This is a genomic window from Maribacter arcticus, assembly GCF_900167935.1.
Classification (GTDB): Bacteria; Bacteroidota; Bacteroidia; order Flavobacteriales; family Flavobacteriaceae; genus Maribacter; species Maribacter arcticus.
This window is the reverse complement of sequence record NZ_FUYL01000002.1, coordinates 360,985-418,655: the sequence shown is the minus strand read 5'-3', so window position 1 is coordinate 418,655 and position 57,671 is coordinate 360,985. Positions and strand designations below refer to the sequence as shown.

Genomic DNA, 57,671 nt, shown 5'->3' with positions numbered 1-57,671 from the left:
TTTGGAACCATTTTTAGTTAGATGAAATGAAGGGGAATTATAATATTGCGGTATTGGATATGAATGCAGGTCAACCCAACGAAGGTATGCGATGCATCACCACGCTTATGGGTGAATTTTTAACACAAGATGGAGTTAAGGGCCGGTATGATATTTTTGAAGTAAGAAACGGACAGGAACTTCCAGATTTAAATGAATATGACATTTTTGTATCGTCTGGCGGGCCAGGTTCACCTTTGAAAACAGGTGCAGAGTGGGAAATTAAATATTTCGAATTTTTAGATTCAATCTTATCCCATAATCTATCTAATGCTCAGAAAAAACATGCTTTTTTAATCTGTCATTCATTTCAATTGGCTTGCCTGCATTGGGATGTGGCAAGGGTTACCAAAAGAAGGTCTACATCATTCGGTATTTTTCCGATTTACAAAACCAAAAGTGGTGAACAGGAGGTTTTATTCAAAGATTTGAACGACCCTTTTTATGCGGTAGATTCGAGGGACTATCAAGTGGTGGGGCCGAAGGAATGGAAATTAGACACATTAGATGGTAAAGTGTTGTGTAGAGAGAAAATTCGGCCAAATGTTCCGTTAGAGCGTGCAGTAATGGCAATTCGTTTTTCCAATGAAATATTTGGCGTGCAATTTCATCCAGAAGCAGATGCTGAGGGAATGCTCCGTTATTTTGGAAAGGAAGAAAAAAGGAATCAGATAGTAAAAAGACATGGCAAGAAAAAATACCTTGAAATGATAACGCAGCTTGATGACAAAGCGAAAATCTGGAAAACCAATAAAACCCTAATCCCAACCTTTTTAAAATTAGCTGCAGAAGCTATCGATAGCCAAAAACTACAAACTGTATGATACCGAAAATTAGGGAAGAGTTTAATGCCACTTATAAAGAAGTGTACTATAAAAATTTGTTAGGGCATATAGTAGATACTTTTAAAGAACCTAGTGCCTTTAGAATTTCTGAAACACCGGTTTTTATAAGTAAGGCTGTCAAAAAAGAAGTGGAAGAAGCTTGCGATTCCATTATTTCTCAATTATGGAAAATTGATTTTTCTGAAATTCGCAGAAAGTTTATTCCTGCAGAACTTCAGTCTCCAGCGCCAATGGGTAATCCCCATTTTTTGGCTATAGATTTTGGACTTTGTGAAGATGGTAATGGCGGTATCACTCCTCAATTAATAGAGTTACAGGCTTTCCCTACATTATTTTTTTATCAACCTTTTTTAGGAGAGGCTTTTATGCAGTATTATCCTAATATGCCAAAAGAAGGCTTTGATTATTATTTGAATGGCCTAGATAAGCAAAGCTATACCGAAAAAGTAAGGAAGGTAATTCTAGGTGATGAAAAGCCCGAAAATGTAATTTTATTGGAACTTTTTCCTGAAAAGCAAAAAACAAGAATTGATTTCTGGTCGACCAAAAAAGCCTTAGGTATAGAAATTGTCTGTATGACTAAAGTTTTGAAGGAAGGAAAAAAATTGTTCTACATGAAAGATGGAACCAAAACACCTATTCACAGAATTTACAATAGGGTTATTTATGATGAATTGGAACGTCTGAAAGACTTAAAAACTAATTTCAACCTGAATGATGATTTAGATGTGGAATGGGTTACACACCCAGATTGGTTTTTTATGATTTCGAAATGTATTATGCCTATGTTGAAGCATAAGAATATTCCGAAATCATATTATTTATCTGATTTTCCGGCCGATTTAGACTTAAATAAATTTGTTTTGAAACCTTTGTTTTCATTTGCAGGTCAGGGTGTTGATTTACATCCTAATCAAGAGACTATCAATGTCATATCAGATAAACAAAATTATATTTTACAGCAAAAGGTTCAATATGCGCCATTGATCAAGACGAATACGCCTAAAAACTCAAAAGTAGAATTACGTATGCTATATGTTTGGAGCGATGAGGAGAATAAGTTAACGCCTGTTATAAATCTTACTCGAATGAGTAAAGGAGAAATGATTAATGTTTCTCATCAAGTAGATGAAACTTGGATTGGCTCTTCAATAAGTTTCTTTGAAAAGTAGTTCTTACTTATTACCCATCAATTTTGCCACATATTTACCAATTACATCAAATTCTAAATTGACAACGGTTCCAACTTTATAGGTGTTGAAACGAGTATGTTCATAGGTATAAGGTATAATGGCTACTTCAAAGGTGTTCTTGCCAGAATTGACAACCGTTAAACTTGTGCCGTCGATAGTAATAGAACCTTTTTCTATAGTAGGGTTGCCAGTTGCCGAATCATATGTAAAAGAAAATATCCAACTACCATTATCTTCGCGTACATCAGTACATTCTCCGGTTTGATCTACATGTCCTTGTACGATATGGCCATCTAGCCTAGACCCCAAAATCATTGCCCGCTCTAAATTAATAGAGTCGTTAGTTTTTAGACTTTTAAGATTGGTTTTCTTTAAGGTTTCTGCAATTGCAGTCACGGTATATGTAGTGTCGGTTAAGCTTACAACGGTCAAACAAACGCCATTATGAGCTACACTCTGATCTATTTTAAGTTCTGAAGTAAGGTTAGATTCTATAGTTATATCTAAGTTGCCACCTTTTGCCTCAAGAGAGGTTACCTTACCTAACGTTTCAATAATTCCAGTGAACATGTGTCGTTTAATTTAAGTAATTTTGGGTATTCAAAATTGAGTACAAAGGTACAGATTATCATGGAGGAAAATAGTAAAATAAGGTTAGGCATCTCTATAGGAGACTTAAATGGAATAGGCTGTGAGGTGGCGTTGAAAACATTTGAAGATAGTAGAATGTTAGATTTTTGCACACCTATAATCTTTGCTTCTAATAAAACCGTTTCCTATCAAATGAAGGAATTGGGACTTAATATCGTATTTAATGGAGTGCCAGATGCTTCTAAGGCAATTGACAATAAAATTAATATCGTAAACGTCTGGAAAGAGATTCCTAAAATCGAATTTGGGCAATCTACAGAAGAAGGCGGTACATATGCTATCAAATCTTTAAAAGCAGCTGTTGAGGCTCTTAAGAAAGGAGACATTGATGTATTGGTTACTGCCCCTATCAATAAGAACAATATTCAATCAGAAGAATTTAAATTTCCTGGGCATACAGATTATTTGGCGCAAGAACTTAAAGGAGAAAGTTTAATGTTCATGGTTACTGATACATTAAAGGTAGGGTTGCTGACAGACCACGTTGCTGTAAAGGATGTTTCTGCAGCAATAATTCCAAGATTAATTCGCGACAAAATCAATACCATCGAAAAATCGCTTATGATGGATTTTCGAATTCGTAAGCCTAAAATTGCTTTACTCGGTATAAATCCGCATAGTGGAGATAATGGAGTAATTGGCAAAGAAGATGATGAAATTTTGAAGCCAGTTATTCGTGAAATGTCGGATATGGGGCACTTGGTCTACGGACCATATTCTGCAGATAGTTTCTTTGGCTCTGATGGATACAAAAAGTTCGATGCTATTTTAGCGGCATACCATGATCAAGGATTAATTCCTTTTAAAACAATTTCTTTCGGTCAAGGTGTTAATTTTACAGCTGGTCTAGATAAGGTAAGAACATCACCGGACCACGGTACTGCATATGAAATTGCAGGAAAGGGTGTGGCTGACGAAAGTTCGTTTAAAGAGGCCGTGTTTATGGCTTTAAAAATTTTCAAGAACAGAACCGAGTATCAAGAGCTTACACAAGATGTCTTAAAAAAGCAGCGTTTAAAAAGAGAACGCTAGTATTTTTATAAGCCAAAAAAGTTATAAAGATAAATAGTTGATAACTATTGCCTTTTATTAAAAAAATAGTATCTTTGCACCCGCCTTTTATGGGTCGATATTGTTAAATTAAGTGTGTACGTGATGAAGCAAAAGGAGTTTAATATTCCTTTCTCAGGATTGAAGCAAGGAAAACACAACTTTAATTACCAGATTGATAATACGTTCTTTGATTCTTTTGGATACGATGAGTTCAATGCTGCCAACATCAATTTAGATGTTGTACTGAATAAAACCAGTACGATGTTAGAGGTTGATATGGAGGCATCAGGCACGGTAAATGTCAATTGCGACATTACGAGTGAGCCTTTTGATCAACCAATAGATGCAGGTTTGCATTTGGTTGTTAAATTTGGTGAAGAATATAATGACGAGGATATTGAAATCCTTATTCTTCCTCACCGTGAACATGAGTTGAACATTACACAGTATGTGTACGAAATGCTTGTATTAGCAGTTCCGCAAAAAAGAATTCATCCTGGTATTGAAGATGGCACTTTAGAATCTGAAGTGTTAGACAGGTTAAAAGAGCTTCAACCAAAAGAGAAAAGATCAAACAAAGAAGAAAACGATCCCCGTTGGGATGAATTAAAGAAACTATTAACGGATAAATAAGGTTTAAATGGCACATCCTAAAAGAAAAATTTCCAAAACAAGGAGAGACAAGAGAAGAACACATTATAAGGCAGTAGCACCTACTTTGGCCAAGGATTCCTCAACAGGAGAAATGCACTTGTACCATAGAGCTCACTGGCACGAAGGTAAATTACACTATAGAGGTCAAGTTTTAGTTGATAAAACTGAAGAAGCAGAAGCTTAAGACTTTTTTAAATGATACATAGCTCCCACTTCGTAAGAAGTAGGGAGTTTTTTTTAGCCCAATTTGTTTATTATCTCTTCGTCGTACACATGACTTAAGAGTAAAATGTTATTTGTTCAATAATGGGAAATTTTCAAATACCAGATAACTTTAAGAGAAAAGTCGCTGAAAATCATTATTTTTCATGACTTTTGACTCGTTTTTTAAGTTTTTTACAAGAAAGCAAATAAAGTATGACCAAAATTACAGCAGCTATAACCGCGGTAGGAGGCTATGTTCCCCAATTTGTAATGACGAATAAAATGCTTGAGGATTTGGTTGATACCAATGACGAATGGATTACCACAAGAACCGGTATAAAGGAAAGAAGAGTATTAAAGAAAGAAGAAGGGGAGGGCACATCATATTTAGCGATTAAAGCAGCTCAAGATCTTATGAAAAAGAAAGGTCTTGATGCAGCAGAAATAGATTTGATAATTGTCGCGACTGCAACTCCAGATAGTATGGTAGCTTCAACGGCAGCTTTTGTTGCTTCTGAAATTGGAGCGGTTAATGCATTTGCATATGATTTATTAGCGGCTTGTTCAAGTTTCTTATTTGGCATGTCGGCCGTAGCTGGTCATATAGAAACGGGTCGTTATAAAAAGGTTTTATTGATTGGTGCAGATAAAATGTCGTCAATTATAGATTATACCGATCGCACTACCTGCATTATTTTTGGGGATGGTGCCGGTGCTGTTCTTTTTGAACCAAATACTGAAGGATTAGGTTTGCAAGACGAATATTTAAGAGCAGATGGTAATGGAAGAAAGTTTTTAGGCATGGAAGGTGGTGGCTCTATAATGCCTGCCACTATAGAAAGTGTTCAGAATAGAAAGCATTTTATTTTTCAGGAAGGAAAAACGGTTTTTAAATTTGCAGTTTCGAATATGGCAGATGTGGCCGCCAAAATCATGACAAGAAATGATTTAACTGAAAAGGATGTTAAGTGGCTGGTACCGCATCAAGCAAACAAACGTATTATTGATGCTACTGCAAGAAGAATGGGAATAGATGATTCAAAAGTAATGATGAATATTCAGCGTTATGGCAACACTACGTCTGCAACATTACCGCTTTTATTATTTGATTACGAAAAACAGCTTAAAAAAGGAGATAACTTAGTATTTGCTGCCTTTGGTGGCGGATTTACATGGGGTTCCATTTATTTAAAATGGGCATATAATTAACGAACAACTACCAACATAACTTATATAAATATGGATATTAAAGAGATTCAAAGCCTTATCAAGTTTGTGGCTAAATCTGGTGCAAGCGAGGTAAAATTGGAGACGGATGATATTAAAATCACAATCCGTACTGGAAGCCTTGGGAATGGTAATTCTGAACCTACCTATGTGCATACGATGCCAATGGCGCAGCAAGCAATGTCAGCACCAGCACAAACAGAGCAGCAACAAGCAGCAATAAATAGCGCTGCTGAAGCTGAAAAAAAGAAGTCGGAAGACGAAAAATATATTACAATCAAGTCACCTATCATTGGTACTTTCTACAGAAAACCTTCTCCAGACAAACCAGTTTTTGTTGAGGTTGGTGATACTATAGGTAATGGTGACGTACTTTGTGTTATTGAAGCGATGAAATTGTTCAATGATATCGAATCTGAAGTTTCAGGAACTATCGTTAAAATATTAGTAGACGATTCTTCACCAGTAGAGTTTGATCAACCATTATTTTTGGTAGATCCTTCTTAACTAAATTTTGAGTAGTAATTGTTAGATACTATTGTTAGAATGGTATGTAAGAATCATGTCGAACCTAGAACTTAAAATTTTAAAGATGTTTAAAAAAATACTGATTGCAAATAGGGGAGAAATCGCTTTACGTGTTATTCGTACCTGTAAGGAAATGGGTATTAAAACCGTTGCTGTTTATAGTAAGGCCGATGAGGAAAGCTTGCATGTGCGTTTTGCAGATGAAGCTGTTTGTATTGGGCCAGCTGCAAGTAGCGAATCCTATTTAAAGATTCCGAATATAATTGCTGCTGCAGAAATCACAAATGCAGATGCCATTCACCCAGGTTATGGTTTTCTATCAGAAAATTCGAAGTTCTCACGTATTTGTGCAGAGCACGAGATAAAATTTATTGGAGCTTCTGGGGATCAAATTGACAAAATGGGAGATAAGGCCACGGCCAAACAAACCATGAAAGAAGCTGGCGTACCTTGCGTACCTGGTTCAGAAGGTCTTTTAAAAGATGTTGCAGATGCCAAAAAGATAGCTAAGAAAATGGGCTATCCGGTAATGATCAAAGCTACTGCAGGTGGCGGTGGTAAAGGTATGCGTGCTGTATTTTCTGAAGACAAAATGGAAGAGCTTTTTGATAGTGCGGTTAATGAAGCTACTGCTGCCTTTGGAAATGGCGCTATGTACATGGAAAAATTGATAGAAGAGCCAAGGCATATAGAAATTCAAATCGTTGGTGATCAATATGGGAAAGCATGTCACCTTTCTGAAAGAGATTGTTCTATACAAAGACGCCATCAAAAACTAACAGAAGAAACTCCGTCGCCATTTATGACCGATAAATTACGGGAAGCAATGGGGGAAGCTGCGGTTAAGGCTGCAGAGTATATTAAGTATGAAGGAGCTGGGACTATAGAATTTTTGGTTGACAAACACCGTAAGTTCTATTTCATGGAAATGAATACCCGTATTCAAGTAGAGCACCCTATTACTGAGCAAGTAATAGATTACGATTTAATTCGTGAGCAAATTTTAGTGGCTGCTGGTGTGCCTATTTCAGGTAAAAATTACCTTCCAAAACTACACTCTATAGAATGTAGAATTAATGCAGAGGATCCTTATAATAACTTTAGACCGTCACCAGGTAGGATTACCACCTTACATATACCAGGAGGTCATGGAGTTCGTATGGATACGCATGTATATAGTGGGTATAGTATACCGCCGAATTATGATTCTATGATTGCAAAGTTGATAACGACAGCCCAAACAAGGGAAGAAGCAATCAATAAAATGAAGCGTGCACTTGACGAGTTTGTAATAGAAGGTGTAAAAACTACGATTCCTTTTCATAGGCAGTTAATGGACCATCCAGATTATTTGGCTGGAAATTATACAACAGCCTTTATGAATAATTGGAAAATGAATCCACCCAAGGAAGATTAACACAAAACTCCAACAGCAATGTTGGAGTTTTTTTATTCTTATACTTGTCTCTTAAACAATGTTACTCTTAAGGTGTTTAAGTATCTTTAAATCCAAACTGTATCATCAAAACTGATAGATTCATATTAATGACAAGAATTCTACCAATTGCATTTATTCTAATTGTCCTTTTATTTGGATGTAAAAATATATCATCTGAAAAGCCAGATATCTCATCTAGAGAAGATAAAGAAGTAGGAGTTTCAAGACCAACAATAAGTTTTACTTTCGATGATGGAATTACATCAGATATAGCTGGTATTAAATTTGAGGAATGGAACAGTATGATATTATCGCATCTTGAAAATGAAAATTTAAAAGCTGTGTTCTTTGTAACGGGAAAGAACAAATTAAATAAAAAAGGCCAGAATTTATTGAATAGTTGGAATGATAAAGGACATAATATAGCAAATCACACCTTCACCCACCCTAATTTCAATTCTCAAAAAAACAATGTTCAACTATTTAAAAACGAACTAATACAAACGGATTCTATTATTTCAAAACTGAGTAACTGGGTCAAGTTGTTTCGATTTCCATATTTGAAAGAGGGAGCAAGTAAAGCAAAAGTAGATAGTATCCGAAACGTACTTATAGATAACAATTATAAGAATGGATATGTTACAATTGATGCATCTGATTGGTATATAAATCAACGTTTAATTAACCGTATAAATGCAGTTGGCATTGAAAATACCAAAATAGATAAGTTTAAGAAATTCTATATACAGCATTTGATAGATAGGGCTAATTATTATGAAAAGCTTTCATATCAAATTAATAAGAGACATATTAATCACACCCTTTTACTCCATCATAATTTAACATCTGCTTTATTCTTAGGAGATTTAATTAAGGATTTCAAGAAAAAAGGGTGGACCATTATTAACGCTAAAGAAGCTTATCAAGATGAAGTATTTGAAAAGCAACCAAAGTCAGAATATGCTGGTGAAAGTTTAATATGGTCGTTAGCGAAACAATCTGGTAAATTTGAACAATCACTTCGATATCCTGCGGAAGATAGCAGGTATGAAGAAAATGCCATGGATTCACTAGGATTATAATTTAAAAGACAAATTGAATATGAACCTTAGCTACTGGGAGCGCAAATCTTGGTTTTCGAATATTGATTTTACCATAATCGGCAGCGGCATTGTTGGTTTAAACTGTGCCATAGAATTAAAAAATAACTTTCCACAAGCCCGTATATTGGTTTTGGAAAAAGGCACCTTACCACAAGGCGCTAGTACGAAGAATGCAGGGTTTGCTTGTTTTGGCAGTATTTCAGAAATTTTATCCGACCTAAAAACACATTCAGAGCAAGAGGTCGTAAATTTAGTTAGTGATAGATGGAAAGGTATTCAGGCGCTACGTAGTCTATTAGGAGATTCATCAATTGGTTTTGAAAAACATGGAGGACACGAACTTTTTTTAGAAAGAGACGAGGAACTTTATCAACATTGTCGCAAGAATATAATTGAGATAAATAATTTATTGCGACCTATTTTTAAGGAGGATGCTTTTGAAACCGCACCAAACCAATTTCATTTTAAGGGTATTAAAAACGAATATATCTCCCAAGTTTACGAAGGTCAAATCAATACGGGAGAGATGATGAAATCCTTGTTGCAGTTAGCATTGAAAAAAGGAATCACCATATTAAATGCTACTAAGGTCGATTCGTATAAAGAGTCTGGCAACAAGGTTACAATTTGCGCAAATGATTTCGAGTTTCAAACCAGTAAGCTATTGATAGCCACAAATGGTTTTGCTTCACAATTGCTTCCAGAAAAAGTAAGCCCAGCGAGGGCGCAAGTTCTTATTACGAAACCTATTCCTAATTTATCTATCAAAGGAACATTCCATTTAGATGAAGGCTATTATTATTTTCGAAATGTGGGTAATCGTGTACTTTTTGGGGGTGGTAGAAATTTAGATTTTAAGAGAGAGGAGACCTACGATTTTGGAACTACCAACTTGGTTGAAGACAAACTTAAAGAATTATTAAAAACAGTTATTCTGCCTAATAATGAATTTGAAATCGATTATAGTTGGAGTGGAATTATGGGCGTTGGCCAACAAAAAAAACCAATTATAAAACAACTTACCGAAAATGTGGCTTGTGGAGTGCGTTTGGGGGGTATGGGAATTGCCATAGGGACAACAATAGGCAAGCAGTTGGCAAGTATTTTCAAATAGCTTGTATTCCTTTTAACTTGTTTTTTTAAATCTTATCCGAAAGACACGTATTCTCTTGATTTTATTTTTAAATTGTACATCCCCTTGGCTTATCTATTACCCGGATTAATGTATCGGTTTACCTAGAACAGTAGACTACTAATATGGTTTGTAATAGCATTGAATACTATATGAAAGAATTGACACAAAGGAGTGCCACGGGTAAAATGTTAGCTGTGTTAGTGGTTATGTGCATTTTAGGATGCGGTGCGTCACAAACGCACTACCAGCGCGAATATGCTAAAGTGTGGAAAGAATTGATAAAATCTCAAGCATGGCAAGAGTCTTTGCGTGCAAACAATACTGAAAATACAGAAGCGTTATATGCTAGTAATGATAACGAGGTTTTACTAGCCAATGATGCAAAAATAGAAGCTGGTTTTGAAGACCGGTACCAGGCTCTGGTATCAAAGGCATATTTTAAAATAATTACCGAAGCAGAGAAAGCAGATGCCCGTATTTCTGCAGATTATAAATTATTGCAAGACGATGAATTGTCTATATCAATTAGTAAAAAGCAAGAGCATGAAATCACTAAAAAATATGAAGCTCATAAAGCGATGTTGAGTGGGCTAAAGTCTTGGAATATTTTTAGTGAGGACCGTTCGGGTGATTTAGATTATTTTAAAATTGAAAATGAAGGTGCTATCCTAAGAATGATACAATCTGGCGATGCAGACCATCAAATGGTAAATTACTTGATTTATAAATTAGCAGATTTATACCACGTTGAAGAAAATTGAAGAATTCGATACCTTAAAGAATGAAGCTTACAATTATTGTGGGCAATTTGTGGCAGAGAGGCTAGGAAGAATACAGAGGCAGATAAAAGAACTTGAAACTGCGCTAACATCAGAAACAAAAAGTAGTGCGGGTGATAAGCATGAAACTGGCAGGGCAATGATTCAATTAGAGCGCGAAAAACTGGGTCAGCAATTATCAGAATTAGAAAAAACACAACAACTTCTTTCTAAAGTGCCAAAAGACAGGAACTCCCAATTGGTTGGTTTGGGAAACTTGGTAATGACCGATTCCTTCGCATATTATATAGCGATATCTGCAGGAGAGTATAAAAATTCGACCAATTCTGTGTATTGTATATCTGCCGCTACTCCAATCGGAAAATTGATTTACGGTAAGGCTATCGGAGACACTTTTCATTTTAATGGCAAAACCTCAACGATACTAACAATTCAATAATATTTCGTATAAAATATTTGGCTATCTTAAAGCCGGCATATCTTTTTTTGCCTAATTAATAATATGGATAAGAAAAGAAAATTACGAAGTAGCGAGTGGTTTGGTGGTAACGATAAAATGGGTTTTGTTCACCGATCTTGGTTAAGAAATCAAGGATATCCCGATGATTATTTTGAAGGGAAACCAGTAATAGGAATTTGTAATACCTGGTCTGAACTAACACCATGTAATGGCCACCTTCGAGATTTTGCTGAGGTTGTAAAAAGAGGAATTTTAGAAGCAGGCGGATTTCCTTTAGAGTTTCCAGTAATGTCTTTAGGCGAGACTATTATGAAACCCACTACCATGTTATTTCGCAATTTAGCGAGTATGGATACAGAAGAATCCATTCGCGCCAATCCATTAGACGGAATCGTTTTATTGACAGGATGTGATAAAACCACACCTTCCACAATAATGGGCGCGTGTAGTGTAGATCTACCTACCATTGTTGTTCCTGGCGGGCCTATGTTAACAGGTCGTTTTAGAGGAGAGAAGATAGGTTCTGGTTCTATGAACTGGATGATAAAAGAGCGCCAAGAGATTGGAGGATATTCAGCAGAAGATATTAAAGAAGCAGAAGTTTGTGTTGCTAGAAGTATTGGGCATTGCAATACCATGGGTACCGCTTCAACTATGGCTACTATGTGTGAAGCTTTAGGGTTAACATTACCAGGCTTTTCTTCAATACCTGCAGTTGATTCAAGAAAAAAATTATTCGCTCAATTATCTGGAAGGCGAATTGTAGAAATGGTAAAGGAAGATTTAAAACTTTCTAAAATATTAACTAGAAAAGCGTTTGAGAATTCGATTGTAACCAATGCTGCCGTAGGTGGCTCAACAAATCTTATAATTCATTTAACAGCAATTGCAGGTAGAATAGGAGTGAAATTAAATTTAGAGGATTTTGATATTGTAGGCAGTAAAGTGCCTTTGCTTGTAAATTTAAAACCGTCTGGAAAATATTTAATGGAAGACTTCTTTTATGCAGGCGGATTGCCAGTGGTCATGAAAGAATTGAAACCATTGTTACATGATGAGACCATTACTGTTAATGGTAAGAAAATTACAGATAATTACGAAAGTGAAGTATGTTATGACAGAGATGTTATTGCAGCTTTGGAACATCCTTTTCAGGAAAAAGCGGGAATTGCCGTATTAAAAGGGAATTTATGTGAAAATGGAGCCGTTATTAAACCCTCGGCAGCTACACCAAAATTGATGAAGCATCGTGGTGAAGCGGTTGTATTTGAAAGTATGGAAGACTACCATGAGCGGATTGACGACCCAAATTTAGAAATTGATGAGAATAGTGTGATTGTTCTTAAGGGTGTTGGTCCAAAAGGATATCCAGGAATGCCGGAAGTGGGTAATGTTGACCTTCCTAAAAAACTATTAGCAAAAGGAATAACTGATATTATTCGCATTTCAGATGGGCGAATGAGCGGAACAGCTGCGGGAACGGTTATTCTTCATGTATCTCCAGAATCTACGGTTGGTGGAACGTTAGCATTTGTGAAAAATGGTGACATGATAGAATTGAATGTGGAAAAACGTTCACTGCATCTTGATGTTGAATTAGAAGAGTTAATTAAACGAAAAAAAGAATGGGTTGCCCCAGAACCGTTAGCTAAACGAGGATATGTTAAAATGTATATTGATCATGTAGAACAAGCCGATAAAGGAGCTGATTTAGATTTCCTTGTAGGTGGTTCAGGGTCAAAAGTAGAACGAGATTTACATTAAACTATGGAAATATTCTATTTAATAATTGCAGTTATTGCCATCATCATATTAACGACTAAGCTGAAAATACATGCTTTTTTAGCGCTCTTCATTATTTCTATTTTATATGGAATTTTTGCTGGCATGCCTTATGCCGATATTATAGTATCTATAAATGAAGGTTTTGGTGGAACATTGGGAAAAATAGGTTTGATAATTGTTCTTGGAGTCATCATAGGGGCATTTTTAGAGAATACCGGAGGCGCTTTCGCAATAGCAGAGAAGGTGTTGAAAATTATTGGAAGCAAAAGAGTGCCTACGGCTATGGGTATTATTGGTTATATCGTGTCAATTCCTGTTTTTGCAGATAGCGGTTTTATGCTGTTGCATCCGTTGAACAAAAGCCTTTCTAAGAAAGCAAAAATATCGATTGCAGGGCCGGCAATAGCCTTAGGTTTGGGTCTAATGGCTTCTCATACTATGGTGCCACCAACACCTGGGCCCATTGCAGCTGCAGGAATATTGGACGCAGATTTGGGGTTGGTCATTGCCTTTGGTTTTCCCACTAGTTTAGTAGCTTTGATTGTTGGGATTATTTTCGCGAAGAAATATGCTTCAAAAACGTATATAGAGCCAGATGTTGAAGATGTATTAATAGCCGAAAAGGAAATAAAAGATTCTCCAGGAGCGCTTAAATCCTCCATTCCAATTCTTGTTCCGATTGTACTTATTGTATTGAAATCAGTTTTAAATCCAACAAGAACAGGATTGGATAACGGTTTTATAGACTTCATAAATTTTGTAGGAGAGCCGGTAATATCCTTGTTAATTGGTATTTTATTATGTCTATTATTACCCAAGAAGTTAAATTATGATATGCTATCATCTTCTGGGTGGGTAGGTAAAGCAATTAAGGATGCCGCATCAATAATTTTGATAACAGGAGCAGGCGGGATATTTGGAAAAATTTTACAGAATTCAGGTATTGCTGATATTTTAGGACAAACCCTAACTGAATATAATATGGGTATATTCTTGCCTTTTGTTTTGGCGGCAGCTATAAAAACAGCCCAAGGTTCTTCAACAGTGGCTTTAGTGACTACAGCATCTATCATTATGCCCATGATGTCATCACTTGGTTTTGATTCTGAAATACAAAAAGCCTTGGTTGTAATCGTAATCGGTGCGGGATCAGCCGTTGTTTCTCATGCCAACGATAGTTTCTTTTGGGTCGTAACCCAAATGAGCGGTATGAATGTGAAAACAGGATATCGATTATTTAGTTTGGGAAGTGGTTTACTTGGACTTACAGGCGCTATTACCGTTTTTATCTTTTATTCAATCTTTGCATAAACGCATATAATATGAAAGTATATAATACTAAAAGTGGAATTCTAATAGAGAATGAATCTAGATTCCACCTACTTGAACAAGAAAATTGGGACGAGTTTATTAACGATGATGGCATTATCGCTAATACCCAGTCAAAACTAAATGAGAGCAATAGAATTAAGGATGCCAGTTCTATTTTAGAAAACGAACTAAAAGCTCCTGTTCAAAGTCAAGAAATTTGGGCAAGTGGTGTCACTTATTATAATAGTAAATTAGGAAGGGAAGAGGAATCTAAAGAATCTGGGGGAAGTAGTTTCTACGCTAAAGTTTATGAGGCTGATCGTCCAGAATTATTTTTCAAAGCTACGGCCCACCGTACGGTGGGTAATGAAGGTATTGTTCGAATTCGAAAAGACTCAACGTGGAATGTTCCCGAACCAGAATTAACCTTAGTCATTACATCTAATGGTAAAATTGTAGGATACACCATAGGTAACGATATGAGTTCTAGAAGTATTGAGGGGGAGAACCCGTTGTATTTACCGCAGGCTAAAACCTATGATGGTTGTGCTGCACTAGGCCCTTGTGTATTGCTAACCAACGAACCCTTGCCAACGAACACTAAAATAAGTTTGACCATCAATAGGGCAGGGAAAAACGTATTTAAAAAAAATATTGGTATTGACCAAATAAAACGAAAACTAGTAGATATTGTAGAATACCTTTATAGAGAATGTACGTTTCCTAATGGTAGTTTATTAATGACCGGCACAGGTATTATACCGTCAAGCGATTTTACATTAGAGATTGGTGACGAGGTTGTTATTTCAATAGATGGCATTGGCACGTTGATAAACCGTGTGGGTTAAAGCTCTGGTTTACTTCGATTCAGTTTTTTAAGAGAGGCTATTTTTTTGCCCTTCAATCTTTTTTCAATCGACGACCTGGTTGGTTTGCTTTTTTTTCTAGGCTTTGGTACTATTAAAGATTTTTCAAGTAATTTAAAAAATCGTTTGATTACCAATTGTTTGTTTTGGTGTTGACTTCGTGATTCATCACATTGTAAAATCAACACGCTGTCATTGGTTAATTTGCTATCAAGTTTTAATTGAATTCTTTTCTTTTCTCGTTCGGTAAGTCCATTAGAAGTATTTAATTCAAAAGAGAGTTCTACTTTAGAGGAAACCTTATTTGCATGCTGACCACCAGGGCCACTACTTCTAATAGCCTTAAACTGTAATTCAGTACTAATTTGGTCTTGATTCAAAATAGGATTTTTACAAAAGTAATTAAAAACAAATGTTCCTACTTTTCAACGAAAAACTGTGTATTAGAGATGACTTGTTTTTCAATAATGTTAATGTAAGCTTTATCTTTTTTTAGATTGAATCGGCTTCTTGGATACGCTGATTGATAGTTTCAATAGCCACGTTTAAAAACACCTCTTTACCCTTTGGTAGCAGTTGGTTAGCATTAAAAAAGATGACTTCATTATCGGTACTTCTACTTTCGGTTAAAAAGTGACTACCCATAGGATATGCTTTTTCAACAGTAACCTTTAAACCTGAAGACGGTGATACTCTAAACTCATGCGTATACACGATAATTTTTCGTTTCGTATTTGCATAGGTTTTAAGTACATCTATAGAAATCAAACTTGCTTCACCAAAAAGGGATGCCACATATAAGCTCTTCGGATTTTTGTAAAGTTCCATCGGCCTAGCCCTCGCAATTATTTCTTTGTCTCTTAAAACAACAGCGCGATCAGCAAATGGTAATACATCGTTTACATCATGTGTTGCAACAATGGTGGTAATTCTATTTTCTTTTAAGTAATTGAAAATATTTCGTCGTAGGCTATTTTTAAGAAAATTGTCGATATGCCCGAAAGGTTCATCTAAGAGTAAAACTTCTGGTTTTTGAGCCAAAACCCTCGCAAGGGCAACTCGTTGCTGTTGACCACCGCTTAGGGTTTTTACCTTTTTGTCAGCAAACTCCGTAAGCTCAATCATTTCTAGAAGCTCTTGAGTTCTTTCCTTAAGTTCTTCTGGATAGAAAACAGATAGGTATTGACTGATATTTTCAGCAACGGAAATAAAGGGCATCAAATCAAAATCTTGAGAAAGGTATTTCATAAATGGAGCTCCTGGTACTAAGTTGTAAGCAGGGCCTAGAATTTGCTCATCGTCCCAGTAAATTTCACCTTGCTCCAAGTCCATCAACCCATAAAGGAGTTTAAGTAAAGTACTTTTACCGCACCCACTTTCTCCAATTATGGCGACATGCTCTCCGCGTTGAATCCTTAAATCAATAGATTCTAAAACTTGAAGCCTATCATAAGAAAAAGAAAGATTTTCTACTCGTAACATGTATTTATTCTTTGAATTGCAAAATTGAAAAATCCGCTTCTATTTGAAACGGATTTTTCAATAATTTATTGATAATGAAATGGTTTTACTCTTTAAAATCTTTTAATACACTTTTGTTTGGTAATTCTTTATATCCCATATTAAATAGGGTAAAGCCAAATATGTCGGCATATTGCTCAATTGTTTTGCTTACAGGTGTTCCGGCACCATGGCCTGCATTGGTTTCTATACGAATTAGGGTTGGGTTTGCACCTACCTGTTTTTCTTGTAATTCTGCAGCAAATTTAAAACTATGTGCGGGCACTACGCGATCATCATGATCTCCAGTAGTTACTAATGTAGCAGGATAAGAGGTTCCGGCCTTAACATTATGAACAGGGGAATACCCTTTTAAATATTCGAACATCTCTTTATCATCTTCTGCCGTACCATAATCATACGCCCATCCGGCACCAGCCGTAAATGTATGATAGCGTAACATATCCATAACACCAACAGCGGGCAAGGCCACTTGCATTAAATCGGGTCTTTGGGTCATAGCGGCGCCCACTAATAGTCCGCCATTAGAACCGCCTCTAATAGCGAGGTATTCTTTGGAAGTATATTTATTCGAAATCAAATATTCAGCTGCTGCAATAAAATCATCGAATACGTTTTGCTTTTTGGTCTTGATACCCGCATCATGCCATTTTTTACCATACTCACCACCACCGCGTAAATTTGGAACGGCATAAACACCGCCTTGTTCCATCCATACGGCATTGGTAATACTGAAAGAAGGAGTAAGGCTAACATTGAATCCGCCATAACCATATAATATAGTAGGGTTTTTACCATTCAGTTCTACACCTTTTTTATAAGTAATAATCATGGGTATTTTAGTGCCATCTTTAGAAGGATAAAATACTTGTTTAGACTCATAACCTTCTGGATTGAAATCGATTTCTGGTTTCCAATACAGTTCATATTTACCGCTTTCAATAGCGTATTTGTAGGTGGATCCCGGAGTGTTATAATTGGTGAAGGAAAAATAGAATTCCTTGTCTTCTTTTTCGCCGCCAAAACCACTTGCAGAACCTAAACCTGGCAATTGAACCTCACGCACCAGTTTGCCTTCATAATCATATTGAAATACTTTCGAGATGGCATCAACCATATATTCGGTAAAAAAGTAACCGCCACCGATATTCGGACTAAGCACATTATCTGTTTCAGGAATAAAACCTACCCAATGCTCTGACTCCGGATTTTTGGCATCAACAGTAACTATCTTTTTGTTGGGAGCATTTCTATCGGTAACTATATACAGTTTTGACCCAACATTGTCTATTACATAATTATCTGATTTTGTGTCTTCAACTACGGGAATAAGCAGACCATTTGGGTCTTCGAGATCTTGTATAAATAGCTTGTTTCCCGACGTAGAAATCGATGCGCTAATCACTAAATATTTATTATCTTCTGTAACACTACCGCCAACATATCGATGTTTTTCTAAGGGAGTTCCTCCATAAACAAGAGCATCTGTTTTTTGAAGAGTTCCTAATTTGTGGTAGTACAACTTATGTTGATCTGTCTTTGCAGAAAGCTCACTACCTTTTGGTTTATCATAACTAGAATAATAAAAACCATCATTACCTCGCCATGAAATTCCGCTGAATTTTATATCTACCAAGGTATCTTCCATAATTTCCTTGGTTTCGGCGTTAAGTACAATCGCTTTACGCCAGTCGCTACCACCTTCTGAGATAAGATAGGCAGCTAATGAGCCGTCTTTGGTAAATGTTAAGCCAGCTAAGGAGGTTGTGCCATCTTCTGAAAAAGTATTAGGGTCTAGAAATACTTCTGGCTCTTCATTACCTTTTGCTCTATAGACGACATATTGGTTTTGTAACCCATCATTTTTATAGAAATAGGTGTAGTCTCCTCTTTTTCGGGGAGAACCTAGTTTTTCATAATTCCATAATTTTTCAAGCCTATTCTTTAAATCTTTTCGAAAAGGTATTTTTTCTAAATAACCAAAAGTGGTCTTATTTTGGTCTTTAACCCAAGCTTCTGTTTCTGTACTTCTATCATCCTCTAACCAACGGTAGGCATCTTTAACTTCTGTTCCAAAATAAGTGTCTATGGTATCAACTTTGTTTGTTTTGGGGTAATTCACAATAATAGGTTCGGGTTTAGATTCATTTTTACATGAAGAGATTAGGATAATGGCCAATAAGCCAGGCAATAATTTTTTCATTAGTAGCAGTTTTTGACTAAAATACCATAAAAAAACCTTCAAAACAGATAAGTTTTGAAGGTTTTAACGTTCTTTAAATGTGATTTAAACTAGTCCTTTTTCGACTAAGTATTCTGAAATTTGTACAGCATTCGTAGCGGCACCTTTTCTTAAGTTATCGGCAACTATCCACATGTTTAATGTATTTCGTTGTGTTTCATCTCTACGTATACGGCCTACAAAAACTTCATCTTTATCATGTGCGTATATAGGCATTGGGTAGGTGTTTGTATCTGGGTTATCTTGAACCGTTACACCAGGCATTTCGTTTAAAAGTCGACGTACTTCATTTAGCTCAAAGTCATTTTCAAATTCAACGTTTACAGATTCTGAATGTCCACCGGAAGTTGGTATACGAACGGCAGTGGCACTAATTGAGAATGTACGGTCATCTAATATTTTTTGTGGCTCGCGTGCTAGTTTCATCTCTTCTTTTGTATAGCCATTTTCCATGAACACATCACAATGAGGCAAAGCATTTCTGCCAATTGGGTAAGGATAGGCCATTTCACCTTGTATGCCTGCGATTTCATTTTCGAGTTGTTTTACAGCTTTCACTCCAGTACCTGAAACAGACTGATAGGTTGAAACAACAACACGTTTCATTTTATATTTTTTGTGCAATGGATATAAGGCCATTACCAATTGTATTGTAGAGCAATTTGGGTTAGCGATTATTTTATCATTTGCGGTAAGTTCATGAGCGTTTATTTCAGGAACCACTAATTTTTTGGTGGGGTCCATTCTCCAGGCAGAAGAATTATCTACTACCGTTGTGCCTACTTCAGCAAATTTTGGAGCCCATTCTAAAGACGTGTCGCCACCTGCAGAAAAGATTGCAATATTTGGTCTTGCAGCTACAGCATCTGCCAACCCAATTACGGTATGTTCTTTACCTTTAAAGATCATTTTTTTACCAACGGAACGTTCAGAAGCAACCAACAATAGTTCCGTTATCGGAAAATTACGTTCTGCCAATACTTTCAACATTACTTCGCCTACCATGCCTGTGGCACCTACAACAGCTACTTTCATTTGTTAGTTCATTACAATTAAGCGGCAAAAATAACCATTACTATAATCTGCACAAGGAAAAGAATAAAGAATAATCAAAATATAACAAAATGTTTAATTTGTAACAATTAAAATATTAACAAATAAAATAGGGTGTTTGGGTAGAACTCAAAAAAGAACCGCCAACAATGTTAGCGTAACAAAGTTGACGGTTTTAATGAATATCAGTTGCAGTGCAACGGTACCTTGAAAAAAATCAAGGAGTTATTTTCTGATTACTTTTTTAAAGCATCACGAATTTCTACCAAAAGTTCTTCAGCAGTTGGCCCTTTTGGAGCCTCTTCTACTGGAGCTGGTGGAGTTTTTGTTTTGTTGTAAGCTTTAACAATCATGAACATTACAAATCCAACAATGATAAGGTTAACAATGGTATTCACCCATGCTCCCCAACGGATAGCATTTTCAGGAGTCGTAACAGCACCATCAGCGCCAACTACAGCTTCGTCTAATACAATTTTCATTTGTGAAAAATCAATTCCACCCGCAAAGTGACCTACAACTGGCATAATGATGTCAGCAACAAATCCGTTCACTACTAATCCTACTGCACCGGCTAAAATAACTGCTACAGCAAAATCAATGACGTTACCCGTCATAATAAAATTCTTGAATTCTTTTAACATGTTTACTTAATTTAAGTTAATGGTTATTAATATAGTATGGCAATTTACTAAAATTTTTCAAACCTTAAAAAAATGTTAATAAATTCAATCTAGGATTAACCGTTTTATGCGCTGCGACAGTCCAGTGATTAACTCATATGAAATAGTATTAGCGGTCTGGGAGAATTCTGAAGCAGGTAATTCTTTTCCGAATATAATTACTTCATCCCCTTCAGAGCATTCAATATTCGTTACATCAATCATAATCATATCCATACAAACATTTCCAATTATTGGGGCAAGTTGGCCATGAACACTAACAAAGGTTTTTCCATGGCCGTATTCTCGACCTATTCCGTCTGCATGACCCAAAGGCAAAGTCGCTGTAATGATTTCTGAATTCGAGGTATACTTACGGTTATACCCCACAGATTCCCCAGCTGGGATACTATGTTTTTGTGCAATTATAGTTTTTAAGGTTGCCACAGGTATTAAATGAGTATCTACATCTGGTTGGTTTCCGTAGCCATATAAACCAATTCCGCTTCTTACCATGTCATATTGCGCTTGAGGGTAATTTATAATTCCAGATGTATTGAGAACATGTTTTAAAAGTTTGGTGTTAAAAGTGGCGTCTGCATCTTTACATATAGCCTCAAAACGTTTTAGTTGCAAGTTTGTAAATTCAGTTTCATCACTATCTTCTGTAGCGGCTAAATGAGATAAAATAGCAACAACCTTAACGGCATCTTGTTTATTAATGAGTTCTGAAATTTCTGGTAACTCTTTCGCAGATAAACCTAATCTATTGAGTCCGGTATTAAACTTTAAATGTATAGGATAATTTTTAACACCTAGTTCTTGGGCCGTTAAGATAAAATCTGATAAGATAGATTTTGAATAGATACTCGGCTCAAGGCTATGTTCAATTAAAATTTCAAAATGAACCTTTTGTGGGTGAAGCACTAAAATAGGTGCAGTGACCCCCGCTTCTCTTAAATGAACACCTTCGTTAGCATAAGCAACAGCAAAATAATCAACACCCAAGTTTTGTAAGTGTAAAGAAATGGCTTGCGAATCACTACCATAAGCATACGCTTTTACAACGGCTAAAAACTTAGTTTCTGGCTTTATTTTTGAACGTAAATATTCGTAATTATGCTGTAGTGCTTTTAGGTCAATTTCTAAAACTGTTTCTCTCGTTTTAGTTGTTTCATTTCTTTTTGATACCATCTATTTCCTCAGATTTAACATCCATGGTTTTCACCTTTTCTTTTAGCATTGCTTTATAATATGCGCCACGACTTAAGGGTTCATATTCATTTACCTCACCTAACATAACCAGTTTGTCATTGCTAGATTTTCGAAAACTATAATTGGCTAAATTACCTGTTCGTGTACAAATGGCATGTACTTTAGTTACATATTCGGCCGTTGCCATTAGTGCTGGCATTGGGCCAAATGGCTTTCCTTTAAAATCCATATCAAGACCGGCAACGATAACTCGAACGCCTTTATTGGCTAAATCATTACAAACGGTAACTATTTCATCATCAAAGAACTGCGCTTCATCAATACCGATTACATCGCAAGTATCTGCAAGTATTCTAATGTTCGCTGCGGCAGGTACAGGCGTAGAACGTATTTCATTGGCGTCATGTGAAACTACCATTTCATTGTCATAACGAGTATCTACCATAGGTTTAAAGATTTCAACCTTTAATTTGGCGAACTGGGCACGTTTTAGTCTTCGAATCAGTTCTTCTGTCTTTCCAGAAAACATAGACCCGGCAATGACTTCTATCCACCCGAATTGTTCTTTAGGATTCACTGTGTTTTCAAGAAACATTTTGTAATTTTAGACGAAAATAAGGGGTTTTTCGTTTATTATTTTAGAATGATAAAGTTATTAAAAAAAGACGCCTTCTTGGTCTTGACATAAAAAATTGTGAGATGAAAAATAAGTTGAAAAAGGAGTTGAGGAAGTTGTCCACAGAAATTCTAACTGCAGATAATCTAGATGATATAGCGGGTCTATATGAATTGTCTAAAAATCTTTACGAAAAATTGGCTGTGCTAAGGTTTATTGAACTGGAACTTAACGACATGGAAGTAGATGTTTCTAAAAATGCTATTGCCGCTAAGTTCGAAGAATTGGCGAACGCGGTTTTAGATTCTAATAAGTCAGTACCAGAGAATAACCCGCACGATGAAGATATTATGATACCTGGCATGGATACTATTAAGGATATGGTTTCTGAAATGCCAAATAATGAAGAGTTAGAAGATGTTTTGGCTGAGTTTATGTCCAAACCTAACTATATGAAAAATGACATGGAACTTTTTATGCCTTCGAATGAGGATTTAAGGAAGAGTGAAGCATCGCCCAAATCTTTAAATGACCGTTTGGCAAAAAAAAACGTGAAGGTTGATCTTAATGATCGTTTGGCATTTGTTAAGCATTTGTTCAATAGTAGTATGGAAGATTATAACCGAGTGTTATCTCAATTAAATACAATCGATTCTGAGGAACGTTCTATTTCTTTCATTAAGAATATGGTAAAACCAGACTATAATAATTGGGTTGGTAAAGAGCAATATGAAGAACGATTTATTGAATTGGTCGCCCGTAGATTTGCTTAATAATAACAATAATTGAATTACTCACCCAGCCACTTGTATTGGGTTTTTACTCGATAATCGAGATTTAAATGAACTGAGGTTTGCCTTGCTATGTTTAAGTCGTTTGGTTACGAATATCTTGGGCTTGCCCCGAGATTGTTTACTTTAGAAACACATGGGAAAACTTTATTTAGTTCCGACTCCGATAGGCAATTTAGAGGATATGACCATTAGGGCTATTCGTATACTTAAAGAGGTTGATTTAATTCTAGCCGAGGATACTCGTACTAGTGGTAAATTATTGCATCATTTCGAAATTGGTACACCTATGAAAAGTCACCATATGCATAATGAGCATAATATGGTCGATTATTTAGTAGGTAGATTAAAAAACGGGGAGAATATTGCATTGATTTCTGATGCTGGCACACCTGCTATATCAGACCCTGGCTTTTTATTGACTCGTGCCTGTGTAGAAAATGATATTGAGGTAGATTGTTTACCGGGCGCTACGGCATTTGTACCAGCATTGGTTAATAGCGGGTTGCCAAACGATAAGTTTGTTTTTGAAGGATTTTTACCTGTTAAAAAGGGTAGACAGACTCGCCTGAAGTTTTTAGCGGAAGAATCACGAACCATAATTTTCTATGAATCCCCTCATAAATTATTGAAGACGCTTGCAAATTTTGTTGAATATTTTGGAGCTGATAGACCTATTTCCGTTTCTAGGGAATTGACCAAGCTTTATGAAGAAACCGTTCGTGGTTCAGCTGAAGAAGTTTTAAAACATTTCACAGAGAAACCACCTAAAGGAGAAATTGTAATCGTTGTTGGGGGGAAAAACAAATAATAATGACATTAACAGAGTTCAAGAAAATAGTAGGCACTAGTCCGACGGATATAACTTTTTCCGATACTATGGCGGTAATTGAATCTAATTACACTTTTACGCCTACGGCATTTTCAAATGGCGATTTAACCAATGAAGCGGGTCAAAATTCCGGTTCATGTAAAATATTTGCTTTTGCTAATAAAGTAGGATTCACAAAACAGGAAACATTGGCTTGCTTTGGCTCTTATTATTTTATTGAGGTACTTCAAGAACCATACGGCGAAGGTCATCAGAATATCAGGAATTTCATGAAAACAGGATTTGAAGGCTTAACTTTTGAAGGAAAGCCTTTAAAATAATTTCAGGATAGGATTAAAAATACCTTAAATTGTTACCATGATAGCACCATGGGTAATAGCCACAATCACCGTCATAGCTGTATATTTTTTAGACCGATGGGAGAATAGACACATAAAATCTATTTTTGATTGGGTGCCTGCCATCCTTTTGGCCTACATTATTCCTGCTATTATTTCCTTTGCATTAAATGCCGATTATTCACAGGCGAGTATTCATGATTTCAGTAAAAATTATTTTATCCCCTTAGCTATAATTGCTGTGATGAGTAGTTTATCGCTTACTCAGCTAAAAGCGATTGGATTAAAACCCTTATTGGTTTTTGCATCGGGATCATTGTTCATAGCAGTATTCCCTATAGTACTTTTATTTCTTTTTTCTGAGACCGAATTGGTGTCTGAAATTATAATTAGTGATGGGTATTGGATGGGCATTCCGCCTATTGTAGGAAGTTGGATTGGGGGCAGTACCAGTCAGTTAGTCTTAAAAGAATTGGTAGAATGCCCTGAGAATATATTCCTTACCGTTTTAGTGATGGATAATATTCTGGTGAATGTTTGGACCATTCTAATGTTTCAAAGCATAAAAAAAAGCGACAAACTTAATACATGGTTTAAAATTACCGATGTTGCTATTCCAGAAGATATTCGGGTTGAGAAAGGTGTTAGATTAAATCCGTTGGTAAGTGTAGCTATCTTATTAGGAATAGTAATTCTTTGTAATTATTTAATAGAAGGTTTTGTTGTGAAAGTAGTACTGTTATCCTTTTTAGGCTTGGCAATCAGTAATTTTATAAAACAATGGAATTACAAATTCGCCTTAAAGGCAGGTGGAATACTAATTATTGTGGTTATGGCTGTTTTAGGATTAAAACTGCAAATAGCAACGCTTGGTTTTAACGTGCCTTTTCTTGGATTTTTGGTAGTTTGGTTGGTTGGCCACTTTTTGTTTATGATACTTATTGCCAAACTCTTAAATGTTAATATGGCATGGGTGCCAATTGCAAGCATGGCGAATGTTGGTGGAATAGCAACGGCGCCAGCTGTAACGGCAGCCTATAATTTAAAATGGATGCCACATGCTATTGTTTTGGCTATTTTAAGCATGGCGACAGGAACATTTTGGGGAATGTTGACCATTTGGATGTTGAAGTATTTTGTAACCTAACGCAATGGAAAATTTATTAACCGAAATAAGAGGATGTGAAGTGTGCAAGGCTCATTTGCCATTAAAACCGCGACCAATAATTTCTGGTTCAATAAAGTCAAAAATAATCCTAGTAAGTCAGGCGCCAGGTAGAAAAGCCCATGTTGAAAATAAAGCTTGGGATGATCCTAGCGGTAAAAAATTAAGAGAATGGTTGGGGGTCAATGAAGAAGTCTTTTATAACCCAGATAATTTTGCAGTATTACCAATGGGTTTCTGTTATCCTGGGAAAGCAAAAACAGGTGATTTGCCACCAAGAAAAGAGTGTGCACCGTTATGGCATTCTAAAGTATGGGAACAATTTGAAAATGTAAAGCTGATTCTATTAATAGGTAAATATTCACAAGACCAATATTTGGGAAAATTATCTAAAAAGAACTTGACAGAAAATATAATGCATTATGAAGAATACTTACCTAAGTTTTTTCTTTTACCACATCCATCTCCAGTAAATCACTTTTGGCGCAGAAAGAATCCGTGGTTTGAGGAAGATATTGTTGAGGTGTTACAAGATTTGGTAGCTGAGATTTTATAAAGTAAATCGACATTGAGCGCCCGATTACTATCCGGCGCACAATAACGAATTTTTAAATTTTCAACAACCTAAAACCATCAATTAATAAACAGATCCATCATGTTTTCCTTTCTCCCAGCCGTGCTTGCCTAGGTATTGGTCGGCACTATCGACAGCTCCGGTTTCAATAGAAGTTCCCATAGAATCGTTCCAACGATTAAGGTATCCAAAGAGAGAAATAACACCTAACATTTCTACTATTTCACCTTCATTCCAGTAGTTATAAAGTCGTTCTTTTATTTCAGCATCTACGCCATTTGGTACTTGAGAGGCTTGCAAAGAAAAATCTAATGCGGCACGTTCAGCTTCAGAAAATGCAGCGTGGGTTCTGTATTCCCAAATATTATCCAATTGCTCTTGTTCTGCACCATAACGTTCTGCAGCACGAATGGCATGTGCTTGGCAGTATCGACAACCTGTAGCATTACTGCTCACCCATGCAATCATTCTTTTTAAAGCAGATGTTACGCGTCCTTCATTCGCCATCACCGCTTTGTTGAGGTTAATAAAGGCTTTTGAAATAGCAGGTCTGTGCTGCATGGTTAATACAGAATTAGGGCAGAAACCAAGGGTTTCATTGAAAAAAGCCGCCAATTCTTTCGTTTCTGGATCATGATTTGGGTCAAGTGGAGTTACTAATGCCATAGGTATTTTTTTAGTGCTTATTAGATTGTGATTAATCTAGATACTGTTGTTAATGATTGCTTTGATGCTCAAAATGACAGCCTAGATTATCGTATTTTTGTATCCTTACAAGAAACAAAAAATTATGAGCACAACAAATCATATCACCACGAAATGGCTAGGCAATATGGCCTTTGAAAGTAATAATCCATCAGGACACTCTTTAAAAATCGATATTGCCAAAGAAGATGGCGGAAATGGTAGTGGATATAGACCGAAGGCACTAATGCTATCCGCACTAGCAGGGTGTTCAGGTTTGGATGTAGCTGCTTTGATTAAGAAAATGAAACTTGAAGTGGATGATTTTCAAATCGAAACTATTGCAAACCTTACAGATGAGCATCCTAAGTTTTATGATAAAGTAGTTCTAGAATATCATTTTCATGGTAGTAATCTAAATGAGAAAAAACTTCAGAGAGCAGTTGATTTATCAGTAGAAAAATACTGTGGCGTTATGGAAATGTTCAGAAAATTTGCTGAATTAGACATAAAAACTGTTTTTCATAAAGGCTAAAGTTCAAATACAAGAGTCAAGCTCAAGTTCAAAAAATAACGGATGGACAAGAAATTTGATTTAGAAGATAGATTGGTCAATTTTGCTGCCACTGCTGTTCTTTTCTGTAAATACTTACCTTCTGATTTAACCGGTCAATAGTATGGAAATCAATTGTTACGCTCTACAGGTAGCTCAGCTTTGAATTTTGGCGAAGCACAAGGAGCAAATACGGATAAGGATTATATAAATAAGGCTTCCATATCTTTAAAGGAGTTTAAGGAGTCAAGGGTTAATCTTAAAATATTATCTAAAGTCGATTATGGTAATGCTTCAAGAAGAGTTGAATTATTAGATGAATTGGAACAATTAATTAGAATTATAGCAACAATTATCAAAAACAAAAAGTAAAGTTTGAGGTTGAGTTCTTTCTTGATTTTGAACTTGATTTTTGAACTTGACACTTGAATAGTAAAAACTCATGCGTTGGACAATAAAACCTAAACCTAAGCAAGAAGACATTGACGTTCTGGCCAATGCACTTCAGGTAGATGATTTGGTAGCGCAACTGCTTTTGCAACGTGGAATTACAACGTTCGAAGGGGCAAAATCATTCTTTAGACCACAGTTAAGCGAGCTTCATGATCCTTTTTTAATGAAGGATATGGATATTGCCGTAAAGAGAATTGAAGAAGCCATCGATAATGGTGAAAATATTTTGGTTTTTGGTGATTATGATGTTGATGGTACTACCGCAGTTGCCTTGTTGTCGTCATACCTTTTAAGTTATTACCCTAATGTAGCTACTTATATTCCAGATCGTTATGATGAGGGTTATGGGGTTTCCTTTAAAGGAATAGATTTTGCCGAGGATAATGGATTCTCATTGATTGTGGCTTTAGACTGTGGAGTTAAGGCTATTGATAAGGTTGCCTATGCAAAAGAAAAGGATATCGATTTTATTATTTGTGACCACCATAGACCTGGTACAATATTACCCAATGCTGTAGCTGTTTTAGACCCTAAACGTGAAGATTGTTCATATCCTTACGATGAATTATGTGGTTGCGGTGTCGGTTTTAAGCTAATTCAAGCATTAGGCTCACGCCGAGGTGAAACAATTGATGATTTAGTGTATTACCTTGATTTAGTGGCTACTGCAATTGGAGCGGATATAGTTCCAATAACCGGGGAGAATCGAATTCTGGCTTATTATGGCCTACAGGTTATCAATCAACAACCTAGAATCGGTTTTAAGGCAATCATAGATCAGCTTAATAAAAAGGAGCTTACTATTACAGACGTTGTATTTATAATTGCGCCTAGAATTAATGCTGCAGGTAGAATGAAACATGGTCAACATGCGGTAAATTTATTGACAGAAACTAGTATGGACCAAGCGATGAAATTCGCTTCAGAAATAGAAAAATTCAACACTGATAGAAGAGGGCTAGATCAAGAAATTACACAAGAAGCATTGGTTCAGATTCAAGAAAATGATGAAGAAGAAGGCTTCACTACTGTTGTTTATAAAGATACTTGGCATAAAGGGGTAATAGGTATTGTAGCATCTAGGCTTATTGAAACATATTATAGACCTACATTGGTTTTTACAAAAAGCGGAAAAAAATTGGCAGCATCGGCTCGTTCTGTAAAAGGTTTTGATGTGTATAACGCTTTAGAAGGATGCGCTGATTACATAGAACAGTTTGGAGGACATAAATATGCAGCTGGTCTTACTATGCTTGAAGAGCAGTATCTAAATTTCAAGCATCAGTTTGAGAAGGTGGTCAAAGAAAGCATAGACCCACAATTACTTATACCTGAGATCACTATTGATACGGAAATAGAATTAAAAGATATTACCCCTAAGTTAATGCGAATATTAAAGCAGTTCGCACCATTTGGTCCTGGTAATATGTCGCCTGTATTTATGGCTGAAAATATAAAAGATACTGGCTATGCCAAAGGGGTGGGCGCAAATGCCGCACATTTAAAAATTTCTGTGGTACAGCAAGACAGCTATAAAATTGATGGTATCGGTTTTAATATGGGCGAAAAACTATCTTTAGTGACGAGTAGAAAATCATTTAGTGCAGTTTTTTCACTTGATGAGAACGAATGGCAGGGAAATGTAAGTCTTCAACTAAAACTAAAGGATATAAAATGAAGATAGAGCATATTGCTATTTGGGTTATCGATTTAGAAATAATGCGGTCTTTTTATGAAACTTATTTTAATGCAGTTTCAGGGGAAAAATATGTTAATCCTATAAAGAAGTTTTCATCTTATTTTTTAAGTTTTAAAGAAGGGGCAAGGTTAGAAATCATGCATAAACCATCCATAAATACACCTTCCAATTCTGAAGTAATATCTACAGGTTATGTTCATATGGCTATTTCAGTAGGAACAATAGAAAAGGTAAATTCTTTGACTGAGCAATTAAGATTCAAAGGGTACACCATTTCAGGTGAACCAAGAACAACGGGTGATGGGTATTACGAAAGTGTTATTCTAGACCCAGAAGGTAATCAAATAGAAATCACAATTTAAACACGCTATTTATAATTATTCTAAATAAGATTCATATATTTATATGAAATAGTTAGATAGTTATGAATGAGATTAGTCCTATTTATCAAAATGACTTTGGTATAGCGTTTCAGTGGAAACAAGATAAGACCCAAAAAACTAATAAAGTTCAATTGATTTTTAGAGATATTGGATTGTTGCTAACACCTACCGAGATTCAATATTTTTCAAAATGCATAAATGAAACTTTGCAGAGTGGTAAGGGTAATTTATGTGAAGACTGTAAAGTAAAAGGGGAATGTAGATCATTGCTTTTAAATTCGCCAGCGCATCAAATAACCTTTGCAGTAAGTTTTCAAGAAGTAGTAGAAATTAAAGATTTAATAAAGGGTACACTGTTTAAATTACAGTTAGATTCTTTTTTTGATGAAATGGGGATTGATTAAGTGATGAAAATTACATAGCACTTTTTAATTTTTATAAAGCAACAATAAGTTTCACTATCATGAAACGGCAGGTTATTTATTAAATATCTTTGCCCTTTATTTAGCTATTTACATATGAACGTAAATGACCCTTATGCAGCCTTAAGATATAAGGAATTCAATATTTTTCTTTTAGTTCGCTTTGCAATGGTATTTGCTTGGTCAATGCAGTTTATTGTCATAGAATGGCAAGTGTATTCTATGACTAAAGACCCTTTGTCATTAGGTATTATTGGTTTAATGGAAGTTATACCAGCCGTGAGTATGGCGCTATTTGCAGGTCATATTGTAGATCAAAAAGAAAAACGGAACCTTTTAATGAAATGTATTTTAGGCTTTTCAGTAATAAGTTTCGGTTTGTTTATATTGAGTTTGCCCTCGGTTATAGAAACCTATGAAACAAAGGTGATATTGTACGGAATTTATGCATTGGTGTTTTTAGGTGGTTTGGTTCGTGCCTTTTTAGGTCCCACTATTTTTTCATTAATAGCTTTAATTGTTCCTAAAAAAACATACCCAAATGCCGCTACTTGGAGCAGTACTACATGGCAATTGGCTTCAGTGCTTGGTCCTGCTTTGGCTGGTTTTTCAATTAGTTTTATAGGAGTACATTGGTCAATGTGTATCATATTTGGTTTTTCATTAATAGCTTTAGCGGCCCTTTTTAAAATTTCAAAAAAGCCAATTCTAAATCCTAAAATAGGGGAACCGGTTTTTCAAAGCTTAAAAGAAGGACTAAATTTTGTTTTTAAAACACGTGCTATATTAGGAGCATTAACCTTAGACATGATTGCGGTATTATTTGGTGGCGCTGTTGCTTTATTACCAATTTTCGCACAAGATATTTTACATGTAGGGTCAGAAGGTTTCGGTGTATTAAGAGCGGCACCTGCGGTGGGTGCGGCAATTACAATGTTAGGTTCTACTCGTTTTCCGCTACATAAAAATGCGGGTAAAAAATTATTATTTGCAGTATTTGGTTTTGGTATTTGTATGATTGTCTTTGGCCTATCTACCTATTTCTGGTTATCTGTAATTGCATTGTTTTTAAGTGGTGCCGTTGATGGTGTATCTATGATTATACGACAAACAATATTACAATTAAAGACTCCTGATAATATGCGAGGACGTGTTGCTTCGGTAAACTCAATGTTCGTTGGTTCATCTAATGAACTAGGAGCGTTTGAAAGTGGAGTAACCGCTAAGTTGATGGGTACGGTAACTGCAGTTGTATTTGGAGGTACGATGACCTTACTAACTGTTGGTCTTACGGCAATTGTTTCACCTGGTTTTAGAAAACTAGATTTGCAAAAAGATGTTGAAGAGCATGAAAGCTAGGTATTTCAATATTTATCATAAAAAAGAGCCCTAATTAGGGCTCTTTTTTACTGTAGGTTACACTTAAGATTTGGGAATCAATATTTAAACTTAACAACACTGTAAAGATATAATGAAGTACTAGTTTTATAAAACTATTGATGTGAACTCTAAAATATATGTTGTAAGAAAAGGATTATAACATATTTTAACGAGAATTAGAAAAAAAGGAATTGATTATTTAAATTCTTTTAAAGAAAGTTCTTCTCCGTCAAATTCTGCGTAGGTGTAGAAATTGACCCAATCTCCCAAATTAGTATACTTTGATGTATCGTTCAATTCTATCTCTAATGGAAGGTGTCTATGACCAAATATAAAATGGTTGTAATGATTTTTCTCTAATTTACGATGAGCGTATTGAACAAGCCATTCTTTATCATCTCCTAAATATTTGGCATCATCATCACCAGAAATCAATTTATTCTTTACAGAGAAGTATTGGGCTAAACGTACCCCAATATCTGGATGTAACCATCGAAAGAACCATTTAGCAACAGGATTGGTAAATACCTTCTTCATTCGTTTATAGCCTTTATCATCAGGTCCGAGCCCATCACCATGGCCTATAAAAAAGGAAGTGCCATTAATGTTATATTGCTGAGGTTTGTGATAAACAGGAATATTAAGTTCATCCTCGAAGTAGCCATTCATCCATAGGTCATGATTACCTACAAAATAAAAAAGAGAGATTCCTGAATCAGAAAGTTCCGCTAATTTGCCCAGTGTTCTTGTAAACCCTTTAGGAATTACCGTTTTATATTCGAACCAAAAGTCGAATAGGTCGCCCATTAGAAAAATAACACCTGCATCAGACTTAATAGAATCTAACCAACTAACGAATTTCAATTCTCTAAGCCTACTTTCTTTCATAGTAGGTGCGCCTAGGTGGTTGTCGCTAGCAAAATATACTTTTTTCCCTTTCGGAAGTTCAATGTTCGTCATTAGGATGTAAATATATAAAAACTGTTTTGCGTTTAGCGGCGGAATAGAGTTCTAAATACGATATCGCTTCTGTTTGAATATAAATTTAAGCGGTTAAATCTTTTTCTATAAGTATTATTTTTATGGGTAGATGGTCGCTATACCCTTTTAGATTAAAAGTAGAGGAATTAGGCCTGCCAAACTTTACCGGCTTCTTATACGAGCCTGAAGTAAGCTCAGGATAATCTATAACAGAAACCGTGCTCAACTTAAAGGGTAACGATGTTTTTTTAAATAAAATACTTTTTGAAATCATAAATTGGTCAAGTATATTATACTCATTTCCGAATACAAAAGTACCTATCTGTGTATCTAAAACCGGTGCATAACGTTATAAAAGTATTTTAATCGAACTCTATTACTTTTCACTAAAGCCCTATTATTTATTGATAAAAGGTACTCCGTGATAGATTTGTTAGAAGGATTGTCGTTAAAATCACCCATTAAAACTATAGAAGCATCTTCTCCCTGCTCCTCATATATTCTTTCAATCCAATAGGAGAGGTTTTCGGCAACCATAATTCTGAATGGTTCACTTGTTAGTTCACCACCTGAGCGAGATGGCCAGTGATTTAGTATACAGATGAGCTTATTACCTGTAGTAGTATTTATATGTACTTGAAATAAATCTCTGGTGGTGTTTCGTTTTATAACCCTAAGGTTAAAGGTATCTTGCTCAGGGACATATTTAGCATTGTCATATATTAGAGCGGTGTCAATACCTCGCTTATCATCCCCTTCTGAAATTACAAGGCCATAATTCTTGTTTAGTGACATATTCATGGCAGCAATCAGAAGTTTAATAACATGTTCGTTTTCTACTTCACAGACGCCTAAAATATCAGGACCATTATTATTATTGAATTTGAATATTATCGAGGTAAGATTGACTATTTTTTTGTCTAGAATAACTGAATCCCATCCCTTAAGTTCAACACCTAAATGGTCATTTAAAAATTCACTTCTACGGGGTGAATTTTCGATATCAAACAAGTTTTCAAGATTCCACCAGTAAACATGATGATTTACCATGTTGTTGTATATTAGGGCATTAGCCTTAAAATAATACAATATTTGTAGATAAAAACGATGTTTGCCGTTAAATTTAGATAAACTTAATTATCACTGGCATACCATTCTGCAAAAGAGGTATCTGTTTCTTGAAGTTTAAGAGAAAATAATGAAATGTTTTTTGGAAGTCTTGACTTTATTTTTGCGGCAAAATCAATAACCATATTCTCACTTGTTGGCTGGTAGTCAGCTAAGATTACATTATGGCCTCTATCTGTTAATTCTTTTGCCAACTCAACATGCGGTGTATTTTTGTTAAAGACAGTAGCATGGTCGAATTTGTCTACGATATCTTCCTTCACGATTTTTTTTAAATCGCCGAAATCAATGACCATTCCTAATTTTACATGAGAAGTATCCGTAATTGGTCGTCCAATAACCGTTACAGATAGTTTATAGCTATGGCCATGTACATTTCTACATTTTCCATCATAGCCATAAAGTGCGTGACCTGTTTCGAAATTGAACTGTTTGGTAATACGAATGTTGCCCATAGCATTTAATTATACGGCAAAGGTAGGGAAACTTTAAAAGGATTTATATGGAAGAAATCAATCTAAAACAATCTTGGTATTTCCAGAGAATAAGCTTACGTGGCAGCAGTCTGCACCGACAATGAACTCTTCTGTTACCACTTCATTATCTGAAATGTATCCAATAAAAGAAATGGTCACTTTTGAATTCTGATATTGAACCCGATAGGCGTCGCTAAAAATTGGATAATAGCCAGTATCGCGGTAATTTTCAAATTCTTCTCTACTGTAAGGAATGGTCAAATCTTCCTTAGTTGTAATATCGATTACCTTATAACTATCAAGAACAATTTTAACACTAGAAGTATCTTCAATCGTTACGCCTATAGTTACATAATTTTGAGTGCATACAGTATTTACACCACAATTTTCTTTACTTTTTTCATTGTCCTTGGAACAGGCTAGAATAAAAAATGCCATATATACCATCGTAAGAAATCGAAACATAATCACATCTTTTATTGAAGATACATAATGCGATAAAACATGCGTACGATTTACCTTTTATACTTTCTTTTTGTGCGTACTTTATTTACAAAATAGATGACTAATACAGATAGCGCAAGAACTGGAAAAACAAGGTTACCGTTTAAAAATTGAAAGAATTCCATAATAATGATTTAGAAACAAAACGAGCGGTTGTTTCAGTTATTGTTTATTTTTTGAATTTTGACAAGGCATTGCGCGTAAAGTCAGAAAGGGCTAATTTTCCCGTTATGGCTGCACGATCTGTCAATAATACATCCCAATGGTCGGTACCTTCCCACAAAACTTTCTTCCATTCGGTTAATGCATCAGCATTATAACTTGCTAGCTTATGAATAAAGAAGTCCAATTCCTTATCCATCTCCTGAACAGATTCATACACTTTTGAAAACAAGCCTTTTTCTTGTGCCCAATAAGCACTTTTCCACTCGGTAGGGGCAAGTGATAATTCTGCTAATGCAGCAGTGCCGATTTTTCGTTGAACAGCAGGTGCTATGACCAATGGAGCAATACCAATGCTTAGTTCAGAAAGTTTAATAGATGCATCAACATTAGAATAAACATAGTCACAAGCAGCGGCAAGACCAACGCCTCCGCCAACGGATTTACCATGTACACGGCCAACAATTACTTTCTTGCATTTACGCATAGCGTTTATGACATGAGCAAAACCACTAAAAAAAGCTTTGCCCTCTTCTAAGTTCGAAACGGCTAACAACTCATCGAAAGAAGCGCCTGCACAGAATGCTTTTTCACCTTCAGATTTTAACAGGATAACCGATACACCCTCATTTTCAGATAGCTCATTTATAGTATTTGTAAGTCGCAGCAATAAATCTGCTACAAACGAATTGCTTGCTGGGTGGCCAAATTCTACGTGGGCTACCTTACCATCTATTCGAGTGTATAAACTTCCATTTTTTCTTGATGTACCCATAGCATTTTGTTTAATTCAAAATTACTGATTTTGCAATAAAGGTTTAAATTTTCTTCTAAACTTCCACACTAAAGCACCACCTCTTATTAACATCCAAACGGTAAACGACAGCCAAATACCAGTAAGTCCCCAGTTTAAATACTTTCCCAAAAAAAGTATAGGAACAAAACCTAAAAAAGTAGCCACCAACAAAGTATTTCGTAAATACTTCATTTCACCAAGACCTTTAAACACTCCGTCTAGAACAAAAGCGATACTATTGGTAGGTAACCCAAGAATTATGATATAAAAAATACTGTAAAATGCAGAGAGTACCACACTTTCGTTAGAAAATAGACTACCCAAAGGTTTGTAGAAAATGGTGGCCATCACCATAATAAAAACGCTTACATATAGTCCATAAGTGGTAATCTTTTTAGCCAATAACCACAGTCCGGCATAGTTTTTTTCACCCAATAATCGACCCCCCATAATATTGCCAGCTGCGCCATAACCATCAATAAAAAATGCGGAAAATAGCCAAAGATTTATGGCGATGGTATGTGCGCCAATATATTTATCGCCTAATGCGGCCGCCTCCCTTACTGCTAATATTAAGGCTGTGTTCAATGCAATTGCCCTAACAAAAAGATTAAGGCTCATAATAACCAATCTCCCTAATTCTGGATGTAAAGGAAATTTGAGCTTTAAACTAATATCTGTCTTGGTCAAGAGTAGGTAGAAGGCCATTAGTGCCATAACAGCTTGGGCGAGAAGACTCGCCCAAGCTGCGCCTTCTAAATACATAGGTTCAAGTACACCTTCAATGCCATATACGAATGCGAAATCGAAAACTACATTTAGTAAAGCTCCCGTAATGGCAATTACCATGGGCCAATACGTATTCTGTAAACCTCTAAAAATACCCATAACTGCAAAAACAAAGAGGGTTAAAGGAAAACCCCATACTCGTATGGAGTAATAGCTGATGCAATACTCTAATATTTTTCCTGATGCATTTAGTAGTTCGAAAATCTCTTTAATGACAAAAATGGTAGAAAGTAAAAGGAGAATGCTTAACGCTAGATTTAAGTATATGGCTTGAGCGGGTAAGGTTTTTACCTCATCTAATTTACCGGCGCCTAAATACTGTGAGATAATAGCAGATATGGCACTTCGTGTTTGACCAAGAATCCAAATAAGCATTGAAAGAAATGAACCAACAATACCTGCGGCTGCGAGAGATTCTAGTCCGTCTACGGGTATATTACCTACAATAGCCGTATCGGTTATCGATAGCAGAGGTTCTGCGATACCTGCGATTGTAGCTGGTATAGCTAATGCATTTATAGATTTAAAATTAACGTAAGTTTTCAAAAAATAGGGTTTCTATAATACGAGTTCATAGCAATGAAAAGGATGTTCGCTTTGCTTTGGAAAAAAGATATCTCCCAATCTGGTATAACCACGTTGCTCGTAAAATTTCTGATTTCGCTTATTTTGGCTAAAGGTATCTAACCTCACGGAGAGGGCATTGTTTTCTCTGGCAAAGTTTTCTCCGAAATCCATTAAGCGTTGTGCGAAGCCCTGCCCTTGATATTTAGGATGTACCCCTAAACGATGAATGTAGTAATTCTTGTCGTTTTCTGTTAACCAGTCTATCGAACGATACTCCTCGTCCATAAAAAGCGAAACGACAATGCATCCTACGATGTCATTATACTGATGAAGCACATAAAGTTCATTGCGTTCAATATCATTTTCAAATGCTTTTTTAGACGGATATTCTGTTGTCCATTGGTGAATACCATTTGCTTCCATGGCTAATCTACAAGCATCGGTAATGGTTAATATTTCAGGTATTTGAGATATCTTTGCCAGTTGAATCATAAAAGCGATTTATATAAATCGTAAATTTAGAGTAATAATCAACAATTTTTATCATGATGAATATTCTTGTTCCAATAGGGACCTCCACAAATGCGACCGAAACATTACAATATGCAGTAGATTTTGCAGAAGCCTTTGGTTCGGAAATTTATGTAATGGAGGTTTTCAACGTAACCGGAAAAACGGGTACGTTAACCAATGTAACTCAAAAAATCGCTGACAGTGGAAAAGAACGATTGAAAGAAATTATAGGAAAAGTTAACACAAAACAAGTATCTATAAAAATTGCAAGCTTTAATGGTGAGCTAAAAGACGGACTAAAAGAAATTGATAAAGAAATAGGTCTTGATCTAATTATTTTAGCGCCAAGAAGTAATGATATTCAAGAAGAGTATTATTTAGGACAAACCTCTGGGGCAATTATTAAAGAGACCAATATACCTACATTGATAGTGCCGAAAGGAACAACGTATAAGGCATTCAGTACTATTTTGGTAGCTTTTAAATCGGGTATACTTAAGAGAAAGAGAATTCTTGATCCATTAATTGAAATTAAGAATAAGCACAAGTCGAAGGTGAATCTTTTAATGGTGAAAACACCGGGATATTCAGACGATGACTTAAAGATAAATACGGCTTTAATGGATATCAGTTCTCAGTTGACATTTACCGAAAACCCAACGACGTACCATGGTGTTTTAGAGCACTTTCAAGCAGAACACCCAGATTTGTTATGTGTATTTAGAAGAAAACGTGGCTTTTTCAAGAAGTTATGGGAGAAGAGTACAATTTCTAAATCTGAATTCTATGCGCCCATACCAGTATTAGTGCTAAGTGTAAAGAAAGATTAAGTAGTACTTTGATACGATGCTAAAATGTATTTCCTTTGATCCACTCTAAAAAGCGGGGGATTAGCTCAGTTGGCTAGAGCGCTTGCCTGGCAGGCAAGAGGTCACCGGTTCGAATCCGGTATTCTCCACCATATTATATAGGGCTTCAAGAGTTTTTGACTTTTGAAGCTTTTTTCATTTGTACAATTTTTGCAGGCAAAATAGGGGTAACATCAAATTTGATGTTATTCAAGTTAGATCCTTTCCAAAGATTACTCACTGCTTTCTTAAAAACAACAAAATTAAGTATGCACTTTAACCTTATAGTGTAGTACGGAACCATATACCTAATAATGGTTGTAGTAAGGAGAGCATCAATAAAAGAACAAGAATTTAACCCTTTTATAGATACTAGCATCCATGGTTTCAAATATGACTTAAGCAACCATTTTTAGGAAAATCAGTTTTCCATGATGCATCACTTAAAATCAATGTATTACCATTGAAACAAAATATATAACATTCATACATTTATCTGGTATATTTGGTTTTCAATGAACTGATATTTTTCTATTTAGTTAAAAAGGATGTTTAAAAATGCGGGATAAATCGACTCTTCAGGAATTAGAAGAACAAATTGTTGAACTAAAGATGCAAAATGAAATTTTGCGATTACATTCTTCATTTCAAAACAAGGAAGAAATAGAAAACCATACCCAAACTATCCTTAATAATATGGGGGATGCTGTTTTTGTAAAAGATGACCAAAGTAGGTTACTCATTGTCAACGATGCTTTTTGTGAACTTTTTAATCTTCCACGGGCCAATATAATTGGCAAAACGCTTGCCAAGGATGTTTCCCCTGAGGAGCGGGAAAGTTTTTTAAAAATAGATCAGCAGATCCTTTCCGATGGATTGGAAAATATAAATGAGGAGTCACTTACCGTAAGAGGAGGCGAAACCTTAATAATTTCTACCCGCAAGTCGCGGTTTATAGATTCTAATGGGGAAAAGTTTCTTGTTGGGGTAATTCGTGATATTACCGACTATAAAAAAGCAGAATTGGCCTTAAAGGAAAGCGAGGCTCAATTTAGAGAACTAAATGTTACCAAAGACAAACTATTTTCTATAATCGGTCATGATTTAAGGGGACCATTTATTAATATTTTGTCATTATCGGAACTTTTAATTGAAAACACGAAGGAGGTTGATGTCGAAGGCGCTGACCAGTATTTGGATATGATTAATGCAACGGCCAAAAGCGCTCTTACCTTACTTGATAATTTATTACGTTGGGCAAAATCGCAAACGGGACAGGTAAATTATACATCAAAAAAAATAGGGCTGACATCTATGATCCATGAAGTCTTGGAACAATCAAATTCCATTGCAAAAACTAAGGATATTACTTTAAAGAAGGTTAAATCAGATGATATTGAAATGTATCTGGATGAGGAAATGTTCAAAACAATTTTACGGAATCTTATTTCAAATGCAATCAAATTCACAAAACCAGGAGGTAAAATACAGGTTTACGTTGCTTCAAAACAAAATCAAGTAGAAATTACGATTTCAGATAATGGGATCGGGATAGCAGAAGAAACACGTAAAAAGCTATTTGGTATATCTTCAAATATTTCCTCTCTTGGTACGGCCAATGAAAAAGGGTCTGGCTTTGGATTATTCCTTTGCAAAGAAATTGTGGAAAAGCTGGGCGGGAACATTTGGGTCGAAAGTCAGGTAGGAAAAGGAAGTGATTTCAAATTCACGTTACCTTTGAATAATTCAATGGTAAATCCCGCTAAAATTGTATAGCGCAATAATTGGGTTTATTTCTAAAATTTTGGCGTTAATTGCCTCTTTTGTCATTAGTTGAATTCAACAACATACATGTCACTAGATGTATCTTTAAAGGACGTTTTGTTTTTGTCCATTCGTATTTCAGAACACTTTAATTATATTAGGGGACAAACTATCTGCTTATGCCTAACTATAACCTGAACATCAATAATATTCAAAAAAGCGTAGATACAGACACCGATACACCGTTATTGTATGTCCTAAGGGATTACCTTGAGCTCAATGGCCCTAAGTTTGGGTGTGGCCTAGCGCAGTGCGGATCGTGTATGGTGTTGATAAATGGCCGTGCTACCACAACATGTATGTTGCCTGTTTCCAGTATTGGGCAATCTAAAATCACCACTTTGGAAGGTCTTACAGGAACTACCGGTAAACTGCATGCGGTTCAGGAGGCTTTTGTGAAGGAACAAGCCGCGCAGTGTGGGTATTGTTTAAATGGTATGGTGATGGCAGCTGTAGGTTTGTTGAACAAAAATCCAAGTCCCAACGAATTGGAGATAAAAAAAGCCTTGGAGCTAAACTTATGCCGTTGTGGTGCTCATAGCAGAATTGTGCGTGCCGTCAAAATCGCTGCAAACTCTTTTAAATAATCATGAATGACAAATTTTCCAAGTGAATCTAGAAGAAGGTTTTTCAAAGACCTAGGTTATGTAAGTATTGGTTTTACGTTGTTCAGCAGTTGTTTGGGTGAAGAAGACCAGATAATGGCGGAAAGAGTTCCATACAATGATACCCTTCCGGGTAGTATGAGAAGGGAAAACCATGTGAATGCTTGGTTACAGGTACTGGAGGATGGCAATATTCGTGTATTATCGGGAAAGGTAGAATTAGGACAGGGTATTCGAATAGCCATCCGTCAGGTGGCGGCAGAAGAGCTGGATATGGATTTGGATAAGGTTGAAATCCACCTAGCGGAGACCGGGGTTACCCCTAATGAAGGTTACACGGGCGCTAGTGCGTCGATTCAAAACAGCGCGATGTCCGTTCGCTATGCCGCTGCCACGGCTCGCATGGAACTACTGGAACTCGCAAGTAAAAAGCTTGACATCAAGGTAGATGAACTCTTACTGTATAATGGCCGTGTAAAGGTAAGGGGCAGCAATAAGTACCTTACATTCCCCGAAATTCTTGAAGGCGTTCAACTTGAAAGAGAAATAACTACCCCCATCCAACTTAAAAAGAAGACCGAATACCGTTATGTTGGAAAAGCTATCCCAAGACCGGATATTGAAAAAATGGTTCAGGCGGAAGCTACCTATATTCAGGACTTACGTTTCCCAGATATGGTGCATGCTAGGGTAGTTCGGCCCACTGGATATGAATCCAAACTAGTACAAATTAATGCGTCAGGATTAAAAGCGGAGGTATCCGGGGTGCTTAAAATAGTGGTCCTAGGTAGTTTTGTAGGGGTCATTGCCCAAAGGGAATATCAAGCCATAAAGGCCGAAAAGCACCTTAAAAAGCATACCCAGTGGACAACCGTTGCGCCTTTTCCCGAAACAGAAAATTTGTTTACCCGTATTAAAAAGATTGCCAATAAGCCAGAGACGATTAGGAACGAAGGTGATTTTGAAACGGAAACAATACATACGCAAATAATTAAATCTACCTATACCAAACCTTACCTTATGCATGGTTCTATGGGGCCGGCTTGTGCCATAGCAATGTTCAATGGGGAGGTATTACAGGTATGGTCTCATAGTCAGGGCATATATCCTTTGAGAGATGCATTAGCATCAATGCTAGAAATGGATCTTGACAAGATCCATATAATTAGTGTTCCCGGGGCCGGATGTTATGGCCATAGCACAGCGGATGATGCTGCGACCGATGCAGCACTTTTGGCAATAGAGTATCCAAAAAGACATGTGAGAGTACAATGGTCCAGACATGATGAACAATCTTGGGATCCTTATGGCCCGGCAATGATTATTGATTTAGCGGCAAGTCTGGACAGGAATGGAAGAATAAATTCATGGAAATCAGAGGTATGGACAGACTCGCACAGTACACGGCCTAATAGTGACGCGGGGACTATATTGGCTGCCCGGTATTTAGAAAAACCTTTTCAAATGAAATCTCGAGGATTTTTAGCCGGGGGTCATAGAAACGCGGATCCATATTACCGCATTCCGCACTTAATGCTGAAGGCACATTATTATGATGGCCCGTTAAGAGTTTCCTCTTTGCGTAGTTTAGGATCCTTTGCGAATATTTTTGCTGTGGAGTCATTTATGGATGAATTGGCGGAGAAAGCAGGAAAAGATCCCTTGGAATTTCGTTTGGAACATTTGGATGACGATAGGGGCATTGCAGTTATTAAAAAAGTAATGGAATTGACCGCTTCGTTAAAAAGTAAAGATGGTGAGGGAATTGGCTTTGCCTTTATGAGATACAAAAACACAGATGCCTATGCCGCAGTTGCTGCTCATGTGTCTGTGGATAAGGAAAATGGTAAAGTTCGGGTTTTGAAACTATGGGCAGCTGTTGATGTGGGGGAAGTAATCAATTTGGATGGTATCATCAATCAAACCGAAGGCGGCATGATCCAAGCGGCTAGCTGGACATTAAAAGAGCAGGTGACTTTCAACCCCCATGAAGTGACCAGTACAGATTGGATAACATATCCTATTTTACGTCATTCAGAAATTCCGGAGGTAGAAGTGGCTATAATTGACCGCCCAAACGAGCCTGTATCAGGTGCTGGGGAAGTTCCTATGCCCCCAACTAGTGCTGCAATTGCGAATGCAGTTTATAGGGCATGCGGCACTCGAGTGTATGATTTGCCGATACGAATACATAAAAAATAGTAACCTCAATACAACTGGGAAAGGTTACCATAATAAAAAGTTGCCCTAGATTTGAGATACCATTTAATTTCTCGGTAAAATACACTCTTTTTAGGGTATTGGAATAGGTGTATTTTTTAGTCAACAGTTTAAATACATTACACAACATATATTCTGGTCATTGTAGGAATAATCATAGTTTTATAGCAACGAAAAGAATGCTATTTACCAATGAAAGCATATATAACCTTAATTACAATTTTTATCTTTGGGGCAGCGGTTTTAAACGCCCAACAAGCCGGGGATTTTAGATCGATAGCTTCTGGAAACTGGACAAGTGTTGGTATTTGGGAGACCTATAATGGCACCACTTGGGGTGCGGCAACATCGTATCCTGGCCAGCTTACTGGCACTAATGACGTCTTTATTATTGGCGGTAATTCAGTCTCTATTTCTTCCACTATTTTAAATACCATAAATTCTATACTTATAGGCGACGGTACGGCGGCCTTGGATAATTTTTATGTAAGTGGAACATCAAGCCTTAATACACAACTTGTTACTATTGCAAATGGGGGGGCATGCAGAATGGATTTCCAATGTAAGTTTATCGCTTCCGGCAGGAGCTTCATTCCAGATTAATCCTGGGGGAGAACTTGCAACGGATAGACCGTGTAGTGCTTCAAAAAGATTGATTATAGGGGCCACTGTTTATTCTACCTGTAACGGGGGTGCAGGAGCTCAATATGATTTCACGGATTTAAATGAATCCGGGGGTTCTTTGTCGGTTTCGCCCACCTCAGATAGTCCAATTTGCGAAGGTGAAATCTTGAATTTGTATGCAAATCCATCCGGTACGGGTGCTACAGGCGCATCTTTTCTATGGACCGGGCCTAACGGATTTACCGCTACAACTTCTGATGCAACCGTTTCGGGTCTTGCTCAAGGGGATTATACCTATACGGTAACGATTACGGACTCCGCAGGAAATACAAATACTAAATCCGTAACGGCAATAGTTTTGGCTACACCGCAAATAACAAGTACAACTCCAGGTTCAAGAAATGGTTCTGGTACCGTTCTTTTAAACGCTATGGCCTCTTCAGGTGTACTCAATTGGTTTTCAAATGCTTCGGGAGGATCTAGCTTGGGCACAGGATTTACCTTTATGACACCCAGCATAAGTGCAACCACCACTTTTTATGTAGAAGCATCGGAAAATGGTTGTGTATCTGCTAGAGTTCCTGTCATGGCAACAATCAATGGTGTTACCGATGTCATAATTAATCCTAGAATAACCTATCGCGTTAAAATAAACTAGTAACGTAGGTATGCTTAGTAAGGCATAGCTATTCGTTTACTTTAGGGTCTTGTTTATTCTTACACGGAACACTTTAGAAAATTTTCAGGACTTAATTGAGATCAGCGGTATGGGTATCATCAATACTACTGATATCTATGGAAACCCCTGTGCCATAACGCTTGGTTAAATAGGTGAATTTTTCGCCCCATTTTATTTCTTGGGCTTTATAGGAAGACCGTGAATACACGGTTTGGGAAAAGGATTCGTCAAATGCCTTTATCATCACAATAAATTCTGCGTCTTTTATCAATACTTCTGAGGCAGAAAGTCCGTATAACGGACTTGATGGTGTTATAGGATGAACTATGGTCCACATGGTAGGAAAAAACACCACTTTGGTGCGCTCCAATTCCAACAAATGAAAATCCCTGAGGTCTGTAGTATCCCGTTTTAAAGAAAGGGTGACGGAAACTTCAACTTCCAATAACTGGTTGTTTTTAGGATTGACTACACGGAACATGAAACCATTTATTTCCTGATACGGCGCTATTACGGCATGGGTACTATATTTTATAGTGGCATAGGGTTTTGAAAACCTACCATACATTAAACCCGTAGCCAAAGCAAATAATAAAAGGCCTAATAGGGATTCAGTGGCTGCCACCATATTGGCTGCCAAATTCAATGGTGCAACTTGGCCGTATCCTAAGGTGGTGATGGTTTGTGCGCTAAAGAAAAAAGCTTCTGTAAATTGGTCAAGTGGAGTTGTTCCATGGATTCCGGTTAGATGCTCCATGCCAATAATCAAATATAGACTCGCGAATACAATATTGATGGTAAAATAGCCTAGAGCAAGGACGGTCAAAAATTTCAACCAAGACATAGAGACCAAGGAATGAAAGATATTAAGTTGTTCCAGAAAGGATACATTTTGTTTCCGTACATTAAAGGTGCCATCCTTATTTAGTGCGCGGTAACCTTCGGCTACCGTTTTAGTATCCAATCCTAAATCATTGTGATTGTGCTTATTCTTTGGCTTCATTACAACTCCAGTTTGCTCCGCTTACGTTTGTCATAATCCCAATAGTCTTCTAAATGATTCACTAAAGTTCTAAGCTCCTTGATATAAAATTTTTAGGCCTTTTCCTTGATTAATTTTTTACTTAGCTCCTCTAAAGACACACCTTTTGTTTCTGGCATCATAAAATGCACCCAGAGTAGTTGTAGCACCATCATAAAGGCAAAGAATAAGAATACGGTGCCTGCGCCTATCGTAGAAAATAAGAACGGCACAGCAGCTGGTATGGCCGCAGCCAAAATCCAGTGTACAGAGCATCCAAAAGCTTGTCCGCTTCCGCGTAAATGATTAGGAAATATTTCAGATATAAATACCCAAATAACACTTCCTTGTCCGATAGCATGAGCCGCTATAAATAAGAATAAGAAGATTGGCACAGCCATTCCTTGCCACTCAAAAAAGAAAGCGCACGCAACAAGAGATAGTGAAATAATATAGCCTATAGAGCCAATATACATTAATTGTTTACGGCCTAATCGGTCAATTAAATTAATACCTAATAATGTAAACAACATATTGGTTACACCAATACCTACACTGCTTAAAAGGGCAGTACTTTCTCCTAAACCAGCTTCTTCAAAAATACGTGGAGCATAGTATAAGAATGCGTTTATTCCAGATAGCTGATTAAAGAATGCAATAGAAAATGCTAGGATTAAGGGGAATCGATATTTTTTCATGAATATAGATTCACCGGTAACGTTGTTTTTATCGTCTTGCTGTATTAGAGATACAGCCTCATTTACATCTTGGTTTGGGTCGATAAGTAATAATACTTTTTTCGCTTCATCAATTCTCCCTTGGGTTATTAACCATCTTGGGCTCTTTGGAACGGTAAGGACAAATACAGTATAAATAATAGCAGGAATACCTTCAACTCCAACCATCCAACGCCATGCATTTTCACCTAATCCGCTAAGCATATAATTAGAAAGAAAGGCAATAAGAATACCGAATACTAAACTGAATTGATAAAAACCTACTAGTTTACCTCTCTTGTCAGCAGGTGAAATTTCAGAAATATATGCAGGTGCTGCGATGGTAGATACCCCTACACCAATACCACCAATAAATCTAAAGATAGCAAAGGTGATTGGGTCATTAGATAAAGCAGAACCTATAGCAGAAATACTAAAAAGGACCCCTATCCAAATTAGTGTATTTTTTCTACCGTATTTATTGGTTGGTATTCCGGCAAATAAAGCACCAAGAACGGTACCCCATAAAGCCCCAGAAATTACTACCCAACCATGAAATGAATCAGAACTGTGCCACAATGCTTGTAATTGTTTATCTGCACCGGATATTACTACGGTATCAAAACCAAATAAAAAACCTGCTAACGCTACAGTGATAGACCAAACTAATATTCTGTTCATTTCTAAAATTTATGTTAATGTTAAATATAATCAATCAAATTGATTAATTCTTGTTCTTATTCGACAACAATAAAATACTATAAATGGTAACTTGTATGTATAATTAAAAATACAACAATGAAAGATTTAAAAAATAAAGTGGCTTATATCACCGGAGGCACCAAAGGTATTGGTTTTGGTGTTGCTCAGGCATTATTGAGTCAGGGTATGAAAGTAGCCATAAGTGGACGGTCTCAAAAAAGTGTAGATGAAGCCTTAAAAGATTTCAACAATGTGTCTGTGTTGGGAATTGTTTCTGATGTAGCTAAAATGGCAGATGAAAAAAATGCCATTTCTAAAATTATGGAGAAATGGGGTCAGGTAGATGTTGTTTTGGCAAATGCCGGTGTAGGTAACTTTGCGCCAATTGATGAGATGACAGATGAGGAATGGCACCAAATGATAGATACCAACTTAAGTGGTGTTTTTCACTCCCTTAAAGCCTCTGTTGAAGCTTTAAAAAAATCTAAGGGATATTATATAACGTTGGCGAGTTTAGCGGGCACTAATTTTTTTGCAAACGGAGCTGGTTATAATGCATCTAAATTTGGGGTAGTTGGCTTTACCCAAGCAGCTATGTTAGACTTAAGAAAATATGATATTAAGGTGTCTACAATAATGCCCGGGTCTGTAGCGACACATTTTAATAATCATGAGCCAGATGAAACTGATGCATGGAAAATTCAACCAGAAGATATCGGACAATTGGTGGTAGATTTATTGAAAATGAACGAAAGAACATTACCAAGTAAGATAGAGATGAGGCCTACACGACCTGATAAAAAATAAAGTTAGACCTCTTTCTCTGTAAACGGAATTTCAGAATTACAAATTTCTGTAATCAATTGACCAAGTATCTGCTCGAAATCATGAATCACATTAGCGTCTATAATGTGATTTTTGACTCCTCGGGCAGATTCTTTTTGAGCAAAAAGCAATGTACCTTCCGCGAAATTTTTTAACGAGATAATTCCAGCTTGTATTGATAAGTTCTCTTTATTATATGTTTTAAAAAACATCAATCCGTAACAAAGTAGCTGAAAGGCTTTACTGTACTGATACTCCTCAGATAATATTTCCCAGTCCATTATTTCTACATTCCTTCTTTCTACCTTTCCTGTTTTGTAATCTATGATACGGGTAATACCATCAAACTCATCTACACGATCTAGTTTACCTTTTAACTTAATTGGAAAATCAAGTCCTTTTATTATAAGAGGAACTTCTAATGATTGTTCTAAAGCGATAATTTTTATTTCATGATCAGCAATGACTGCTATTTCAGCATCAATAAATGTTTGAATGTATTTAAGGATAACGTGAAATGAAATATAATTTTTACCAGAGCTTATATTCCCCTCTTTGTAAGTCTTTTCAAAGTTAAGTGAAACAATTCGTGGTATATTTTTTTTAATGCCATTTAAAAGCTCAACGGTAAGGTTGATTCCAACTAATGGAGTATAAAGTTCTTCTAAGCTGTCATGAACAATGGTGCCAAAAGTATTGGGAGCAAGGGTTTCCTCAACTTGTAAAACATCGTTAATATTCAGTAGGTTCTGTTTGTAAAAATCTATAGGGTTTCTAATATAGTTGCTTAAAGAACTAGGTGAAAAACCTTTTTTAGCCTTCTCTTGAATTAATGAAACTAAACTTTTTGTTTTAAAAATGGTTTCATTTTTTTTGGTAACTGTTTGTATTTGAGGAGTAGCAATATACTCTGTAATATCTGTTCTATTTTCATCAGTAAGAAGTTGTGTAATCAGTCTGCTTTTTTCGCCACCCTCTAAAGCATCAGGTTCCGTATTGTATAAAATATATACGTTCTTGGCTCTTTGTAGTAATCTGTAGAAATGGTAGGTATAAACCGCGTCTTTTTCTTTATATGTAGGTAGACCATTTTTAATTTTAAGGTCGAATGGGATGAATGAATTATTAGATTTACCTGAAGGTAATACACCTTCGTTAACTGAGGTTATGATAACAGTCTCAAAATTGAGTAGTCTACTTTCTAACATTCCCATAATTTGAATGCCTTCTATTGGGTTACCTTGAAAGTCTAAGGTTTCGGTACTTAAGAGTTGTTTAAATAGATGCTTGAAACTTTTGAGATTATTTATATAAGAAAAAGTAGCACATAAATCTTTTAGCTGATTAAATAGCGTATAAAATTTATAAAGCTGTTCTAGTAATAGCGCATTTTCTTTTACTATTTCTATTGTTCTAATCGATTGAACAAGTACTAGGAAGTTATCAATTAAGTAATTCGGATTGTTATTAGTATCCTTGAACAATAATGATACGGTAGCATTTGTTGGTATTAACTCTTCAATTTGTAAACTCGAGATATACGACCAGTTATTTGTTTTTATTTTGGTTATTAATGCTTCGGCTGAAACTTTATTTGCATCAAAAAGTAATACAGCATAAGAATGCGTGAGTAAGTTTAAAAGGTTTTTGTAAAACCACCCTTTCTCTGTTTTTTGCTCATGAAAGTCTATTAGATTCGTAAAAAAACTAGCTAATGGTGTTGATTCTAGTTTTTGGCCCATAGTAATATTGGTAGCCGAAATATTATCAGGAATTGAATTTAATAGCGGGTTTAATAATTCTTCATTACCTAATACTATAGCGGCATTACTGAGAGATTCTGGATGTTCATTCTGAATTTGGTAAAGTAAATTACCTACATAATTTACCTGTGATATGTTCTTTGGAACACCAATTATTTCAATATGTTTCTTAGTATTATAGTGATTGGTTAGTCCGTTAAGAGTTTTACCTTTAAGTACGTTCCAAGTATTTTGATAGTGTCTTATAAAATAACCAGCATCATGAATTGTGTCTTGTAAGAAGTAGGGGTCTATGTCCCAATAAATAGTTGCATCTGTTTTTTCGAGAATAGTTTGAATGAGGATGCTTTCAGCACTGTTTAAGGCATTGAAGCCAAGGAAAATATGCTTCTTGGTAATTTGAGCTATGTAGCTAGGTAATTGTACTACAGAAGTTCTGTATATAAGCCCTTGATGACCTATACCTTGTTTTGTTAAGTTGGCATTGAATTGATTATAGATTTCTTCTAAATATCTCCAGAAATGAAGATAATTTTCAATCATCTCCGATTTTTCTGCATTCAGAGACCAATGATTTACTTCTTGTATGGCCTCTATGTTTTTATATAGTGTGGATGCATCGACTAAATACCTATCTACTTCATTAAAATCTTGTAATAATATTTGGCCCCATTTTAGAAATGAATCAAACGATTCTTTTTCATAATCACCAACGCTTAAATAGGCGTTGTAAAGTTCAAAGAGTTGTGTGGTGGTATTTGCAGAAACTAAGTTGGAAACTTTTTCAATAAAGTCTTCAATGCTATAAATTTCAGGTGCAAGAACGGTTTTTGAAATTGTTTTGGAAAGTATTTTTTTTAGAAATACACCGGCACGTTTACTGGGTAAAATATAAATAACTTTACCAGTGTCTGGGTTTTTACTTATTACATCTCTGATTACGTCTTCTATAAAGCTCTGCATATAGTAAAAATAAAAAAGCTCCGCATATAGCGGAGCTTTTTTTTATTAAAAACACTTAGGTTATTCTAACTTATTTTACTAAGTTGATTTCTACCCTTCTGTTTTGAGTTCTACCAGCTCTTGTGTTATTGGTAGCCATTGGCTTAGATTCACCATAACCAACTGCAGATAATCTAAACTCTTCTATTCCTTTGTCAACTAAGAATTCTTTTACAGAAAGAGCTCTTGACTCAGAAAGACTTTGATTTAATTTTTCGCTACCTACGCTGTCAGTATGACCTTCAACAGTAAACTTAGCGTTAGGGTATTCTTTAAGAATAGTGATAATGTCAACCATTACAGAAGTAGATTCAGCTTTGATTGAAGATTTACCAGTATCAAATAAGATAGTTCTAGCGTAATCGTTCAATTGTTTTTGAACTTCTTCAGTTACTTCAGGACAACCAGCGTTAGCTACTGTACCAGCAACATCAGGACATTGATCATCTTTGTCAAGTACACCGTCACCATCAGCATCAGCCCAAGGACAACCTTTGTTTTCAGCAGGACCAGCTTCAGAAGGACAAGCATCATCTTTATCAGCTACACCATCGCCATCAGCATCAGGACAACCAGCTAAAGCAGGAAGACCAGCTTCGTTAGGACAAGCATCATCTTTATCAGCTACACCATCGCCATCAGCATCAGGACAACCGTTCATTTCTTTAGAACCAGCTTCGTTAGGACAAGCATCTTTGCTATCTTCAATTCCATCGCCATCAGCATCAGGACAACCGTTGAATGCTTCAAGACCAGCAACTTCTGGACAAGCATCATCTTTATCGTAGATACCATCACCATCAGTATCAGTACCACCAAATTTAACTGAAATACCAGCTAAGTGTTGGAAATGTTTTACACCGTAATCTTCAAAAGCATGCTTGTAAGAAGATTGTAATGTAAGACCTAAGTTCTCTGTAAACCAAATGTTAAGTCCAAGACCACCATTTACAGTTCCAGCTCCGATTTCATCAACCCAAGTATAACCACCACCAATCTCAATAAAAGGATCAATAACAGTAGTTCTTTTGATTAAATCATATTTTATTGTACCATCTAAAGCATAATAAGAGAAATCATCAACGCTAACATCACCTAATTTGCTGATTTTGTTAAGAGATCCTCTTGCTCCAATAGAGAAGCCGTCACCAACACTCTTCGAAACTCCTACATAAGAGATAGAAGGTAAAATATTCCAGTGATCGTTCACATTAACGAATTCATTACCAAAAGAACTTACATCCCCAGTAGGATATACGTCAACGGCATTAACCCCGAACTGTACTTGCCAAGGATTATTCTCGTCTTGCGCTTGTATGCTGTTGATACCTACGACAAGTAGGGCAGCAACCATTAATTTGCTAAGATGTTTCATTTTCAAATTTTTAAGTTTAAGTGTTTATTAGCTACAAATGTAACTTGTTAAATATTATTAACAAAATCAATTTCCTATTTTTTTAACGCATTTAATAGATTAAAAAGCGCATTTAAACGATTTTCAGTTCTTTGCCAACTTCAGTAAAGGCCTTAATCGCTGTGTCTATATGCGCCTTTGAATGGGCTGCTGATAGTTGAACTCTTATTCGTGCTTTCCCTTTTGGTACTACAGGATAGAAAAAACCGATAACATATATGCCTCTTTCAAGTAACTTATTTGCCATTTGTTGTGATAATTTGGCATCATAAAGCATTACAGGAACTATTGCTGAGTCTCCATCGACGATATCGAAGCCTGCTTTTTTAATTCCTTTTTTAAAGTATTCTGTATTTTCTTGTAGTTTATCGCGTAAAGAAGTATCGTTTTCTAACATATCAAACACCTTAATAGATGCTCCAACTATAGCTGGGGCCAAAGAGTTTGAAAATAAATACGGTCTAGAACGTTGTCTCAGTAGCGTAATGATTTCTTTTTTACCAGTGGTGTAACCACCCATCGCCCCACCTAATGCCTTGCCTAAGGTGCCGGTTATAATGTCTATTCTACCCATAACACCTTTTTCTTCTAAGGTGCCTTTTCCTTTATCACCAATAAAACCTGCTGCATGGCATTCATCTATCATTACTAATGCGTCGTACTTATCGGCTAAATCACAGATTTTATCTAAAGGGGCTACAATACCATCCATAGAGAATACACCGTCAGTTACGATGATTTTAAATCTAGCTCCGTCTTCATTTGCTTTCTTAAGTTGCTCCTCAAGGTCATTCATATCACTATTTGCATATCGATATCGTTTAGCTTTACATAATCGTACACCATCTATTATAGAAGCATGGTTTAAAGAGTCTGAAATTATTGCATCTTCAGCAGATAGTAATGGCTCAAAAACACCTCCATTTGCATCAAATGCCGCTGCATATAATATAGTGTCTTCTGTTTCGTAGAAATGAGCTATTTTTTCCTCAAGGGTTTTGTGAATATCCTGTGTGCCACAAATAAATCTTACTGAAGACATTCCAAAACCATGGGTGTCCATAGCATCTTTAGCTGCTTGAATAACATCTGGATGAGATGAAAGCCCTAAGTAGTTATTGGCGCAAAAGTTAATAACCTCTTGCCCTGTGTTAATTTTAATAACTGCATCTTGTGGCGAAACTATTATTCTTTCTTCCTTAAAAAGGCCATCATTTTTAATGGATTCAATTTCTTGCTGTAAGTGTTCTTTTATTTTTCCGTACATATTTATATATATTCTAATTGTATTTCTGTATTAATATACACAATGATTTTGTGGTCAATTATATAGCCCATATTTGAAAAGTTTTCGGCATAGGTATTCAATTGATTGCGATATTTAGCATTACGTTCACCCGTTTTGTAATCAATTATGGTAGCGTGGTTCCCTTTAAGAACAACCCTGTCTGGTCTTTGTATGGTGCCATTAGCCATTAATATATCTCGTTCGTTTAAAACTTCAAAACCAGTTTCGTAAAAATGACTTAAATCTTGATGATAAATAACGCTTTTAACGATTGCTTTTATTTCTTCCTTTTCCTGCTCTTTAATGAAACCTTTTTGAATGGCCATTTGAAGAGCTCTTTCTAAATCAGCCGTTGTGTAAATAGCTCCTAATATCGTATGAATCACATTACCTTGATTAATAGCAATGTCTAAACCTTCATCCCATAAAACACCGGCTAAAGCTAAAATTTTGAAATCAGGTCGATCTTTGTTGGTGTATATATAAGGTACATTTTTTTGAATAATGTTTGGGGTGCGTTTTGTTTCAACACTTTTTAGTTCACCAAAATCATATTCCAATTTGCCTTGTGTGTATAAGCCTTTGTTCTTTAAAAAATGAATAAACAAGCCTGAATAATAGTTTGGATTATGGTCACCTTTTTTATCAAGATTATTTGAACTTATAATGAATAATGCATTTACCGCTCTTGTGAGTACTACATATAATAGATTAAAAGTGTCTAGCTGTAGTTTTTGATGATCAAGGTCGTATAGCAGTGATTCAAACTCACCATACTCTCGTACTTCTTGTTTTTTATTAATCAATACTTCTGAAAACCCAAGAAATTCTTCTTTATCTACCGGAAGCCATAATTTCGGATCAATTTCTTCAAATACATTAGAATTGGCGTACGGGAATATGACCACAGGAAATTCCAATCCTTTGGATTTATGAATGGTCATAATCTGTACAGAATCTAAATTTTCTGGAGTACTTATACTTGACGAATTTCCTTTTTTATCCCAATAGTCCAAAAACGATTGCATATCTGAACCATATTTTTGCTCAACATCAAAAACTAAATCCATAAATGCAGAAAGATGTGCGTCTGAATTAGGAATGAGGTTAAAGATTTTAATTGCATAAGCTAGGCCGTCAAAAACCGAGGCCTGTCTCAATTTTGAGGCATCAAAGCCATATTCCTCAAATAAGTGGGTGTCGAGGTGGTTTAAATTTTCAAAAATATATGCGTGCCTATCTTCTTTTTCTTCTGATAAAAAATTTAGTATTTCAAATTGAATCTCTAGCTCAGTTGGCTGAACCATGTATCGTATTAATTGAACCAGAAAAATGGCTTTAGGGCTACCACTTAATAATAAAGAATCTGAAGAAACTACGGGTATTTTATTTTGCATCAGAAAATTGGCTAGTAATAAGCCGTGTTTCTTTTTTCTTATAATAATACAGATATCACTATAGGTATACCCTTGTAATAAGCATTTGTTGATAGCTGTTAAGGTTTCTAAAGCATATTGCTCGTCACTCTCTTCTTCTAATAATAATAGGTTGACATACCCACCATCTTTTTGGTTTACTTCTTGCTGATTGCCAATTTTAAAAAACTCTTGATACATTGTGTTTTCTAAAAACGGACTAATACTTTGAAAAAAGCTATTGTTGAAATTTATGATTTCAGCGTAGCTTCTGTAGTTTTTGGGCAGGGTTACAAGCTCAGATTCTATGGTGAACGGGTGCTTCTGTTGTGTTGCTAATTCAATAAATTGTTCAGCCTTGCCACCACGCCATCTATAGATGGCTTGTTTAGGGTCGCCTACCAAGAATAATGATCCTGTATCACCAAGTTCATCTTCGCCTTCCATGGCATTACCGATTAATGGAATAAGGTTTTCCCATTGCATCTGCGAAGTGTCTTGAAATTCATCTATAAAATAGTGCTTGTATTTTTCACCTAGTCGTTCATAAATAAATGGTGCTGGCTGATCTTTAATCTCCTTGGCAATCAAGGTGTTGAATTCAGATATAGATAGCTGGTCTTTTTCTTCTTGAATAATTTTTAATTCTTTTTGAATGGCGTTTAATAATGCAAAAGGAACAATGTTTCTATTAATATTTTGTAGATAACTTGTTTTTTGAATAGTTGACTTTATTTCTTTTAATAATCGACTGAATTCAGAATGTAAACTATCAATAATTGACTTAATATTATCGGGGGTAGATTTATTATAAGGTTTTGAAGTATCAAAATTCTGATTCCATGCTGCAGAAAAGTTGGTAATAAATTCACCTCTAGAAATTTTCAAAATTAATTTTGGAAAATAGCCGCCGGTAAAATCGGTAAATTCAAGGTTATTGTTGGAAAATAGGTCTAAAATTGAATCAGCATTCTCTATTATTTCAAATTTATTTTTCCTAATTATATCTTGATTTTTATCTTTAAGTTTTAAGAAATCTCCAATTTCTACATCCTTTAAGTGCTTAAGATGCTCTGCGTTGTTTTCATCGAATATAAGCTTACCGATTTTTAATAGGTCAAAGCCAATATCCCAACTTCTATCATCTTCTATTTTTTCAAGAGCAAAATCTAAAAGCACTTTGGTAAATTCAGGGTCTTCACCTGCTTTTCCAATGACTCTTTCAACAGCCTCTTGTAATAGCAAATCAACATCTAATACGACTTCAAAATTTTGCGGAATTTTTAAGTCCTTCGCAAAGGTTCTTATAAGCCTATGTGTAAATTTATCAATGGTAGAAATATCAAAAAATGCGTAGTTGTGTAGTATTTGTTTTAATCTAAGTTTGCTTAAAGAGGGTAGGTCTTCAAAGGTAAACAGGGTCTCATTAATAATATCATTAAATAAGGGAGAAGCTTCTTTAGCAGATGTGGTTGTGGAAAACTCGTAAAGGCTATTTAAAATACGATGCTTCATCTCATTCACAGCTTTATTGGTAAATGTTATAGCTAATATTTTTCTAAAATTTTGAGGAGATGCTAGTATAATTTTCAAGTATACTTTAGCAAGGGCATAGGTTTTGCCGGATCCTGCTGAAGCATTATATATGGTAAAAGAATTACTAGACACTTATTTTTACTGCAAATTAAGGATTCCTATACAGTTCTTAACAAATTATTAGATGAATATAAATGTTAAAACTCGTAACTTTGAAAGACAATTAATATTAATTTAAAAACAAACAAATTATGGCTTTTCAACTACCGAATTTGCCTTACGCATATGATGCTCTTGAGCCTCATATTGATGCAAGGACAATGGAAATACATCATACAAAACATCATAACGGATATACTGCTAAGTTAAATGCCGCTATCGAAGGTACTGATCTTGAAGGAAAATCAATTGAAGATATTTTAACTGGTTTAGATATGAACAATGGAGCTGTTAGAAATAACGGTGGAGGTTTTTATAATCATTCTTTATTCTGGACAATTTTGTCACCAAATGGCGGAGGTAAGCCAAGTGGCGAATTGGCTAAGGCTATTGATAGTGCTTTTGGTTCTTTTGATGCTTTTAAGGATAAGTTCACTTCTGCAGCCGGAACTAGATTTGGTTCTGGTTGGGCATGGTTGTGTGTTCATAAAGGTGGTAAAGTAGAAGTATGTTCTACACCTAATCAAGATAACTCACTTATGCCTGGTGTAGGTTGTGGTGGTCACCCTATTTTAGGTTTAGATGTATGGGAACATGCTTACTACCTAAATTATCAAAATAGAAGACCTGATTATATTGAAGCATTTTTCAATATCATTAATTGGGATGAAGTGTCAAAACTTTACGCTAGTAATAAATAATCTATAGAAGGCAAGTGCCTTATGGACTTTGTAAGAAACCGCTTAAGAAATAATCTTAGGTGGTTTTTTTTGGCTTAAAATAGAAAAGGGCGGAGAAGTCTCCACCCTTTTCGTCCCAAATCTTACCATAAACTTAACCTACTTATGCTATGGCGGGACTAAATTACTGGTATTGAGTAAATAAAAAAAGAAATTTTAAGAAAAAAAACAACTTTTATTTAGTAAAAGTTGAATTTCAGGTGGTTATTTGGATAGCTTATGAGTAGGTAGATAACCCGATTGGTATAAAATAAAAAGACGGAGCATAGCCCCGTCTTTTTCCCCAAATCTTACCATGAACTTAACCTACTTATGCTATGGTCTTCCAAATATATAGGTAGTTGATGTTTTATAGCAAGCTTTCCGTTGAACTTCCTGAACAATGGTTGTAATACATTATGGTTGCTTCTAAATTTTTTTTAGGTAAAAGGAAGCTAATTAGACGTAAAATAAAAAGACGGAGCATAGCCCCGTCTTTTCCCCAAATCTTACCATGAACTTAACCTACTTATGCTATGGT

57 protein-coding genes and 1 tRNA gene are annotated in these 57,671 nt (G+C 35.9%); 35 read left to right on the top strand and 23 right to left on the bottom strand.

What is annotated here, in order from left to right; translation table 11 throughout:
• Positions 1–26 precede the first annotated feature (26 nt).
• Together B5X55_RS04720 and B5X55_RS04715 are read left to right on the top strand one after the other, a co-directional pair.
• Positions 27–863, top strand: coding sequence for a type 1 glutamine amidotransferase (locus B5X55_RS04720; RefSeq protein ID WP_079511448.1), 837 nt, complete (start codon positions 27–29; stop codon positions 861–863).
• Positions 860–2,056: a hypothetical protein gene (locus tag B5X55_RS04715; protein WP_079511447.1), complete on the top strand. Its 1,197-nt coding sequence runs from the start codon at positions 860–862 to the stop codon at positions 2,054–2,056. Before B5X55_RS04720 ends, B5X55_RS04715 begins: the two co-directional genes overlap by 4 nt.
• 3 nt (positions 2,057–2,059) lie before the next feature.
• Here the strand turns inward: B5X55_RS04715 and B5X55_RS04710 are convergent, their stop codons facing one another.
• Positions 2,060–2,647: a riboflavin synthase gene (locus tag B5X55_RS04710; RefSeq protein ID WP_079511446.1), complete on the bottom strand. Its 588-nt coding sequence runs from the start codon at positions 2,645–2,647 to the stop codon at positions 2,060–2,062.
• Between the two features lie 60 nt (positions 2,648–2,707).
• Between B5X55_RS04710 and pdxA the strand changes: the two genes are divergently transcribed.
• The 13 genes from pdxA to B5X55_RS04645 all read left to right on the top strand — a co-directional run bounded on the left by pdxA (position 2,708) and on the right by B5X55_RS04645 (position 15,253).
• Positions 2,708–3,760 carry a 4-hydroxythreonine-4-phosphate dehydrogenase PdxA gene (gene pdxA / locus B5X55_RS04705; protein ID WP_079511445.1) on the top strand — a complete coding sequence of 351 codons (1,053 nt, stop codon included), beginning with the start codon at positions 2,708–2,710 and terminating at the stop codon, positions 3,758–3,760.
• 123 nt (positions 3,761–3,883) lie between these two features.
• Positions 3,884–4,414, top strand: coding sequence for a YceD family protein (locus B5X55_RS04700; RefSeq protein WP_079511444.1), 531 nt, complete (start codon positions 3,884–3,886; stop codon positions 4,412–4,414).
• Positions 4,415–4,421: 7 nt separating this feature from the next.
• Positions 4,422–4,619, top strand: coding sequence for a 50S ribosomal protein L32 (gene rpmF, locus B5X55_RS04695; protein ID WP_079511443.1), 198 nt, complete (start codon positions 4,422–4,424; stop codon positions 4,617–4,619).
• Positions 4,620–4,852: 233 nt separating this feature from the next.
• The gene (locus B5X55_RS04690; RefSeq protein WP_079511442.1) at positions 4,853–5,848 is read left to right on the top strand and encodes a beta-ketoacyl-ACP synthase III; all 996 of its coding nucleotides are present in this window, start codon (positions 4,853–4,855) and stop codon (positions 5,846–5,848) included.
• A 30-nt stretch (positions 5,849–5,878) separates the two neighbouring features.
• A complete protein-coding gene (gene accB / locus B5X55_RS04685) occupies positions 5,879–6,373 on the top strand; it encodes an acetyl-CoA carboxylase biotin carboxyl carrier protein (RefSeq protein WP_079511441.1) in 495 nt (164 codons plus the stop codon).
• 85 nt (positions 6,374–6,458) lie between these two features.
• Positions 6,459–7,811 (top strand): acetyl-CoA carboxylase biotin carboxylase subunit, encoded by a 1,353-nt coding sequence (gene accC, locus B5X55_RS04680; protein WP_079511600.1) that lies wholly within the window; start codon positions 6,459–6,461, stop codon positions 7,809–7,811.
• Positions 7,812–7,939: 128 nt separating this feature from the next.
• Complete coding sequence (locus tag B5X55_RS04675) at positions 7,940–8,914, top strand: polysaccharide deacetylase family protein (RefSeq protein ID WP_079511440.1); 975 nt, start codon at positions 7,940–7,942, stop codon at positions 8,912–8,914.
• A gap of 19 nt (positions 8,915–8,933) precedes the next feature.
• Positions 8,934–10,049: an NAD(P)/FAD-dependent oxidoreductase gene (locus tag B5X55_RS04670; protein WP_079511439.1), complete on the top strand. Its 1,116-nt coding sequence runs from the start codon at positions 8,934–8,936 to the stop codon at positions 10,047–10,049.
• 170 nt (positions 10,050–10,219) lie between these two features.
• Positions 10,220–10,831, top strand: coding sequence for a hypothetical protein (locus tag B5X55_RS04665; protein WP_143814402.1), 612 nt, complete (start codon positions 10,220–10,222; stop codon positions 10,829–10,831).
• Positions 10,818–11,288: a 3-oxoacyl-ACP synthase gene (locus tag B5X55_RS04660; protein ID WP_234999664.1), complete on the top strand. Its 471-nt coding sequence runs from the start codon at positions 10,818–10,820 to the stop codon at positions 11,286–11,288. The genes B5X55_RS04665 and B5X55_RS04660 overlap by 14 nt, the downstream gene beginning before the upstream one ends.
• A 63-nt stretch (positions 11,289–11,351) precedes the next feature.
• A complete protein-coding gene (locus B5X55_RS04655) occupies positions 11,352–13,073 on the top strand; it encodes an IlvD/Edd family dehydratase (protein WP_079511437.1) in 1,722 nt (573 codons plus the stop codon).
• A gap of 3 nt (positions 13,074–13,076) precedes the next feature.
• On the top strand, positions 13,077–14,405 hold the full coding sequence (locus B5X55_RS04650) for a GntP family permease (protein ID WP_079511436.1): 1,329 nt from the start codon (positions 13,077–13,079) through the stop codon (positions 14,403–14,405).
• 11 nt (positions 14,406–14,416) lie between these two features.
• On the top strand, positions 14,417–15,253 hold the full coding sequence (locus B5X55_RS04645; protein WP_079511435.1) for a fumarylacetoacetate hydrolase family protein: 837 nt from the start codon (positions 14,417–14,419) through the stop codon (positions 15,251–15,253).
• Here B5X55_RS04645 and arfB read toward each other — a convergent pair.
• The 7 genes from arfB to B5X55_RS04610 all read right to left on the bottom strand — a co-directional run bounded on the left by arfB (position 15,250) and on the right by B5X55_RS04610 (position 22,559).
• The gene (gene arfB, locus B5X55_RS04640; RefSeq protein WP_079511434.1) at positions 15,250–15,651 is read right to left on the bottom strand and encodes an alternative ribosome rescue aminoacyl-tRNA hydrolase ArfB; all 402 of its coding nucleotides are present in this window, start codon (positions 15,649–15,651) and stop codon (positions 15,250–15,252) included. The genes B5X55_RS04645 and arfB overlap by 4 nt on opposite strands.
• Positions 15,652–15,763: 112 nt before the next feature.
• Complete coding sequence (locus B5X55_RS04635; RefSeq protein ID WP_079511433.1) at positions 15,764–16,753, bottom strand: ABC transporter ATP-binding protein; 990 nt, start codon at positions 16,751–16,753, stop codon at positions 15,764–15,766.
• Positions 16,754–16,838: 85 nt separating this feature from the next.
• Positions 16,839–18,995, bottom strand: a complete 2,157-nt coding sequence (locus B5X55_RS04630; protein ID WP_079511432.1) for a prolyl oligopeptidase family serine peptidase — start codon at positions 18,993–18,995, stop codon at positions 16,839–16,841.
• Positions 18,996–19,079: 84 nt separating this feature from the next.
• The gene (locus B5X55_RS04625) at positions 19,080–20,069 is read right to left on the bottom strand and encodes an aspartate-semialdehyde dehydrogenase (RefSeq protein WP_079511431.1); all 990 of its coding nucleotides are present in this window, start codon (positions 20,067–20,069) and stop codon (positions 19,080–19,082) included.
• A gap of 254 nt (positions 20,070–20,323) precedes the next feature.
• Complete coding sequence (gene mscL, locus B5X55_RS04620) at positions 20,324–20,731, bottom strand: large conductance mechanosensitive channel protein MscL (RefSeq protein WP_079511430.1); 408 nt, start codon at positions 20,729–20,731, stop codon at positions 20,324–20,326.
• A gap of 84 nt (positions 20,732–20,815) precedes the next feature.
• Entirely contained in the window at positions 20,816–21,943 is a 1,128-nt protein-coding gene (gene alr / locus B5X55_RS04615) for an alanine racemase (RefSeq protein ID WP_079511429.1), read from the bottom strand.
• The gene (locus tag B5X55_RS04610) at positions 21,924–22,559 is read right to left on the bottom strand and encodes a thymidine kinase (RefSeq protein ID WP_079511428.1); all 636 of its coding nucleotides are present in this window, start codon (positions 22,557–22,559) and stop codon (positions 21,924–21,926) included. The genes alr and B5X55_RS04610 overlap by 20 nt, the downstream gene beginning before the upstream one ends.
• Before the next feature lie 104 nt (positions 22,560–22,663).
• On the opposite strand from B5X55_RS04610, the gene B5X55_RS04605 reads away from it, so the two are divergent.
• From B5X55_RS04605 to B5X55_RS04585, 5 genes are all read left to right on the top strand, one after another.
• The gene (locus B5X55_RS04605) at positions 22,664–23,353 is read left to right on the top strand and encodes a DUF8457 domain-containing protein (RefSeq protein WP_079511427.1); all 690 of its coding nucleotides are present in this window, start codon (positions 22,664–22,666) and stop codon (positions 23,351–23,353) included.
• Between the two features lie 154 nt (positions 23,354–23,507).
• Positions 23,508–24,182 (top strand): 16S rRNA (cytidine(1402)-2'-O)-methyltransferase, encoded by a 675-nt coding sequence (gene rsmI / locus B5X55_RS04600; protein WP_079511426.1) that lies wholly within the window; start codon positions 23,508–23,510, stop codon positions 24,180–24,182.
• A 2-nt stretch (positions 24,183–24,184) separates the two neighbouring features.
• Positions 24,185–24,523, top strand: a complete 339-nt coding sequence (locus tag B5X55_RS04595) for a HopJ type III effector protein (RefSeq protein WP_079511425.1) — start codon at positions 24,185–24,187, stop codon at positions 24,521–24,523.
• A gap of 37 nt (positions 24,524–24,560) precedes the next feature.
• Positions 24,561–25,688, top strand: coding sequence for a DUF819 family protein (locus B5X55_RS04590; RefSeq protein ID WP_234999663.1), 1,128 nt, complete (start codon positions 24,561–24,563; stop codon positions 25,686–25,688).
• A 4-nt stretch (positions 25,689–25,692) separates the two neighbouring features.
• Positions 25,693–26,262, top strand: a complete 570-nt coding sequence (locus B5X55_RS04585; RefSeq protein ID WP_079511424.1) for a uracil-DNA glycosylase family protein — start codon at positions 25,693–25,695, stop codon at positions 26,260–26,262.
• An 81-nt stretch (positions 26,263–26,343) separates the two neighbouring features.
• Here the strand turns inward: B5X55_RS04585 and B5X55_RS04580 are convergent, their stop codons facing one another.
• Positions 26,344–26,946, bottom strand: coding sequence for a carboxymuconolactone decarboxylase family protein (locus B5X55_RS04580; RefSeq protein ID WP_079511423.1), 603 nt, complete (start codon positions 26,944–26,946; stop codon positions 26,344–26,346).
• 124 nt (positions 26,947–27,070) lie between these two features.
• Here B5X55_RS04580 and B5X55_RS04575 point away from each other — a divergent pair, with 124 nt between their 5' ends.
• The 6 genes from B5X55_RS04575 (at position 27,071) to B5X55_RS04550 (ending at position 31,833) form a co-directional block, all read left to right on the top strand.
• Positions 27,071–27,499, top strand: coding sequence for an OsmC family protein (locus tag B5X55_RS04575; protein WP_079511422.1), 429 nt, complete (start codon positions 27,071–27,073; stop codon positions 27,497–27,499).
• A 153-nt stretch (positions 27,500–27,652) separates the two neighbouring features.
• A complete protein-coding gene (locus tag B5X55_RS04570) occupies positions 27,653–27,889 on the top strand; it encodes a four helix bundle protein (protein ID WP_234999662.1) in 237 nt (78 codons plus the stop codon).
• Positions 27,890–27,959: 70 nt separating this feature from the next.
• Positions 27,960–29,648 (top strand): single-stranded-DNA-specific exonuclease RecJ, encoded by a 1,689-nt coding sequence (gene recJ / locus B5X55_RS04565; protein ID WP_079511421.1) that lies wholly within the window; start codon positions 27,960–27,962, stop codon positions 29,646–29,648.
• Positions 29,645–30,031 carry a VOC family protein gene (locus B5X55_RS04560; RefSeq protein ID WP_079511420.1) on the top strand — a complete coding sequence of 129 codons (387 nt, stop codon included), beginning with the start codon at positions 29,645–29,647 and terminating at the stop codon, positions 30,029–30,031. The genes recJ and B5X55_RS04560 overlap by 4 nt, the downstream gene beginning before the upstream one ends.
• Positions 30,032–30,093: 62 nt before the next feature.
• Positions 30,094–30,456 carry a hypothetical protein gene (locus B5X55_RS04555; RefSeq protein ID WP_079511419.1) on the top strand — a complete coding sequence of 121 codons (363 nt, stop codon included), beginning with the start codon at positions 30,094–30,096 and terminating at the stop codon, positions 30,454–30,456.
• Positions 30,457–30,570: 114 nt separating this feature from the next.
• Entirely contained in the window at positions 30,571–31,833 is a 1,263-nt protein-coding gene (locus B5X55_RS04550; protein ID WP_079511418.1) for an MFS transporter, read from the top strand.
• Positions 31,834–32,049: 216 nt separating this feature from the next.
• Here B5X55_RS04550 and B5X55_RS04545 read toward each other — a convergent pair whose 3' ends face one another.
• From B5X55_RS04545 to B5X55_RS04510, 8 genes are all read right to left on the bottom strand, one after another.
• Positions 32,050–32,805, bottom strand: a complete 756-nt coding sequence (locus B5X55_RS04545) for a UDP-2,3-diacylglucosamine diphosphatase (RefSeq protein ID WP_079511597.1) — start codon at positions 32,803–32,805, stop codon at positions 32,050–32,052.
• A gap of 94 nt (positions 32,806–32,899) precedes the next feature.
• Complete coding sequence (locus B5X55_RS19125; protein WP_262494151.1) at positions 32,900–33,124, bottom strand: hypothetical protein; 225 nt, start codon at positions 33,122–33,124, stop codon at positions 32,900–32,902.
• Positions 33,125–33,165: 41 nt separating this feature from the next.
• Positions 33,166–33,885, bottom strand: coding sequence for an endonuclease/exonuclease/phosphatase family protein (locus tag B5X55_RS04535; RefSeq protein ID WP_079511416.1), 720 nt, complete (start codon positions 33,883–33,885; stop codon positions 33,166–33,168).
• An 83-nt stretch (positions 33,886–33,968) separates the two neighbouring features.
• Positions 33,969–34,418, bottom strand: a complete 450-nt coding sequence (locus B5X55_RS04530; protein ID WP_079511415.1) for a 6-pyruvoyl trahydropterin synthase family protein — start codon at positions 34,416–34,418, stop codon at positions 33,969–33,971.
• Positions 34,419–34,475: 57 nt separating this feature from the next.
• Positions 34,476–34,904, bottom strand: a complete 429-nt coding sequence (locus B5X55_RS04525) for a hypothetical protein (RefSeq protein ID WP_079511414.1) — start codon at positions 34,902–34,904, stop codon at positions 34,476–34,478.
• 208 nt (positions 34,905–35,112) lie between these two features.
• A complete protein-coding gene (locus B5X55_RS04520) occupies positions 35,113–35,880 on the bottom strand; it encodes an enoyl-CoA hydratase/isomerase family protein (protein WP_079511413.1) in 768 nt (255 codons plus the stop codon).
• 21 nt (positions 35,881–35,901) lie between these two features.
• Positions 35,902–37,236, bottom strand: a complete 1,335-nt coding sequence (locus tag B5X55_RS04515) for an MATE family efflux transporter (protein WP_079511412.1) — start codon at positions 37,234–37,236, stop codon at positions 35,902–35,904.
• Between the two features lie 12 nt (positions 37,237–37,248).
• Positions 37,249–37,749, bottom strand: a complete 501-nt coding sequence (locus B5X55_RS04510) for a GNAT family N-acetyltransferase (protein ID WP_079511411.1) — start codon at positions 37,747–37,749, stop codon at positions 37,249–37,251.
• 53 nt (positions 37,750–37,802) lie between these two features.
• Between B5X55_RS04510 and B5X55_RS04505 the strand changes: the two genes are divergently transcribed.
• From B5X55_RS04505 to B5X55_RS04470, 7 genes are all read left to right on the top strand, one after another.
• The gene (locus B5X55_RS04505) at positions 37,803–38,600 is read left to right on the top strand and encodes a universal stress protein (RefSeq protein WP_079511410.1); all 798 of its coding nucleotides are present in this window, start codon (positions 37,803–37,805) and stop codon (positions 38,598–38,600) included.
• 54 nt (positions 38,601–38,654) lie between these two features.
• Positions 38,655–38,731: transfer RNA gene (locus B5X55_RS04500), tRNA-Ala, on the top strand.
• Between the two features lie 445 nt (positions 38,732–39,176).
• Positions 39,177–40,394 (top strand): PAS domain-containing sensor histidine kinase, encoded by a 1,218-nt coding sequence (locus tag B5X55_RS04490; protein WP_079511408.1) that lies wholly within the window; start codon positions 39,177–39,179, stop codon positions 40,392–40,394.
• Between the two features lie 167 nt (positions 40,395–40,561).
• Positions 40,562–41,029 carry a (2Fe-2S)-binding protein gene (locus tag B5X55_RS04485; RefSeq protein ID WP_079511407.1) on the top strand — a complete coding sequence of 156 codons (468 nt, stop codon included), beginning with the start codon at positions 40,562–40,564 and terminating at the stop codon, positions 41,027–41,029.
• Between the two features lie 6 nt (positions 41,030–41,035).
• Entirely contained in the window at positions 41,036–43,249 is a 2,214-nt protein-coding gene (locus B5X55_RS04480; protein WP_079511406.1) for a xanthine dehydrogenase family protein molybdopterin-binding subunit, read from the top strand.
• A gap of 210 nt (positions 43,250–43,459) precedes the next feature.
• Positions 43,460–43,870, top strand: a complete 411-nt coding sequence (locus tag B5X55_RS04475) for a hypothetical protein (protein ID WP_079511405.1) — start codon at positions 43,460–43,462, stop codon at positions 43,868–43,870.
• Positions 43,800–44,549 (top strand): Ig-like domain-containing protein, encoded by a 750-nt coding sequence (locus B5X55_RS04470; protein WP_143814400.1) that lies wholly within the window; start codon positions 43,800–43,802, stop codon positions 44,547–44,549. The genes B5X55_RS04475 and B5X55_RS04470 overlap by 71 nt, the downstream gene beginning before the upstream one ends.
• A gap of 91 nt (positions 44,550–44,640) precedes the next feature.
• Here B5X55_RS04470 and B5X55_RS04465 read toward each other — a convergent pair whose 3' ends face one another.
• Together B5X55_RS04465 and B5X55_RS04460 are read right to left on the bottom strand one after the other, a co-directional pair.
• Positions 44,641–45,573 carry an ion channel gene (locus tag B5X55_RS04465; protein WP_079511403.1) on the bottom strand — a complete coding sequence of 311 codons (933 nt, stop codon included), beginning with the start codon at positions 45,571–45,573 and terminating at the stop codon, positions 44,641–44,643.
• Positions 45,574–45,665: 92 nt separating this feature from the next.
• Positions 45,666–46,988: a sugar porter family MFS transporter gene (locus B5X55_RS04460; RefSeq protein ID WP_079511402.1), complete on the bottom strand. Its 1,323-nt coding sequence runs from the start codon at positions 46,986–46,988 to the stop codon at positions 45,666–45,668.
• A gap of 117 nt (positions 46,989–47,105) precedes the next feature.
• Between B5X55_RS04460 and B5X55_RS04455 the strand changes: the two genes are divergently transcribed.
• The gene (locus B5X55_RS04455) at positions 47,106–47,816 is read left to right on the top strand and encodes an SDR family oxidoreductase (RefSeq protein ID WP_079511401.1); all 711 of its coding nucleotides are present in this window, start codon (positions 47,106–47,108) and stop codon (positions 47,814–47,816) included.
• Positions 47,817–47,818: 2 nt separating this feature from the next.
• Here B5X55_RS04455 and B5X55_RS04450 read toward each other — a convergent pair whose 3' ends face one another.
• From B5X55_RS04450 to B5X55_RS04435, 4 genes are all read right to left on the bottom strand, one after another.
• Positions 47,819–50,560, bottom strand: coding sequence for a PD-(D/E)XK nuclease family protein (locus tag B5X55_RS04450; protein WP_079511400.1), 2,742 nt, complete (start codon positions 50,558–50,560; stop codon positions 47,819–47,821).
• 70 nt (positions 50,561–50,630) lie between these two features.
• On the bottom strand, positions 50,631–51,974 hold the full coding sequence (locus B5X55_RS04445) for an OmpA family protein (protein WP_079511399.1): 1,344 nt from the start codon (positions 51,972–51,974) through the stop codon (positions 50,631–50,633).
• Between the two features lie 112 nt (positions 51,975–52,086).
• Positions 52,087–53,280 (bottom strand): glycine C-acetyltransferase, encoded by a 1,194-nt coding sequence (kbl, locus tag B5X55_RS04440; RefSeq protein ID WP_079511398.1) that lies wholly within the window; start codon positions 53,278–53,280, stop codon positions 52,087–52,089.
• A gap of 2 nt (positions 53,281–53,282) precedes the next feature.
• A complete protein-coding gene (locus B5X55_RS04435) occupies positions 53,283–56,384 on the bottom strand; it encodes a UvrD-helicase domain-containing protein (RefSeq protein WP_079511397.1) in 3,102 nt (1,033 codons plus the stop codon).
• Positions 56,385–56,503: 119 nt separating this feature from the next.
• Between B5X55_RS04435 and B5X55_RS04430 the strand changes: the two genes are divergently transcribed.
• The gene (locus tag B5X55_RS04430) at positions 56,504–57,112 is read left to right on the top strand and encodes a superoxide dismutase (protein ID WP_079511396.1); all 609 of its coding nucleotides are present in this window, start codon (positions 56,504–56,506) and stop codon (positions 57,110–57,112) included.
• Positions 57,113–57,671: the final 559 nt, after the last annotated feature.

What these genes read in the sequence shown, in the direction of transcription:
- B5X55_RS04720 (WP_079511448.1), top strand. Translation starts at nt 27, where the DNA reads ATGAAGGGGAATTATAATATTGCGGTATTGGATATGAATGCAGGTCAA.
- B5X55_RS04715 (WP_079511447.1), top strand. Translation starts at nt 860, where the DNA reads ATGATACCGAAAATTAGGGAAGAGTTTAATGCCACTTATAAAGAAGTG.
- B5X55_RS04710 (WP_079511446.1), bottom strand. Translation starts at nt 2,647, where the DNA reads ATGTTCACTGGAATTATTGAAACGTTAGGTAAGGTAACCTCTCTTGAG.
- pdxA (WP_079511445.1), top strand. Translation starts at nt 2,708, where the DNA reads ATGGAGGAAAATAGTAAAATAAGGTTAGGCATCTCTATAGGAGACTTA.
- B5X55_RS04700 (WP_079511444.1), top strand. Translation starts at nt 3,884, where the DNA reads ATGAAGCAAAAGGAGTTTAATATTCCTTTCTCAGGATTGAAGCAAGGA.
- rpmF (WP_079511443.1), top strand. Translation starts at nt 4,422, where the DNA reads ATGGCACATCCTAAAAGAAAAATTTCCAAAACAAGGAGAGACAAGAGA.
- B5X55_RS04690 (WP_079511442.1), top strand. Translation starts at nt 4,853, where the DNA reads ATGACCAAAATTACAGCAGCTATAACCGCGGTAGGAGGCTATGTTCCC.
- accB (WP_079511441.1), top strand. Translation starts at nt 5,879, where the DNA reads ATGGATATTAAAGAGATTCAAAGCCTTATCAAGTTTGTGGCTAAATCT.
- accC (WP_079511600.1), top strand. Translation starts at nt 6,459, where the DNA reads ATGTTTAAAAAAATACTGATTGCAAATAGGGGAGAAATCGCTTTACGT.
- B5X55_RS04675 (WP_079511440.1), top strand. Translation starts at nt 7,940, where the DNA reads ATGACAAGAATTCTACCAATTGCATTTATTCTAATTGTCCTTTTATTT.
- B5X55_RS04670 (WP_079511439.1), top strand. Translation starts at nt 8,934, where the DNA reads ATGAACCTTAGCTACTGGGAGCGCAAATCTTGGTTTTCGAATATTGAT.
- B5X55_RS04665 (WP_143814402.1), top strand. Translation starts at nt 10,220, where the DNA reads ATGAAAGAATTGACACAAAGGAGTGCCACGGGTAAAATGTTAGCTGTG.
- B5X55_RS04655 (WP_079511437.1), top strand. Translation starts at nt 11,352, where the DNA reads ATGGATAAGAAAAGAAAATTACGAAGTAGCGAGTGGTTTGGTGGTAAC.
- B5X55_RS04650 (WP_079511436.1), top strand. Translation starts at nt 13,077, where the DNA reads ATGGAAATATTCTATTTAATAATTGCAGTTATTGCCATCATCATATTA.
- B5X55_RS04645 (WP_079511435.1), top strand. Translation starts at nt 14,417, where the DNA reads ATGAAAGTATATAATACTAAAAGTGGAATTCTAATAGAGAATGAATCT.
- B5X55_RS04635 (WP_079511433.1), bottom strand. Translation starts at nt 16,753, where the DNA reads ATGTTACGAGTAGAAAATCTTTCTTTTTCTTATGATAGGCTTCAAGTT.
- B5X55_RS04630 (WP_079511432.1), bottom strand. Translation starts at nt 18,995, where the DNA reads ATGAAAAAATTATTGCCTGGCTTATTGGCCATTATCCTAATCTCTTCA.
- B5X55_RS04625 (WP_079511431.1), bottom strand. Translation starts at nt 20,069, where the DNA reads ATGAAAGTAGCTGTTGTAGGTGCCACAGGCATGGTAGGCGAAGTAATG.
- mscL (WP_079511430.1), bottom strand. Translation starts at nt 20,731, where the DNA reads ATGTTAAAAGAATTCAAGAATTTTATTATGACGGGTAACGTCATTGAT.
- alr (WP_079511429.1), bottom strand. Translation starts at nt 21,943, where the DNA reads ATGGTATCAAAAAGAAATGAAACAACTAAAACGAGAGAAACAGTTTTA.
- B5X55_RS04610 (WP_079511428.1), bottom strand. Translation starts at nt 22,559, where the DNA reads ATGTTTCTTGAAAACACAGTGAATCCTAAAGAACAATTCGGGTGGATA.
- B5X55_RS04605 (WP_079511427.1), top strand. Translation starts at nt 22,664, where the DNA reads ATGAAAAATAAGTTGAAAAAGGAGTTGAGGAAGTTGTCCACAGAAATT.
- rsmI (WP_079511426.1), top strand. Translation starts at nt 23,508, where the DNA reads ATGGGAAAACTTTATTTAGTTCCGACTCCGATAGGCAATTTAGAGGAT.
- B5X55_RS04595 (WP_079511425.1), top strand. Translation starts at nt 24,185, where the DNA reads ATGACATTAACAGAGTTCAAGAAAATAGTAGGCACTAGTCCGACGGAT.
- B5X55_RS04590 (WP_234999663.1), top strand. Translation starts at nt 24,561, where the DNA reads ATGATAGCACCATGGGTAATAGCCACAATCACCGTCATAGCTGTATAT.
- B5X55_RS04585 (WP_079511424.1), top strand. Translation starts at nt 25,693, where the DNA reads ATGGAAAATTTATTAACCGAAATAAGAGGATGTGAAGTGTGCAAGGCT.
- B5X55_RS04580 (WP_079511423.1), bottom strand. Translation starts at nt 26,946, where the DNA reads ATGGCATTAGTAACTCCACTTGACCCAAATCATGATCCAGAAACGAAA.
- B5X55_RS04575 (WP_079511422.1), top strand. Translation starts at nt 27,071, where the DNA reads ATGAGCACAACAAATCATATCACCACGAAATGGCTAGGCAATATGGCC.
- recJ (WP_079511421.1), top strand. Translation starts at nt 27,960, where the DNA reads ATGCGTTGGACAATAAAACCTAAACCTAAGCAAGAAGACATTGACGTT.
- B5X55_RS04560 (WP_079511420.1), top strand. Translation starts at nt 29,645, where the DNA reads ATGAAGATAGAGCATATTGCTATTTGGGTTATCGATTTAGAAATAATG.
- B5X55_RS04555 (WP_079511419.1), top strand. Translation starts at nt 30,094, where the DNA reads ATGAATGAGATTAGTCCTATTTATCAAAATGACTTTGGTATAGCGTTT.
- B5X55_RS04550 (WP_079511418.1), top strand. Translation starts at nt 30,571, where the DNA reads ATGAACGTAAATGACCCTTATGCAGCCTTAAGATATAAGGAATTCAAT.
- B5X55_RS04535 (WP_079511416.1), bottom strand. Translation starts at nt 33,885, where the DNA reads ATGGTAAATCATCATGTTTACTGGTGGAATCTTGAAAACTTGTTTGAT.
- B5X55_RS04530 (WP_079511415.1), bottom strand. Translation starts at nt 34,418, where the DNA reads ATGGGCAACATTCGTATTACCAAACAGTTCAATTTCGAAACAGGTCAC.
- B5X55_RS04525 (WP_079511414.1), bottom strand. Translation starts at nt 34,904, where the DNA reads ATGTTTCGATTTCTTACGATGGTATATATGGCATTTTTTATTCTAGCC.
- B5X55_RS04520 (WP_079511413.1), bottom strand. Translation starts at nt 35,880, where the DNA reads ATGGGTACATCAAGAAAAAATGGAAGTTTATACACTCGAATAGATGGT.
- B5X55_RS04510 (WP_079511411.1), bottom strand. Translation starts at nt 37,749, where the DNA reads ATGATTCAACTGGCAAAGATATCTCAAATACCTGAAATATTAACCATT.
- B5X55_RS04505 (WP_079511410.1), top strand. Translation starts at nt 37,803, where the DNA reads ATGATGAATATTCTTGTTCCAATAGGGACCTCCACAAATGCGACCGAA.
- B5X55_RS04490 (WP_079511408.1), top strand. Translation starts at nt 39,177, where the DNA reads ATGCGGGATAAATCGACTCTTCAGGAATTAGAAGAACAAATTGTTGAA.
- B5X55_RS04485 (WP_079511407.1), top strand. Translation starts at nt 40,562, where the DNA reads ATGCCTAACTATAACCTGAACATCAATAATATTCAAAAAAGCGTAGAT.
- B5X55_RS04480 (WP_079511406.1), top strand. Translation starts at nt 41,036, where the DNA reads ATGACAAATTTTCCAAGTGAATCTAGAAGAAGGTTTTTCAAAGACCTA.
- B5X55_RS04475 (WP_079511405.1), top strand. Translation starts at nt 43,460, where the DNA reads ATGAAAGCATATATAACCTTAATTACAATTTTTATCTTTGGGGCAGCG.
- B5X55_RS04470 (WP_143814400.1), top strand. Translation starts at nt 43,800, where the DNA reads ATGGGGGGGCATGCAGAATGGATTTCCAATGTAAGTTTATCGCTTCCG.
- B5X55_RS04465 (WP_079511403.1), bottom strand. Translation starts at nt 45,573, where the DNA reads ATGAAGCCAAAGAATAAGCACAATCACAATGATTTAGGATTGGATACT.
- B5X55_RS04460 (WP_079511402.1), bottom strand. Translation starts at nt 46,988, where the DNA reads ATGAACAGAATATTAGTTTGGTCTATCACTGTAGCGTTAGCAGGTTTT.
- B5X55_RS04455 (WP_079511401.1), top strand. Translation starts at nt 47,106, where the DNA reads ATGAAAGATTTAAAAAATAAAGTGGCTTATATCACCGGAGGCACCAAA.
- B5X55_RS04450 (WP_079511400.1), bottom strand. Translation starts at nt 50,560, where the DNA reads ATGCAGAGCTTTATAGAAGACGTAATCAGAGATGTAATAAGTAAAAAC.
- B5X55_RS04445 (WP_079511399.1), bottom strand. Translation starts at nt 51,974, where the DNA reads ATGAAACATCTTAGCAAATTAATGGTTGCTGCCCTACTTGTCGTAGGT.
- kbl (WP_079511398.1), bottom strand. Translation starts at nt 53,280, where the DNA reads ATGTACGGAAAAATAAAAGAACACTTACAGCAAGAAATTGAATCCATT.
- B5X55_RS04430 (WP_079511396.1), top strand. Translation starts at nt 56,504, where the DNA reads ATGGCTTTTCAACTACCGAATTTGCCTTACGCATATGATGCTCTTGAG.